At 41.0% G+C, this 57227-nt stretch carries 35 protein-coding genes and 8 pseudogenes (1 of these 43 only partly in view); 28 read left to right on the forward strand and 15 right to left on the reverse strand.

From position 1 onward, the window contains the following. The 9 genes and pseudogenes from DXA05_RS14280 to DXA05_RS14315 form a co-directional block, all read left to right on the forward strand. Positions 1-249: the 3' portion of an HsmA family protein gene (locus tag DXA05_RS14280; protein WP_008021711.1), read on the forward strand. The gene continues 156 nt to the left of window position 1, outside the view; the window shows 249 of its 405 coding nt (coding positions 157-405); the start codon falls outside the window, past its left edge; its stop codon occupies positions 247-249. Positions 250-685: 436 nt separating this feature from the next. Continuing rightward, positions 686-1176, forward strand: a pseudogene (locus DXA05_RS14285) (DMP19 family protein). A 90-nt stretch (positions 1177-1266) separates the two neighbouring features. Continuing rightward, entirely contained in the window at positions 1267-2040 is a 774-nt protein-coding gene (locus tag DXA05_RS14290; RefSeq protein ID WP_117809150.1) for a hypothetical protein, read from the forward strand. A gap of 32 nt (positions 2041-2072) precedes the next feature. Further along, the gene (locus tag DXA05_RS14295; protein ID WP_008643257.1) at positions 2073-2618 is read left to right on the forward strand and encodes a Yip1 family protein; all 546 of its coding nucleotides are present in this window, start codon (positions 2073-2075) and stop codon (positions 2616-2618) included. 9 nt (positions 2619-2627) lie between these two features. Next, complete coding sequence (smpB, locus tag DXA05_RS14300) at positions 2628-3080, forward strand: SsrA-binding protein (RefSeq protein ID WP_008643258.1); 453 nt, start codon at positions 2628-2630, stop codon at positions 3078-3080. Between the two features lie 89 nt (positions 3081-3169). Next, positions 3170-5916: pseudogene (metH, locus tag DXA05_RS14305) on the forward strand (methionine synthase). 11 nt (positions 5917-5927) lie between these two features. Beyond that, positions 5928-6530 carry a nitroreductase family protein gene (locus DXA05_RS14310; RefSeq protein ID WP_128859294.1) on the forward strand — a complete coding sequence of 201 codons (603 nt, stop codon included), beginning with the start codon at positions 5928-5930 and terminating at the stop codon, positions 6528-6530. Positions 6531-6598: 68 nt separating this feature from the next. Beyond that, entirely contained in the window at positions 6599-6724 is a 126-nt protein-coding gene (locus DXA05_RS28400) for a symporter small accessory protein (RefSeq protein WP_004296931.1), read from the forward strand. Then, positions 6721-8265, forward strand: a complete 1545-nt coding sequence (locus DXA05_RS14315; protein WP_015532799.1) for a sodium:solute symporter family protein — start codon at positions 6721-6723, stop codon at positions 8263-8265. Before DXA05_RS28400 ends, DXA05_RS14315 begins: the two co-directional genes overlap by 4 nt. Before the next feature lie 97 nt (positions 8266-8362). On the opposite strand, the pseudogene DXA05_RS14320 reads toward DXA05_RS14315, so the two are convergent. Continuing rightward, positions 8363-9752, reverse strand: a pseudogene (locus tag DXA05_RS14320) (transporter substrate-binding domain-containing protein). A 44-nt stretch (positions 9753-9796) separates the two neighbouring features. Further along, the gene (gene udk, locus DXA05_RS14325; protein WP_128859295.1) at positions 9797-10408 is read right to left on the reverse strand and encodes a uridine kinase; all 612 of its coding nucleotides are present in this window, start codon (positions 10406-10408) and stop codon (positions 9797-9799) included. 108 nt (positions 10409-10516) lie between these two features. On the opposite strand from udk, the gene DXA05_RS14330 reads away from it, so the two are divergent. Both DXA05_RS14330 and DXA05_RS14335 read left to right on the forward strand, forming a co-directional pair. Beyond that, on the forward strand, positions 10517-10816 hold the full coding sequence (locus DXA05_RS14330) for a Dabb family protein (protein ID WP_015532802.1): 300 nt from the start codon (positions 10517-10519) through the stop codon (positions 10814-10816). A gap of 14 nt (positions 10817-10830) precedes the next feature. Further along, positions 10831-12908 (forward strand): annotated as a pseudogene (locus DXA05_RS14335) (cytochrome c biogenesis protein CcdA). A gap of 117 nt (positions 12909-13025) precedes the next feature. Here the strand turns inward: DXA05_RS14335 and bglX are convergent. The 12 genes and pseudogenes from bglX to DXA05_RS14385 form a co-directional block, all read right to left on the reverse strand. After that, complete coding sequence (gene bglX / locus DXA05_RS14340; RefSeq protein WP_128859296.1) at positions 13026-15266, reverse strand: beta-glucosidase BglX; 2241 nt, start codon at positions 15264-15266, stop codon at positions 13026-13028. Between the two features lie 7 nt (positions 15267-15273). Continuing rightward, positions 15274-17264, reverse strand: a pseudogene (locus DXA05_RS14345) (FAD-dependent oxidoreductase). Between the two features lie 8 nt (positions 17265-17272). Continuing rightward, a complete protein-coding gene (locus DXA05_RS14350; protein WP_008018506.1) occupies positions 17273-19588 on the reverse strand; it encodes a glycoside hydrolase family 3 N-terminal domain-containing protein in 2316 nt (771 codons plus the stop codon). An 86-nt stretch (positions 19589-19674) separates the two neighbouring features. Next, a complete protein-coding gene (locus DXA05_RS14355) occupies positions 19675-20889 on the reverse strand; it encodes a hypothetical protein (protein WP_004315974.1) in 1215 nt (404 codons plus the stop codon). Between the two features lie 14 nt (positions 20890-20903). Beyond that, positions 20904-22259 (reverse strand): glycoside hydrolase family 2 TIM barrel-domain containing protein, encoded by a 1356-nt coding sequence (locus DXA05_RS14360; protein ID WP_008643276.1) that lies wholly within the window; start codon positions 22257-22259, stop codon positions 20904-20906. 4 nt (positions 22260-22263) lie between these two features. Next, positions 22264-22545 carry an FAD-dependent oxidoreductase gene (locus DXA05_RS27655; protein ID WP_347812605.1) on the reverse strand — a complete coding sequence of 94 codons (282 nt, stop codon included), beginning with the start codon at positions 22543-22545 and terminating at the stop codon, positions 22264-22266. After that, complete coding sequence (locus DXA05_RS14365; protein ID WP_284515561.1) at positions 22500-23909, reverse strand: FAD-dependent oxidoreductase; 1410 nt, start codon at positions 23907-23909, stop codon at positions 22500-22502. The genes DXA05_RS27655 and DXA05_RS14365 overlap by 46 nt, the downstream gene beginning before the upstream one ends. A 33-nt stretch (positions 23910-23942) precedes the next feature. Next, positions 23943-24887 carry a RagB/SusD family nutrient uptake outer membrane protein gene (locus DXA05_RS27660; RefSeq protein WP_284515562.1) on the reverse strand — a complete coding sequence of 315 codons (945 nt, stop codon included), beginning with the start codon at positions 24885-24887 and terminating at the stop codon, positions 23943-23945. After that, positions 24884-25528, reverse strand: coding sequence for a RagB/SusD family nutrient uptake outer membrane protein (locus DXA05_RS27665; RefSeq protein ID WP_284515563.1), 645 nt, complete (start codon positions 25526-25528; stop codon positions 24884-24886). Before DXA05_RS27665 ends, DXA05_RS27660 begins: the two co-directional genes overlap by 4 nt. Before the next feature lie 12 nt (positions 25529-25540). Beyond that, complete coding sequence (locus DXA05_RS14375; protein ID WP_008018504.1) at positions 25541-28810, reverse strand: TonB-dependent receptor; 3270 nt, start codon at positions 28808-28810, stop codon at positions 25541-25543. 268 nt (positions 28811-29078) lie between these two features. Continuing rightward, positions 29079-30055: pseudogene (locus DXA05_RS14380) on the reverse strand (FecR domain-containing protein). Between the two features lie 126 nt (positions 30056-30181). Further along, a pseudogene (locus tag DXA05_RS14385) lies at positions 30182-30783 on the reverse strand (RNA polymerase sigma-70 factor). Positions 30784-30957: 174 nt separating this feature from the next. Here DXA05_RS14385 and DXA05_RS14390 point away from each other — a divergent pair. The 8 genes from DXA05_RS14390 (at position 30958) to DXA05_RS14425 (ending at position 39596) form a co-directional block, all read left to right on the forward strand. Continuing rightward, positions 30958-31611: a DUF2490 domain-containing protein gene (locus DXA05_RS14390; RefSeq protein ID WP_004315967.1), complete on the forward strand. Its 654-nt coding sequence runs from the start codon at positions 30958-30960 to the stop codon at positions 31609-31611. A gap of 324 nt (positions 31612-31935) precedes the next feature. After that, on the forward strand, positions 31936-33840 hold the full coding sequence (locus tag DXA05_RS14395; RefSeq protein WP_128859297.1) for a fimbrillin family protein: 1905 nt from the start codon (positions 31936-31938) through the stop codon (positions 33838-33840). Between the two features lie 73 nt (positions 33841-33913). Next, a complete protein-coding gene (locus tag DXA05_RS14400; protein WP_004310812.1) occupies positions 33914-34405 on the forward strand; it encodes a PaaI family thioesterase in 492 nt (163 codons plus the stop codon). A 245-nt stretch (positions 34406-34650) separates the two neighbouring features. Next, positions 34651-35502: an ATP phosphoribosyltransferase gene (gene hisG / locus DXA05_RS14405; protein ID WP_004310813.1), complete on the forward strand. Its 852-nt coding sequence runs from the start codon at positions 34651-34653 to the stop codon at positions 35500-35502. A 29-nt stretch (positions 35503-35531) separates the two neighbouring features. Beyond that, positions 35532-36821, forward strand: a complete 1290-nt coding sequence (gene hisD, locus DXA05_RS14410) for a histidinol dehydrogenase (protein ID WP_008643282.1) — start codon at positions 35532-35534, stop codon at positions 36819-36821. Next, positions 36781-37878 (forward strand): histidinol-phosphate transaminase, encoded by a 1098-nt coding sequence (gene hisC / locus DXA05_RS14415; RefSeq protein ID WP_004310815.1) that lies wholly within the window; start codon positions 36781-36783, stop codon positions 37876-37878. Before hisD ends, hisC begins: the two co-directional genes overlap by 41 nt. Positions 37879-37881: 3 nt before the next feature. Further along, entirely contained in the window at positions 37882-39006 is a 1125-nt protein-coding gene (hisB, locus tag DXA05_RS14420; RefSeq protein WP_008021762.1) for a bifunctional histidinol-phosphatase/imidazoleglycerol-phosphate dehydratase HisB, read from the forward strand. 26 nt (positions 39007-39032) lie between these two features. Continuing rightward, entirely contained in the window at positions 39033-39596 is a 564-nt protein-coding gene (locus DXA05_RS14425) for a dual specificity protein phosphatase family protein (protein ID WP_004315962.1), read from the forward strand. Between the two features lie 183 nt (positions 39597-39779). Here DXA05_RS14425 and DXA05_RS14430 read toward each other — a convergent pair whose 3' ends face one another. Next, complete coding sequence (locus tag DXA05_RS14430; RefSeq protein WP_087318203.1) at positions 39780-41705, reverse strand: NAD(+) synthase; 1926 nt, start codon at positions 41703-41705, stop codon at positions 39780-39782. A 645-nt stretch (positions 41706-42350) separates the two neighbouring features. Between DXA05_RS14430 and DXA05_RS14435 the strand changes: the two genes are divergently transcribed. From DXA05_RS14435 to DXA05_RS14475, 9 genes and pseudogenes are all read left to right on the forward strand, one after another. Further along, entirely contained in the window at positions 42351-45284 is a 2934-nt protein-coding gene (locus tag DXA05_RS14435) for a TonB-dependent receptor (RefSeq protein WP_117809097.1), read from the forward strand. 12 nt (positions 45285-45296) lie between these two features. Then, a complete protein-coding gene (locus DXA05_RS14440; RefSeq protein WP_008643286.1) occupies positions 45297-46814 on the forward strand; it encodes a RagB/SusD family nutrient uptake outer membrane protein in 1518 nt (505 codons plus the stop codon). A 25-nt stretch (positions 46815-46839) separates the two neighbouring features. Then, on the forward strand, positions 46840-47730 hold the full coding sequence (locus DXA05_RS14445) for a DUF4984 domain-containing protein (protein WP_015532815.1): 891 nt from the start codon (positions 46840-46842) through the stop codon (positions 47728-47730). A 19-nt stretch (positions 47731-47749) separates the two neighbouring features. After that, the gene (locus DXA05_RS14450; protein ID WP_117810662.1) at positions 47750-49291 is read left to right on the forward strand and encodes a DUF5003 domain-containing protein; all 1542 of its coding nucleotides are present in this window, start codon (positions 47750-47752) and stop codon (positions 49289-49291) included. 22 nt (positions 49292-49313) lie between these two features. Beyond that, positions 49314-51958, forward strand: a pseudogene (locus DXA05_RS28405) (DUF4458 domain-containing protein). Between the two features lie 23 nt (positions 51959-51981). Continuing rightward, the gene (locus DXA05_RS14460; protein ID WP_128859298.1) at positions 51982-53682 is read left to right on the forward strand and encodes a BACON domain-containing carbohydrate-binding protein; all 1701 of its coding nucleotides are present in this window, start codon (positions 51982-51984) and stop codon (positions 53680-53682) included. 7 nt (positions 53683-53689) lie between these two features. After that, complete coding sequence (locus tag DXA05_RS14465) at positions 53690-55753, forward strand: S8 family serine peptidase (protein ID WP_117684612.1); 2064 nt, start codon at positions 53690-53692, stop codon at positions 55751-55753. 5 nt (positions 55754-55758) lie between these two features. After that, entirely contained in the window at positions 55759-56523 is a 765-nt protein-coding gene (locus DXA05_RS14470) for a DUF1573 domain-containing protein (RefSeq protein ID WP_258998382.1), read from the forward strand. Between the two features lie 21 nt (positions 56524-56544). Further along, the gene (locus DXA05_RS14475) at positions 56545-57039 is read left to right on the forward strand and encodes a lipocalin family protein (RefSeq protein ID WP_248005580.1); all 495 of its coding nucleotides are present in this window, start codon (positions 56545-56547) and stop codon (positions 57037-57039) included. Positions 57040-57227: the final 188 nt, after the last annotated feature.

The raw sequence follows: 57227 nt of genomic DNA on the forward strand, positions 1-57227 counted from the left end.
GACACGGTGGGTACAAGCCTGATGGAGCATATTGCCGAACTGACTCATTTGCATGACGAAATGCATACGGTGATAGGGGCAATTGCTATTCTTCTGATGTTTGTACATGCGTTATGGGCGATATGGACCTATGTGAAGGGAACGCCTATAGAAAAGAGACATTTTAATCGTTTCAGCATTGTAGTTTGGTGCATTTGGCTTATACCTTATCTAATAGGAGTTTATTTGGGGATGCGATTACATGTATAATAAACAGCCTGAATAGAGCCGGCAATTCATAAATCACCTTACAATATTCTTGTCAGCTGACTCTAGCCGGCCATTCGGACAACTATCGTTGTCTGATTAGTCGACTAGAGTTGACTGGATAGCCGACTGGAGTCGTCTGTTATTAAACAGTTGCTTTTCATTCGGGATATATATGCTATTTGCCTGTTTCTATTAATATAGCAAGTATTGGTTCTCACTATGTGGTGAAACTGTGAAATACATATTCTGTGAAGGATGTGAATACCGTGTTTTATATGATTTGTTCACAGGAAGTGTCTGTAAATGAGATGATATGGATCGTGTGAAGAACGTGGAGGACGGATAATGGAGTTAAGATTGGCAAGATTATGGAGGGATTATTACTGGATGTAGAATAAAATTCGTAGCTTTGCTGCATCATTATATAAAGAAGATTATGATCGAAGTTGTAGAATCAGCCTTACAAAAGGCTGCGGGTGAAGGAATGGATGAATTTATCCAGGCGTTTACAGATAAATATAAAGAGGTAATCGGTGGTGAATTGACTGCGGAGACGATGCCTTTGTTGACGGGAGAACAACATTCTTTGCTGGCTTATCAGATTTTTCGTGATGAGATGATGGTTGGCGGGTTCTGTCAATTGATTCAGAATGGCTATGGTGGTTATATCTTTGATAATCCGTTTGCGAAAGTGATGCGTTTGTGGGGAGCGGAAGAGTTTTCGAAATTAGTTTATAAGGCTAAGAAAATCTTTGATGCCAACCGGAAAGATTTGGAAAAGGAACGGACGGATGATGAATTTATGGCTATGTACGAGCAATATGAAGCTTTTGATGAGTTGGAAGAAGCTATTTAGAGATGGAAGAACAAGTCACAGCATTGATTGCAAGCTACGTAGATGATCATTTGGAACTTTTTGCAAAATAATAAAGTAACTGATGCAGTATTTTTTAAGTACTTGCATTTATTAATTATGAATTAGAATTTATATCTTTGCAAAATCTAAAAAATATGTTTATGAAACAAGTGAAATTTTTCTTGGTGGCTTTGATGGCTGTGGTTATGGGTATGTCAGTTACTTCTTGTATGAATGGAGATGATAACCACAATGTTACAATGACTGTTCCTGTTAAGTATAATTTTGGATCATTTCTGATGGGGGATGCAACTACGAAGTTGGTTCCAACTACAGAATTGGGCTTTTTGGATGGAAATATGTATATAATTTCATGCCAATATGACCAATCACAGGTGACAGCAAATAGTACTAGTATACCAGTTACTTTGCTATCTACTCCGCTTTGTATTGACCCTAAAGGTAATGAAGGTTTGAATCCTCAAAAAACGGAACCTACTAATCCTCTTTATTCATTGGATAAGCAACAGTCAAGTTTGGTTTATTATGACAAAAATACAATCGTTTTGACAATGCCATATTGGGTGAAAGTTACAAACTCTAGTGTTGAAGATTCAGAAGTAAAGAAGCATTCATTTGTTCTTTCTTATGATCCTGAAGCAATGACTGCCTCTGACACTAAGTTAAAACTATATATTAGCCATGTTGTTGAGGATGCAGGTGAGACCGTAACTCGTTCTAATTTTACATATGCTTATAGGGCTTATTCAATTAGAGCTGCTCTTGCTGCATTTAAGGAGAAAACAGGCAAATTACCGAAATACCTGGAACTGACAGCTGAAATCAATAACTCAAAAGATGAATTGGTCGATAAGGATGGGAAGGAAACTTCGGTTGAACGTTCGGTTGAATATGATTACGCATTTACAGAATAACATTGAACTACAAGGAACTATTTAACATAGCAATGAAATTGATTTCCTCTCCGGCCAAGGCCTGGGAGGAAATTTCTATGGAAGAGGATAGGCGAAAAGTATATATGGCTTTTGTCTATCCTATGATTGGTTTATGCGGTCTGTCCGTATTCATCGGTTCGTTATTGACGAATGGGTGGGGAGGTCCGCAAAGTTTCCAGATAGCTATGACCAATTGTTGCGCCGTAGCTGTAGCCCTGTTCGGTGGCTATTTTCTGGCAGCTTATGCCATCAATGAAATGGGAACAAGGATGTTTGGTCTGCATAGCAATATGCCGTTGACACAACAGTTTGCAGGATATGCATTGGTTGTGTCTTTCCTGCTTCAGATAGTAACCGGACTATTACCTGATTTTAGAATTATTGCTTGGTTGCTGCAGTTCTACATCGTCTATGTGGTATGGGAGGGAGTTCCTATACTGATGGGAGTAGAAGAAAAACAACGATTAAAATACACCCTTTTGTCGTCTGTATTGTTAATACTATGTCCGGCGGTGATACAGATCGTGTTTAATAGGCTGACGGCCATACTTAATTAATGAGTAAAGATGAAACAACCTCCTGTAAATATAAAGAATAAACGGGCTACGTTTGATTACGAGCTGATAGATACCTACACAGCAGGTATTGTATTGACCGGTACGGAAATAAAATCCATTCGTTTGGGAAAAGCCAGTCTGGTAGATACGTTTTGCTATTTTACGAAAGGCGAATTGTGGGTGAAGAATATGCACATCGCCGAATATTTCTATGGATCGTACAATAACCATACGGCACGTAGAGAGAGGAAGTTGTTGCTTAATAAAAAAGAATTGGAGAAACTTCAGCGGGAGATGAAAAATCCCGGCTTTACGATTGTTCCTGTACGCTTGTTTATCAATGAGAAAGGTTTGGCGAAACTGGTAGTCGCTTTGGCGAAAGGTAAGAAAGAATACGATAAACGAGAATCTATAAAGGAGAAAGACGACCGTAGAGATATGGCAAGAATGTTCAAGCGGTAACTAAAAGCCGCTATAAGATAAACACCAGACTGCGAAGAGTCTGGCAGAAGATGGCAGAGTAGGTAATTAGGTATTAATGTGATAGGGTAATGAAAAAGACAATTTCTCAAGTCGTATCCGAGCGCATCCTTATTCTGGATGGGGCAATGGGTACAATGATTCAACAATATAACCTCAAGGAAGAAGATTTTCGTGGTGAACGGTTTGCGCATATTCCCGGACAGTTGAAAGGGAATAACGACTTATTGTGTCTCACACGTCCCGACGTGATTCAGGATATTCATCGTAAATACCTGGAAGCAGGTGCGGATATCATCGAAACCAATACATTCAGTTCGACTACAGTTTCTATGGCTGATTATCACGTAGAAGAATACGTGCGTGAGATGAATCTGGCAGCCGTAAAACTAGCCCGTGATCTTGCCGACGAGTACACTGCAAAGAATCCCGATAAACCGCGTTTTGTAGCCGGCTCTGTGGGACCAACCAATAAAACCTGCTCTATGAGCCCGGACGTGAACAATCCGGCTTATCGTGCTTTGAGTTACGACGAACTGGCTGCATCCTATCAGCAACAGATGGAAGCAATGCTTGAAGGTGGCGTAGACGCCATTCTGATCGAAACAATCTTTGATACCCTGAATGCCAAAGCTGCTATTTTTGCAGCCGAACAGGCAATGAAAGCAACAGGCGTCGAAGTCCCTGTCATGTTATCTGTAACGGTGTCCGATATTGGCGGACGAACATTGTCCGGCCAGACATTGGACGCATTTCTTGCTTCCGTGCAACATGCCAATATCTTTTCTGTCGGTTTAAACTGTTCTTTCGGAGCCCGCCAATTGAAACCATTCCTTGAACAACTGGCAGCTCGTGCACCTTATTATATTAGTGCTTATCCGAATGCCGGATTACCGAATAGCCTGGGTAAGTATGACCAGACACCTGCTGATATGGCTCACGAAGTGAGAGAATATATTGAAGAAGGACTAATCAATATCATTGGCGGCTGTTGTGGAACGACGGATGCCTATATTGCCGAATATCCCGCCCTCGTGAAAGGTGCTAAACCACACGTCCCTGCTCTTGCACCGGATTGTATGTGGCTTTCCGGGCTTGAACTATTGGAAGTCAAACCGGAAATTAATTTTGTAAATGTTGGCGAACGTTGCAACGTAGCCGGTTCTCGTAAGTTTCTCCGTCTGGTAAACGAAAAGAAATATGATGAAGCTCTCTCCATCGCCCGTCAACAAGTGGAAGATGGTGCCTTGGTGATTGACGTCAATATGGATGACGGACTGTTGGACGCAAAGACAGAGATGACTACTTTCCTGAATCTGATCATGTCCGAACCGGAAATTGCCCGTGTTCCGGTAATGATTGACTCTTCCAAATGGGAAGTGATTGAAGCCGGCCTGAAATGTCTGCAAGGAAAGTCAATCGTTAACTCCATTTCTCTGAAAGAAGGCGAGGAAGTTTTCCTCGAACATGCCCGTATCATCCGCCAATATGGAGCGGCCGCCGTCGTAATGGCTTTTGATGAGAAAGGTCAGGCAGATACAGCCGCCCGTAAAATAGAAGTTTGCGAACGGGCTTACCGTCTTTTGGTAGATAAAGTAGGTTTTAATCCTCATGATATTATTTTTGACCCCAATGTACTTGCCGTAGCTACGGGGATCGAAGAACATAATAACTATGCCGTAGATTTCATTGAAGCTACCGCATGGATCAAAAAGAATCTTCCGGGTGCTCATATTAGCGGAGGAGTCAGTAACCTTTCTTTCTCTTTCCGTGGCAATAATTATATCCGTGAGGCGATGCACGCTGTATTCCTTTATCATGCCATTCAGCAAGGAATGGACATGGGAATTGTGAATCCGGGTACTTCCGTGTTATATAGTGATATCCCGACCGATGTATTGGAAAAGATAGAAGATGTCGTCTTGAATCGTCGTCCGGACGCAGCGGAACGTCTGATAGAATTGGCGGAATCGCTGAAAGCAACTATGAGCGGAACTGCCGGACAACCAGCTGCCAAACAAGATGCGTGGAGAGAAGAACCCGTTCAGGAACGCTTGAAATATGCCTTGATGAAAGGAATTGGAGATTTCCTTGAACAGGATTTGGCGGAAGCATTGCCGCTTTATGATAAAGCAGTCGATGTGATTGAGGCCCGTTGATGGATGGAATGAATTATGTAGGCGAGTTGTTTGGTGCCGGTAAAATGTTCCTTCCCCAGGTTGTGAAGACTGCCCGTACGATGAAAAAAGCCGTAGCTATCCTGCAGCCGATTATCGAATCGGAAAAAGTGGAAGGAAGCGCCGCGGCTGGAAAAGTGTTGCTGGCAACTGTAAAGGGCGATGTGCACGATATTGGAAAAAATATTGTAGCGGTGGTGATGGCTTGCAATGGTTATGATATTGTAGACTTGGGAGTGATGGTGCCGGCGGAAACCATTGTGCAGCGTGCCATTGAAGAAAAAGTGGATATGATCGGATTGAGTGGTCTGATTACTCCCTCTTTGGAAGAAATGGCGCATGTGGCTTTGGAACTCGAAAAAGCAGGACTGGATATTCCTCTTCTGATTGGTGGGGCTACTACATCGAAAATGCATACGGCATTGAAGATTGCTCCTGTCTATCACGCTCCGGTGGTACATTTGAAAGATGCTTCCCAGAATGCAAGTGTTGCTTCCAAATTATTGAATCCACAGCTGAAAGCCGAATTGGTGAACGAACTGAATAGCGAATATGAGGCGCTTCGTGAAAAAAGCGGTCTGCTGAAACGTGAAACGGTTTCATTGGAAGAGGCGCAGAAAAATAAGTTGAATCTGTTTTAAATAGTATCACAATGAAAAAGATTTTCTTTTTCTTATGTCTGATTGCAGCAATAGTTGTTGCTATGAGCGCATGTTCTTCTACCAAAGAAGAAAAAGGAACGTCCGAAACCGGAAATGCTGCTTTGGATAATATCTTCGCACGTAAAAGTGTGCGTACTTATCTGAATAAGGGAGTGGAGAAAGAGAAAATAGACTTGATGCTTCGTGCCGGAATGGCTGCCCCTTCGGGTAAAGATGTCCGTCCTTGGGAGTTTATAGTAGTATCCGACCGTGCCAAACTGGATTCAATGGCTGCTGCGCTTCCTTATGCAAAGATGTTAACCCAAGCCCGTAACGCTATCATTGTCTGCGGAGATTCTGTACGTTCGTCTTATTGGTATTTGGATTGTTCAGCAGCAGCGCAAAATATTCTGCTGGCTGCCGAAAGTCTGGGACTGGGGGCTGTATGGACGGCTGCCTATCCTTATGAAGACCGTATGCAGGTGGTACGCAAATATACCAATCTACCTGATAATATCCTTCCGCTTTGTGTCATTCCTTTCGGCTATCCGGCTACAAAAGAGAACCCGAAACAGAAATTTGACGAGAAAAAGATACATTATAATCAGTATTAGTAAGCAAAAGTTTTGTCTTTTCAATAATTTCCTTACATTTGCAACGCTAATTAAAATCTGATACGCAAATGTTTGGAATAGACGACCCTTTTATAATTCTGCCTTACCTTCTTTCAGTGGTATGTGTGATCTTTGCTGCCTGGTTTGGGCTGAAGTATTGGAATAAGGACGACGAAAAAGACGAAACTCGATGAATACATTTACACTCGGCTTGATTGTGATAGGATATCTCCTGTCACTTGCTTACCTCGGCTTTTTGGGATACAAGAAAACAACGAATACCAGTGACTATCTGGTAGGCGGACGTCAGATGAATCCTATTGTTATGGCACTTTCTTACGGTGCTACGTTTATCTCTGCATCTGCTATTGTAGGTTTTGGAGGAGTGGCGGCAGCTTTCGGAATGGGTATTCAGTGGCTCTGTTTCCTGAATATGTTTATTGGGGTTGTCATTGCTTTTATCTTTTTCGGTTTACGCACCCGGCGTATGGGTGCAAAACTGAATGTGAGCACTTTTCCTCAATTATTAGGGCGTCATTTTCGTTCCCGTAATATACAGGTATTTATTGCTGCTGTTATTTTTGTCGGAATGCCGCTTTATGCAGCAGTTGTGATGAAAGGTGGAGCTGTATTTATCGAACAGATCTTTCAGATTGATTTCAATATCTCTTTGTTGATATTTACATTGGTTATTGCTGCTTATGTTATTGCAGGCGGTATGAAAGGAGTCATGTATACAGATGCGTTGCAGGCAGTAATCATGTTCGGTTGCATGCTGTTTCTATTATTCTCTTTATACCAGGTGCTCGGTATGGGTTTTACCGAGGCGAATAAAGAGTTGACTGCTATTGCTCCGTTAGTCCCGGAAAAATTTAAAGCATTGGGACATCAGGGATGGACTGCAATGCCTGTTACAGGTTCACCGCAATGGTACTCACTTGTTACTTCCCTTATTTTAGGAGTAGGAATCGGATGTCTTGCGCAACCCCAGCTAGTGGTTCGTTTTATGACTGTGGAAAGTAGCAAACAATTAAACCGCGGTGTATTTATCGGTTGTTTCTTTTTGATTATAACAGTAGGAGCTATCTATCATGCCGGAGCTTTGAGTAACCTTTTCTTCCTGAAAACAGAAGGAGCGGTTGCTACCGAAGTAGTGCAGGACATCGATAAGATTATTCCATATTTTATTAATAAAGCGATGCCCGACTGGTTTGCCGCACTCTTTATGTTATGTATCCTTTCGGCCAGTATGTCTACACTAAGCTCGCAGTTCCATACAATGGGGGCTTCGGTAGGTTCTGATATCTATGGAACTTATAAACCCCGTTCGCGGAATAAACTGACCAACGTGATTCGTCTGGGAGTATTGTTCTCTATTCTGGTCAGCTACATTATTTGCTATATGTTGCCTCATGATATTATCGCCCGTGGAACTTCTATCTTTATGGGGATTTGTGCTGCAGCTTTCCTTCCAGCCTATTTCTGTGCTTTATATTGGAAGAAAGCTACTAAGCAGGGTGTCATGGCAAGTCTTTGGGTCGGAACAATCGGTAGCCTGTTTGCCCTTGTATTTCTTCATCAGAAAGAATCTGCAGCATTAGGTATCTGCAAAGCATTATTTGGACGGGATGTATTGATTACCACTTATCCTTTCCCTGTGATTGATCCGATATTATTTGCCTTACCATTATCTGTATTAGCCATCATCGTAATCAGCTTAGTAACCAAAAAATAAGTATTAAGTATCAAGTATTAAGTATTAACCGTGGCCTTTGAGGTGCTTATCCGCATGGCGTAATACTTAATACTTGATACTTAATACTTAATATTAATCATGCTTTTATTTTCTTCTTGTAAGATTCGTAGCGCGACATGATATCACGGACGAAATTGTAAGTCTCGATACCACGGAAATACCCGTTTTTGCAGACAGGGTCGGTAAAGTATTCTTCATTGCTTTTGAGCAGGATGAAGTTTTCTACATTGTCTTTCCATACTAGTTTGTTCTTTCCGTATTTTTCGGCTAGCGCCATGGCATCGTATATATGTCCCAAGCCGCATTATAAGATGCCAGAATGAAGTTGAGTCGTTCCTGTTTGTCGGGAATCATACTGAAACTGCGGTCGGTGGCGGCGATATATTTAATAGCCGCTTTTACACTTTCCTCCGGATTCTGCTCCTTGCCGGGAGGTACTCCCATTGCCCGGGCGGTGGCAGGCATTAACTGCATCAGTCCTTTAGCGCCGGCCCAGGAAACAGCGGTGGTATCGAAATTAGATTCTGTATAGGCTAGTGACGCAGCATACGCCAATCCCATCCGATATCTTTGGAATACTTTCTGAATAAATCATCATAATGAGAAATTTTCCCCTCTTTCAATGAAAGGATAGGAGAGTGGGGCATCATTTTACTATTCTCAAAATAACGTTTCATACTGGCTGTGTAGGCAGGAGAGGTCATATTTTCCTGATGCCATTTAGTAGCGGCGGCTGCCAGTTCGGGGCTGTCTTTTCGTACTGCCCACGAAGACCGTTGATCGAAACTGATAGATAGATCGATATTTAAATTAGGATAATAGGTCTTATTTAATTTTGCCAAGTCATTGTCGGCTACTGTATACGGGATTTTTCCTTGCGCCACTTGCGTTATCAAGTCCTCGATGGTAGTACTGTCATTGGTAACTTCATGAATCCGGATGCCGCCTCCTAATTCGCTGTTCAGATTGACGAGGCGGTCGTAATATTTCCCCGGCTTTACGTATATATCTTTTCCTACCAGTTCGGTTACGTCTTTTAATGGCTTCTGTTTTCCTCTTCCTTGCTGAACAATCACTTGATGGGTGATGACATCTTCACCACAATAAAGCAGACTGTCTTTCCACTCTTTGGTGATAGGCAGATTATAGGCAATCATATCTCCTTCGCCTGCCAGCAATTTTTGAATCATCTCGTCAACGCTTTTGGCAACTTCAATCCTAAGCTTTAGTCCCAGACTTTTGGCAAACTGCTCGCTAAGTTCATACTGGAATCCCATTTCCTGTCCCCGATAAATAAAATAGGAAGTAGAGCTATACAATGTCAATACAACGAGTTCGCCACTATCTTTTATTTGTGGAAGATCACGTGCGGATTCATCCGTTGTACTATGTTGTTTGTTCCGGCATCCGAACACACAACAGAACAATACGAGGAATAAAGGGATAATCAGTGTCTTGACATTCATACCTGACATTTTGCTTTTAACTCTCAACTCTCCATTCTCCACTCTCAACTCTTCAAGTGTTTCTTGATGTACATAGTCAGTATATCAATAGCTACCTTATTACTGCCGCCTTCCGGTACAATAAGGTTGGCATATCGTTTGCAAGGTTCGATAAATTGCAGGTGCATAGGCTTTAAAACCCGTGTATAACGTTCCATTACAGCTTCGGCAGTACGTCCGCGCTCAATAACATCTCTTTGGATAACACGTATCAGGCGTTCGTCGGGATCGGCATCTACAAAGATTTTAAGATCCATCATATTGCGCAGCTTTTTATCACACAAAGCAAGGATTCCCTCAATGATAACCACTTCGCGAGGTTCAATGTGGATTGTTTCGGACTGGCGCGTACAAGTGAGATAAGAATAAGTTGGCTGTTCGATACTTTTTCCCTCTTTCAGCATCATGATATGTTTGGAAAGCAAACTCCATTCAAAAGCATCGGGATGGTCAAAATTGATATTCTGGCGTTCTTCAACCGGGACATGGCTACTGTCTTTGTAGTATGAATCCTGTGGTAAGAGTACTACTTCTCCTGCGGGGAGGCTTTCTATTATTTTCCGTACGACGGTGGTCTTTCCGGAGCCCGTTCCGCCTGCTATTCCTATAATTAACATCTCTTTAAATGTATATTTGAACCAAATAGAGTATTTTTGCATTTCTATTAATGCAATGTATGCATTAACAAGACAAATATAGAAACAATTCATTAAAATAACAACGTAATGGTAAAACACATCGTATTATTTAAGTTAAAAGACGAAGTTCCTGCTGAAGAGAAACTGATAGTCATGACTAAATTCAAGGAAGCAATAGAAGCTCTTCCTGCTAAAATCTCTGTAATTCGCAAAGTGGAAGTCGGATTGAATATGAATCCCGGTGAAACATGGAACATAGCGCTTTACAGTGAGTTTGATACATTAGAAGATGTGAAATTCTATGCAACGCATCCCGACCACGTAGCTGCCGGTAAGATTCTGGCTGAAACGAAGGAAAGCCGTGCATGCGTAGACTATGAATTATAAATTAAAAAATAAAGATGAGAAAAATAATTTCTTTCCTGCTTTTAAGCTTTGTTGTATATGCATTGCAAGCGCAGATCAAGGATCCGGTAAAGTTTAAAACAGAGCTGACAACTCTCTCCGATACGGAGGCAGAAGTGGTGTTTACAGCTACCATTGATAAAGGTTGGCATGTTTATTCTACCGACCTGGGAGATGGCGGTCCTATTTCTGCAACATTTAATGTTGATAATAAATCAGGTGTCGAACTTGTCGGTAAACTGAAGCCTGTGGGCAAAGAAGTAGCTACTTTCGATAAATTGTTCGAAATGAAGGTACGTTATTTCGAGAATACAGCAAAGTTTGTGCAGAAAGTGAAATTTACGGGTGGAGCTTACGCGATAGAAGGTTATCTGGAATACGGAGCTTGTGATGACGAGAGTTGTCTGCCTCCTACTCAAGTGCCATTCAAGTTTTCGGGAGTAGCAAAAGCCGGAAATGCTGCCGCAACGAAAACAGAACAATCGAAAGCAGAACAACCGGAACAAAAAGTAGTGGATAAGGCAGATAAGAAAGAAGAGGCAACTTCTGTTGCTTCGAAAGACTCATCTGCTATGATGGAGTTGGTGCCTGCAACTACAACGGAAGCAGCCACGGATATTCAGCCGGCAGTTGCCTCTAGTGAACTTTGGAAACCCGTTATCAGTGATCTGCAAGCATTAGGTGAGGAGCACGGTCAGGAAGATATGTCCTGGATATATATATTTATTACAGGGTTCCTTGGAGGATTATTGGCTTTGTTCACTCCTTGTGTGTGGCCGATTATTCCAATGACAGTCAGCTTTTTCCTGAAACGCAGTAAAGACAAAAAGAAAGGAATTCGTGATGCGTGGACGTATGGTGCATCTATCGTAGTGATTTATGTGGCATTAGGTTTGGCTATCACGTTGATTTTCGGTGCCAGCGCATTAAACGCTTTATCTACCAATGCTATTTTCAACATTCTCTTCTTCCTGATGTTGGTGATTTTTGCCGCTTCATTCTTTGGAGCGTTTGAAATCAGACTACCCTCGAAATGGGGAAACGCAGTAGATAGCAAAGCGGAATCTACGACCGGATTACTAAGTATTTTCCTGATGGCTTTCACGCTTTCATTGGTATCTTTCTCTTGTACAGGTCCGATTATCGGATTTCTGCTGGTACAGGTATCTACCACAGGAAGTGTGGTTGCTCCGGCAATCGGTATGTTAGGATTTGCCATTGCTTTGGCATTGCCGTTTACACTTTTTGCCCTGTTCCCGTCTTGGCTGAAATCTATGCCGAAGTCCGGCGGATGGATGAATGTAATCAAAGTAACGCTGGGTTTCCTCGAATTGGCGTTTGCGCTTAAATTCTTGTCGGTAGCTGACTTGGCTTACGGTTGGAGACTGCTTGACCGCGAAACATTCCTGGCTCTGTGGATTGTATCTTTGCTTTGCTTGGATTCTATCTGTTGGGTAAGATCAAATTTCCGCATGATGACGATGATGATAAGGTGGGAGTCACCCGCTTCTTTATGGCATTAATCTCTTTAGCGTTCGCCGTATATATGGTTCCCGGCTTGTGGGGAGCACCATTGAAGGCTGTATCTGCATTTGCTCCGCCTATGCAGACGCAAGACTTCAATTTGTATAAGAACGAGGTACATGCGAAATTTGATGATTATGACTTAGGTATGGAATATGCCCGTCTGAACGGTAAACCCGTTATGCTCGACTTTACCGGATATGGTTGCGTAAACTGTCGTAAGATGGAAGCAGCGGTGTGGACTGATCCGAAAGTGAGTGATTTGATTAATAACGATTATGTACTGATTACTCTCTACGTGGATAATAAGACTCCGTTGACAGAGCCCGTAAAGATAATCGAGAACGGTACAGAACGTACTTTGCGTACTGTCGGCGATAAATGGAGTTATCTGCAACGTGTGAAATTCGGAGCCAACGCCCAGCCTTTCTATGTATTGTTGGACAATCAGGGCAAACCGTTGAATAAGTCGTATGCTTATAACGAAGATATTCCTAAGTATATCGAATTCTTGCAGATCGGATTGGAGAATTATAAGAAAGAGAAATAACGATTTCTCTGATAATCATCACTCTGATAATCATCAGGTCTGAATAATGAATAAATGAAAAGCAGTCTCATCCTTTTGGTGAGGCCGCTTTTTGAATAGAATAACTCTTTGCTACTGTTACTTTATTTCGAAAAAGGTTTCCAGTTCGCTTTGACTATCAGTGCCGATCCTTATCTTGAACTTACCCGGTTCCACCTCTTTTTTCATATTAATATTCCAAAAGCTCAGTTCGTATGAGGAGAGTTCGAATACTACTATTTTTTCTTCATTTGGACTTAACTCTATCCTTTTAAACCCTTTTAGTTCCTTTACTGGACGAGTGACGGAACCGAAAAGATCCGATACATAGAGTTGAACTACTTCTGTTCCTTTATATTGCCCTGTATTTTTCACTTTGACGCTAATTGAAAGCGTATCGTTCGGAGTGAGTACGGTGTGGTCTGTTTTTAAATCGGAATATTCGAAAGATGTGTATGACAGACCATATCCGAATGGGAATAAAGGTTGTGCTCCTAAATCGAGATAATAAGAAGAGTGGCCTAATACTGACTGTTTGGCATTTAAAGGTATTTCGTCTAAAGACTTTTCTTTTCCTGTAGCCGGACGCCCGGTATTGGTGTGATTATAGTAAATGGGAATTTGTCCTGTTGCTTTTGGAAAAGTAACGGGTAGTTTGCCGCTAGGTGTGGTCTTACCAAATAAAATATCTGCCAGTGCGTTACCGCCCATCGTTCCCGGATGCCAAGCATATAATACAGCATCGGATAGGTTTAGCTCCTCATTGATAATCAATGGGCGTCCGGCCATGATAACTGTAATGAGCGGCTTATTTGTTCCGCTTAATATTTTGATAAGTTCGGATTGTGCTCCTTGTAGCTTTATATCAGCCAAACAATGCGCTTCGCCTGACAGGATGGCTTCTTCACCGATAAAAGCTATAATGACATCTACTTGGCTTGCTTTTGCCAATACCTTATTGAAATTCATCTTATTTTTATCTCTGCTGTACTCCAGACCTTTCACAAAATGAATTTCCACTTTGTCGCCATACATTTCACGCAGTGCTTTTACAGGAGTTTGTGTTCTCTCTGTTTCTCCGTCCATTGTCCAGGTTCCGAGTTGATCGTGAGGAGCATCGGATAATGGCCCTACTATCAGGATACTTTTTATTTTCGGAGATAGCGGTAATGTGCGGTTCTCATTTTTCAATAGGACGACAGATTCTTCCGCAATCTTTTTTGCAATAGCTAGATGCTTGTCCGAATAGGTTTCTTTTTTCTTATTAATATCAGTGTAAGGATTGTCAAATAGTCCGAGCCTGAACTTTAATCTTAGTACATTTCGTACCGCATTGTCCAATGTCTCTTCGGTAATTATCCCCTTGGCGATTAATTCCTCTATATTCTGAATAAAGGCTTTGGAAGACATATCCATGTCCAGTCCGGCTTCTATCGCTTTTCGGGCTGCATCTTTCCGGTCTTCAGCGAAGCCATGTTTTATCATTTCCGTTACAGAGCCCCAGTCGGAAACTACAACCCCGTCAAACTTCCATTCTTTGCGAAGAATACCCTTTAATAGTTTTTTGTTTCCTGTAGCCGGAATCCCATCATTATCATTGAACGAAGTCATAATACTGGAACAATTGGCTTTTACAGCTTTTTCGAAAGGCGGAAGATAGACATCTCTCAACTGTCTTTCGGGAATATGAGTTGAATTATAATCACGTCCTCCTTCTACAGTCCCGTATCCGATAAAATGCTTGGCGCAGGCAGCCATTGATTGTGGATTTGATAAATTATCACCTTGAAATCCGTTTACTACGGCAACAGCCATTTGTTCCGTGAGATAGGTATCTTCACCAAAACTTTCGGCTATGCGTCCCCACCGGGCATCTCTGGATATGTCTATCATGGGTGCAAATGACCATCTGACACCATGCTCCGTGGCTTCTATGGCTGCGATTCGTGCCCCTTTCTGTATCAGTTCCGGATGGAAGGTGGCAGCTTGTCCTAATGGAATGGGTAACATTGTTTTGAAACCATGCACGACGTCGCGTGTGAAAACCAGGGGGATACCGGTTCTTGATTGTTTGTAGGCGATTTCTTGTAACTCATTGACGATTTCGGGTTCGGTAACATTCATAACCGAACCGATTTCTCCTTTTCGTATCAATATCTTCAGATTTTCAATTGTACCGCGTCCGTCAAGTTGGTTCAACTGCCCTGCTTTTTCACGGATAGTCATACCTGATAGGGTTGAATCAATCTTTTGCTCTAAATATGTATTCTCATTCTGGGCATGGGAAAAACAAAATATTGATAACAGATATAGCAAACACAAAATCTTTTTCATATACATATAAATCTTATTTTACGGGTATGAATAGTACAGCGTCAGCAATGACCGCCCCGCTTGTATCTCCGGTGGATATTTCTATATATGGCATGGAGCTTTTTTGAAAGTTGTATGTTCCCAGTTCTATCCATTCTCCCGTAGTTTGTCCTTCTATTCTCACGCTGTCTTTATGTATGACTCTTGTCCAACTATCGATTCCGTTCGAAATGGAATATGTGATAGCCGGTGATATATCTTTTCTCATGTGATAATAAGTATAGACTTTGTATTTTCCTTCATGTTCCATATGTGGGCTGAAACGGACAGGCGAACCGTTGCGAACTTTGGATTTCAGGAAAGTGGGACCATATCCTCCTTGTTTTTTTATAACTTCCCAATCATTATTGATGGATAAGTCCAGTTCGCTGTCGTCAATCAGTATCTCGGAAAAACTATCGTCCAATAGGGGATTTTCGTGTAGCAATGCCTGTACTTTTTTTATATCGACGGTTTGTACGCTTCCTGTGTTTATGGCTTCTGCTGCGGCGATAGCGGCAGACTGTGCCAATACCATAAATACCGGTTCCATACGGATGGAACCATAGGCAATATGACTGGCGGAGAGACAAACGGGAACGAGCAAGTTCTTACATTCTTCTTCCTTTGGGATGATGGAACGATAGGATATGGGGTAGGGGAGCCCACCGCCGATTTCTACATTTCCTTCATTTTTTACTATGTACTTACCATCTTTTTTTACGAGTAACCGTTGGCAGTTGTGTGAGTCCATGGTATATGCAGCCATACCGATACCATCGGTAACTGTTTCTCGTCCTTCGCAATGTGCTTGCGTCATTACATAATCCCCTGTCATTCTGCGGCTTTCTCTGATATATAGTTGAGGCGACCAATGGTTGTCCTCGGTATATTCGTCTTTGGGATAACCCCATGCCTGTATTTCGTCTCTTAATTCTTGCGGAACTCTGGGGTCGGTCTTGTAGAAATAAAGTAATCCTTGGGTATAGTCTTTATGTGCTTTTATGATTTCTGCCCTTTCTTCGTAAGATGCTTCCGGATAGTTATGATTCATTCCAATCATATCAGTAGAAAATCCTCCCCGGTTATTTATATCCGTCTTATTGTTTGGCATCCGGCTCCAGATAAAATAATGGTTTAGTTTCCTTTTATTGGGTTGGGCGTCAAACAGGCGTAGCAGTAACTCGTATTTGGTGGAATCATAATTTTCCGGGCGGGTGATTTCTATTTTGTTGGCTGGATTGTCGGTGAGGCAAATGCGGTAATTATAGCTTGTACTAACTTGTCGCCCGTACCGTCCGATGAGAGTGCGGCAGGACTGATTCCCCATAATAATCCGCTTGTGGAATCACCTTTTATCTTGTATGGGTCTACTCCATCCGGAAACTGGTGTCCTTTCATCAGTTGGACGCCATTATAAGTTTCACCATACTGTTTGTTGTCTTCCCGGCCTATTATGTAGGAAACTCCTGCTTTAGCCATCAGGTCACCCTCATAAGTACAGTCGATGAATACTTTGGCGGCTATGGATTTGCCGAGTTTTGTTCCGTCGGAACTTTCAAGGGTGATATTTTTTATATATCCGTTGGCAAGTTGGACGTCTGTGATTCTGTATTTGTATAAAACCTTGACATCCGCTCGCTTAATGTAGTCATTAAAGAGGCTGTCCGCTACTTTGGGTTCGAATATCCATTGTTCCAGTTTGCCGTAATAAGCTCCCAAACGGCGGTAAAAATCTTTTGATAATCCGGTCACCACTTGTTTGTTTCCTATATCGGTGAAACCAAGCCCACCAGAAGTCAGTCCGCCGAGGCGGCTTTGCGGTTCGATAAGCAACACCTTCTTATCCAACATCTTGGCAGAGTATGCTGCTATTACTCCGGCGGAAGTGCCGCCGTAGATACATATGTCGTACTCTTCTTTCGGGTTGCTTTTACAACTGAACAGAAAAGTAAGAACAGTTAATAATAGAATCAGGTTCTTCATATCCGGTTTCATTTTACGTTAAACTTAACTTTTTGTAGGTCTTTGTCCAAAGAACTGCCGCCCACCATGACGGTAAACGTGCCCGGTTCGAGCACATATTCGGCTTTATGGTTATAGTAGGACAGGTCTTCTTTGTTCAAGCGGAATGATACCACTTTGTTTTCTCCTTTTTCCAAAAGAATACGTTGAAAACGCTTCAGTTCTTTCACCGGTCGGGTGGTGTTACTGTAATCATCCCGAATATAAAGTTGGACGACCTCTTCTCCTTGCCTTTCTCCTGTGTTACTGACATTCACAGTAATCTCTATTTCTTCGTTGGCGTGATAATCAGCCTTATTTACTTTAAGCTGGTCGTACTTGAAAGAAGTATAGCTTAGACCATATCCGAAAGGATAAAGTGGTGTTTTGTCCCCGTCAATATAAGGATGGAGAAATTGGGACGGTTTGTGATTATATACCGTTGAAATCTGACCTACGTGCCGTGGAATAGTGATGGGTAACTTTCCGCTGGGATTTACTTTGCCGAAGAGGATTTCTGCAATTGCTTTTCCACCCATTGACCCCGGTTCCCAGGCTTCAATAACAGCCGGGATATTTTCAGCAATCCATCTGGTGGCAAGGGGACGTCCGTTTATCAGGATGACGATAGTAGGAACTCCTGTCTTGTAAATAGATTCCACAAGATAATCCTGTTTACCCCAAAGAGTGATGTCCATACGGTCTCTGTTTTCTCCGCATGTTTTCTCTTTCCAATGTTGCCGGAAAGAGTCTTCGCCAACTATGACGATTGCCAAATCCGAAGACTTTGCTGTTTGTATGGCCTCTTCTATTTTGGCACTATCCAATGCTCTCATATTCCAGCCGACATCTACATAATTTATCTGTGTACCGGATGCTTCCTCTTTTATGCCTTCCAGTATGGTTGATACATTCTTCTCCGGTTGCTCAAATACCCAGTCGCCCATGATTGATTGGTTATTGGCATTAGGCCCTGTCACGAGTATCTTTTTGAACTTTCGGGTGTCAACGGGAAGCAGACTCTCGTTTTTCAATAGGACGATGGAGCGCCGGGCGATTTCCAGTGCTGTTTGCTGATGTTTTTTGGTGAAAACCGTTTTCTTTATTCCGGCTTCCGTAACATACCGGTTCTCGAATAATCCTAGCCGGAACTTGGCTTCCAGTATCTTGGCGCATGCTTTATTAACTCTTTCTTCCGTCAGTTTTCCTTCTTTTATAAGTTTCAGGATGGCATCGAAAAAAACAGGGCCATGCATATGCATGTCTACTCCGCCATCTACGGACAGGAAGAATGCATCGGTTGTATTCTCGGATATCCGGTGGCGTGTGCTGATTGCTTCCATATCCATCCAGTCGCTTACAATGAACCCGTCGAATCCGTATTCATTCCGCATAATGTCGGTCATCAACCATTTGTTTGCATGACACGGGATCCCATTCAATTCGTTATGTGCTGGCATAAGGGTAAAAGGTTTAGCTTCTTGTATGGCTGCTTTGAATGGGGGTAAAAAGAAGTTTCTTAGTTTGCCTTCACTCAATTCTACCGGGCCGGCATTGGTTCCGTTATTGGCTATTCCCCCTGCAACCAAATGTTTGGCGCAGGCTAATACGGTATTTAGTCCTGTAAGATTGTCTGTTTGCAGACCTTTGATGGATGCTACTCCCATGCGGGATACCAGATACGGGTCTTCTCCGAATGTTTCTCCTACTCTTCCCCAACGGGCATCACAGGCTATTTCTATATTTGGAGTGAATGCCCAGTGAGAACCTGTCACACGCATTTCGAGGGCTGTCTGCCTGCTTGCCTGTTCTATTAAATCGGGCGCAAATGTGGAAGCCATTCCTATTGGAGACGGGTAAATGGTAGAGCCGCTGACGAGCCCGTTTCCATGTATGGCATCAATCCCTATCAGCAAGGGAATTTTCAAACGGCTTTTTTCCGCCAACTTTTGCAGATGATTGGCTTCCGCAGGAGTCAAGACATGAAGAAATGAACCGATTTCTCCCTGTGTGACCATCCGTTCCACTCCTGTGGAGTGCAATCCTTTGTAAAATCCTCTGGCATGACCGTTCAGTAACTCTTCTTCCGTGATATTCTTTTCCGCGTCGCGCATATGTTCCAGACCTACATACTGGCACATTTGGGCAACCTTTTCTTTCAGCGTCATTAAGGACATCAGATTTTCCACTCTTGTTTGGACTGACTGGGAAGGGTCAAGATAAAGCGGTCGTTCAGGTATGTCATTAGCTCCGAATACTAAGGGCTGAAAAGTAATTAGCAGGATGAATAATAATTTTATTTTCATTGTTTTATAGATAATAATTTCTAATCCGCCCCTATTTTTGTCATAAATAAGGGCGGTTTAAGAATTAATTTATTTTGAGAACCGGGTTATTTTTCCACTTTCATGTCGATGGTGACATTTCCTTTTGAGCTGCCGCTGGCAAATGACCTGACAATTATAATGCCATATTTGTCGGCAACAGTTTTGAATCCGATGATAGAGCCTACTCCCAGCTTGTTTGTCAGTTTCTCTACTTCTGCTTCGGATGAGTTCGTGTAGAGATTCTGAATCATTTCAGCAGAATTGATTGCTAAGAATTCGTCCGGCGTCATTTGGATAACTTTCAGTTTCGTACTGTTACGATGTTCCCAAGTTGTTATTGCATCCGGTGCTTTGAAAATAGCTTCGATGCTTGCATCAGACGGGGATACGAAATAATAGCCGTATGAACCGTTACTATAGAATAGGGTAATGTCGATATTGGCTGATTTGGCAGCAGCTCCGTCTCGTACATAAATTTCTCCGTTAGTAGTATTTAAGAAAGGTCCTGCGTCTGTACTGGCTTGTGCTCCGATTTTAAGTGTGTAGAATTCATTTATGTCTAATTCTACTGCTCTCGTTACCTCTATGCTATATTCACTTCTTACGATACCACCGTTAGCATCCATCACTTCAAATGTGAATGACAGGGTTTGTCCGGCATTCAAATCAGTAGTTGTGTATGAGAATACATAGGTATCACTGTTGGGATTCTCAAATGTCTCTTTGGTTAAATCTGTAATTTCCAGACCTTCGAGATATGTTTTTATGCTTCTTAATGTTGTTGCGGAAGTAATCTCAATGTCGAACGTTACCACTTCTCCCGCAGTAACCGTTTCCGGTGCGGTATCAGGAATCTTTATTTCAATTTCCGGTTTGGCAGCCTGGATGTAAACTACATATTCGGCAGTGGATTTCTTTTCCTCATTGTCAGTTGCCAGTATTACAAAGTTCAGTGTTTTACCTACTTCCTCCGATTTTATGGTGTATGATACGCTGTATGAGTCTTTATCCGTATTTCCCGGATATTCTTTGGCACTTCCGGGTATTTCTTGTGAGTCGAGCATGGTAACGACTTTCTTAATACCGGCTGTGCCTGTCATCTCAACAGAAAAACTGAGTTCTGTGCCCGGATAAGCAATGACTGGTTCGTCTCCGACTTTCGTGAACTTAATAGTCGGTTTCGGGTTCTGTTGTATAGTTTCATCGTCACTGTCACATGCAATGAAGAAGATAGCTGTGAGGCACAACAAGATGCCTAAATTATATTTTAATAGTTTCATAGTCGATAATTTTTTTATTGAACTGAAAATGGAATAACCGCACTTGCTACTTTCTTGTTTTTCACATCGCGCACAAAGACTATCAGACGATAGTTACCGACCGTTGAGGGAGCCTTGAATGTAATTTCCTTTTTAGTGTTATCATCTATTAATCCGGTGATGCCATCCGGCAGGCTGCCGTCTGAAGAAGCCGTCTTTTCCTTCATAATCATCCAGTCGTAGGTCAGTGCATCCCCATCCGGGTCGGTGGCTGTGACTTTAGCTTCGTTGGATGAGTTCGGGCTGACAATAATAGCGTCTTCCGCTTTTTTGCCATTCATCAGTATATCATTACGGGTTGCTATTACTGGAGCCCGGTTCTTCGGATAACTTCCTGTCCATGCATATTGCATGGCATCGACTGCCGGGAAGGTATATCCTTTTTTGTCGAACAGCCCGTACCAGGTCAGTACTTCTCCGTGAGTCTGGTATCCCCATAAGAATACGAACGAACCTAAGCAACCGTTGTCCTTATTGACGGCTATATTCTCTTGGTAGGCTTTCAGATAGTCAGCTTCTTTTTCACTACTGGTCTGTTCTACTAAACCTCCCCACGGCAGCACTCTTTCGGGTTCGGGATTCATTTGCCAAGTGCCGCGAGGCCCGAACTCCGTAATCATATACGGCTTGGTCCAGCCTGCGGACTGAAGATTGCCTAATACTCCCGGCAGGTTAGGCGCATACGTATTGACTGAAAGAATATCTATATGCGGAGCTTTTTCTATAATATTTTTTATATGGTTCACATTAGAGGAAGCCAATGTCGTTGTAGTGGGATGATTAGGATCGGTTTCATGAATCATCTTGGCTATGTCATTGATGGCATCCCATAGTTTGAGATTGGTGTAGCTTGCTTCCGCTTCATTTCCTATCGACCATACCAAAAGTGCCGGATGATCCTTGAAACGTTCGACTGTCGCTTTCATTTCATCAAATTGAGCTTTTACCGCCGCTGCGTTGTTGTAATCGAAACCGTCGGTTTCTCTTTTTATGTAAAGTCCGAAATTGACATAGAGTCCTTTTTCCTGAGCGGCATCCAGAATGGCTTTACTTTTGTCGGATACTCCGTATGTCCTGACGACATTAGCACCGAAATCGGCTGCTTCAGCATAGAAGTTGTTGCATGCGGCCCCTTTGACATATAGTTCTTGACCGTCTACCAGTAATCTCCATTTCCCGTCGACTTTTGATGTCTCAACTTTAACGGGGGGAACAATTGGCTTTTCTTCAAAAGAGCCTTTAGGTATTGTATAGTTGTCTCTGTCTGAACATGCAACATTCAGTACGGTGGCAAGCACAAAAACTGAGGTTATTATGTATTTTAGTTTCATAACTTTATTTTTTAGTGGGTACTGATAATAATTGTCCGTCCTGCAGTAATTTATACTTCAATACATCATAAGATATTTTCTGGACAGGTAAATTCGAATCTATTGCCAGAGCGGCGGCTGTGGCTGCCGATTGTCCTAATATCATATATACTGGTTCCATCCTGATTGTACTATAGGCAACATGAGAAGATGATAAACATACGGTTGCCAATAGGTTGGCACATTCTTCCTCTTTAGGAGTCAGTGAATAATAACTGATGGAGTAGGGAATGGTAGGGGCGAATATAGTACCTCATTTCTTAATTTGCCCTCTTGGTCGATGACGCGGGATACATAATGGCAGTCCAGGGCATAAGAACCCAGTCCCACCGAATGTTCGACCGGCGTACGATCTGTTTTGCGTACATTCTTTTCTGTCATTACAAATGCTCCGATCATCCTGCGGGCTTCCCGTACGTATATTTGATAAGGGAAATTTTGGGTGTCAGTGAATTCGTCTTTAGGCAATCCCCAGTCCAGCATTTCTTTGCGGATATGTTCTGGTACACGTTTGTCATGTCCCAGAAACCACAACATGCCCAGCGCATAATCTTTATGTAACTGCTCTATTTCCTGCCTGGTTTTATAGTCGGCTTCTGCATAGTTATAACTTGCTCCGAAGAAGTCCAGATGGTTGGTATCCGTTTTCTTGTTAGGCATAGGAGTCAATGTTATAATTTGCTGGAGTTTTGTTTCCGGTTCCAGTTTTAGCATACGTGCATATATCTCATACCATAACGGATTATAGTTCTTCGGCTTTTGAATAGATATACGGTTATCGGGGTCGTTTGTCAGAGTCATTCTGTAGCAATAGGCTTGCACGCGTTTGTCCGCATCCCCTTGTTTGCCCCATTCCCGATCTGTAACGTAGGGCAAGGCACCTGATTTTACATTCCCTTCCTTAATGTAAGGGCTTATTTTTGTCAGGTCTTTTCCTTGTTTGTAATTGAGACGGATGCCATTATAGGTTTCCCCGTATTGCAGGTTTGATTCGCGTCCTACTGTGTAGGATACTCCTGCACGTGCCAGAAGATCGCCTTCGTAGGATGCGTCTATAAACATTTTGGCTTCAATAACCTTTCCATTCTCCAGTTGGATGCTCCGGATTATATTCTCTTCTTTCCGGACGTTCTTATTTAGGTCGAGCCGGTGGTTGAAAAGAATTTCTACTCCTGCCATCTTCAGCATATCCCGCATAATTCGTTCGGCTACTGAGGATTCATAGACCCATTGTATCTGCCTTTCATCATTTTTCCCTCTATATGTACGCTTTAATGTCGAAACCATGAATGATTCCCTGTCTTGGTTGTGCCATACTTCAGGTTGCAGATAGTAGTTGTATATTTTGTTGTAGAATTCTTTTGTTATACCACCTATCAGGTCATTACGGTTCATGTCGGTAGCGGTCAGTCCTGACGTGACAAGACCGCCTACATGGTCGTTTTTCGATATAAGCACTACTTTCTTACCCATACGTGCGCCTTGTATTGCAGCAATTACTCCGGAAGCTGACTCTCCATATATACAAATGTCATATTGTGGAGTATTGGCAAACAAGCCTGTAACGAAAGAACAGAAAAGCAGTGTTAATATGGTAATTTTTTTTCTCATCTTAATTATATGTATGTTGTTTCAATGATGTGATTATTTGTATCCTATATTTTGAGGGAAGTTTTCGGCTCCCATATTGATAACTTCCGCTTCGGGGATCGGCCATCTCACAAAGTGAGGGTTGGCGGGCAGATTGTTACGTCCGAGAATGGATGCAGGGATTTCCGGATCTCCGGCGTATGCCTTGATTTGTTCGATAAGTATTCCAAGACGTTTCAGAAAATACCATCTGTCGCCTTCGAAAGACAGCTCGCGGGCTTGTTCGTCCATAATGTCTTTCATGGTTAGCACACCGGTGAATTTGTCGTTTCCGGCTCTTTCCCATGTTTTGTTAAAGTAGTATTTAGCCAACGTCTGGTCGTTTTTCATCAAGGCTGCCTCGGCTGCCATTATATAGGATTCGGCAAGACGGTACACTATCACATCTTTATAACTGCGTGTCTCCGAAGCGGTGCGCGTCCATTTATCTCCGTACTTGATACATCCCGGATATACATTCTTATTGATGCTTCCATTCTTATATAATGGGAAATAATCTCCGGGTTTTACTGTAGCCGAACCGTATGTGATGTTTTTATCAGTCGTATTTTTGTACTGGTGTATGTAGTACTCTTGATAACGTTTGTCCTTAGCCTTGTCATACAGTGAGAATAAATAGGGGCTGGGGAGACATCTTCCGTAAGTATATCCCCAGTTGTCATAAGAACAGGCATATTCTGCGGTTCCACCGATTTCGGTACGGTATTGGGCGATGAAATAGGCTGCATAGTAATTGCCTTTTGGAGTGGCATTGGATAAATTACCGCCCGGATTTTTACTCCACTGTTGCACCATCAGCGCTTCTTTATGATTCAAGTCTCCGGCATTAAATACTTCATTCAATGCAATCAAGTCAAAATGTCCCGATTTCTCTATTTCTTCCACTTGTTCCAGAGTCGTATCCCAGTCTTTGAGCCATAATGCGGCTTTGGCTTTCATATGACGGGCGGCAGCTGGGTGAATCTTCCCGCTTCGTCGGATACCCAGTCGAGGTTTGTAATGGCATACTCCAAATCCTCGTAAATCAAGTCGAACACTTCTTTCTCGGAAGCGGCATGAAAATCTCTCGGATCGTTGACGTTTTCGGCAGTAGTCGGCTGTATGTTCAGCCATATCCTGTCGAATGTGCGGTATAATAGGAAATAAGACTGCGCTCTGAAACATTTTGCTTCTGAGACGGTGGCCCGTAAGGAAGGAGTGTCTTCCAAGTCCTCGGCTGCGGCAATTATTTCATTGGCTTTGCCTATGATTTGATACATTGTACGCCACATGAATCCTACCTGGCTGGCGGACGGCTTTAAATAATTAGGGTCATAGATGCCGTAAAAGTTACCGGTTCCGCCATTGGTTACAGCTAAATCCGTACCTCTTTCCAAAGCGAAGATGGTGGCATTTTCAGTATCATTTGCGTAGTAGCGTTGCAATGCATATAGTGCATTGACCGCGAGTTTTAGCCCTTCCGGTGTTCCGAATACGTATTCGGAGCTATACTTCGTCTTGTGTTCTTCATCTAGGAAGTCGGAGCAGGAAGTAGTAAAGAGGAAGCAGGCTGTAAATATAAATAATATACTCTTTTTCATGATTTTATCTTATTAAAATGTCACATTCAATCCAAATAATACAGTCCTGGGTTCGGGATAATCTCCCGGAGTTTGTTCCGGACCGTAAGCCTGTACATCGGTTTTCGTCCAGAAGTTAGACAGTGTCATATAGAGTCTCAGACTTTGCATGTATGCTTTGCTGATAAGAGCACGGGGGAAGTTGTATCCGAAAGTAACGTTTCGCAGACGGACATACGAGGCATCCTGATAACCCAATGAACTGATATATGCGGGAGCTTGCGTCATGTTGGGCGCAGGGGCTTCATTAGACGGGTTATTCTGTGTCCAGTAATTGCGTCGGATACCATTTCGCTTGGCTGTCAAGTCACCACCATTCTCGAATGTCGTCAGATAAGGGTTGTATATCGTTCCTCCATGAGAGATATACAGGTCGGCGGATAAGTCGAATCCTTTGTAGTTGAAAGATGTGCCGACCGTACCTATCCATTTGGGGTCACGTTGCATCACTACTCTGTCATCGGCTGTTATCTGATTGTCGTTGTTGACATCGCGCAGTTTGATGCTGCCCGGAGTAGCTGTCGGCATATGAGAATTGGCGATATCGTCATCTTTTTGCCAGATGCCGTCAAATACATAGTCGTAATATACATTCATCGGATATCCGACAAACCATTTGTTGTTCACGTCATCAAGCGGTTTGCCATTCTCATCGACTTGTCCGTCTATCTTTTTAATTTCATTCTTGTTCTTGGTGAAAGTGAAGTTGACATCCCATCTGAAATCTTTGATTTTGACGGGAGTGGTATTCAGCGTTATTTCGATACCATTATTCTTCATTTCCGCCAGGTTTACAGTCTGGGTGGAATATCCGAGCGAGCTTGGGATAGACTTGGTGACAAGCAGGTCGGTAGTCTTGGTATTATAGTATTCTATCGTACCATTGATTCTTCCGTTGAAGAATCCGAAATCAAGTCCGATATTTCCGGAAGTGGACGTTTCCCATTTCAAGTTAGGGTTGGTCAATTCCGTTCCGGGTAGATAACCGATGATGGTCTTGTCACCGAATTCGGTCAGGTATCTATCTGTCAAACCAAGTGATTTATAAGGGGTAACGCCTTGGTTACCGACCGCACCGTAACTTAAACGGAGTTTCAGGTTGGACAGCCATTTGGCTTCTTTTAAAAAGGATTCTTCATTTATCCTCCAGGCAAAAGCTCCCGAAGGGAAATAACCGTATTTGTTATTCTTTCCGAAAACGGAAGAACCGTCCACACGCAAAGCGAAGGTGAACAGGTATTTCTCGAACAGGTTATATCTGACACGTCCCAAGAAAGATAATAGTTTTCTATCAGATAATTCCCAGGTAGGCGTACCATATTCATTGGCAGAGCCTATCGCATTATAAGTCAAATCATCGTTTGCGAATCCGGTACCGTTTATTCCTAGATTTTTCCATTCGATGACATTGACACTTTGCATAAAGGTTGCGTCGAAATGATGGTTCTTATTGAAATCCTTCACGTAGTTGACTATATTCTCGAACAGGTAGTCGTTAGAGAAACTTGTGCCGGCAGTCGCTTTTCCATTGTTATTGCGTCCTGTCGTATGCTTTGTCCCCTGATAAGTGTTGCTATGGACAGTCCTGGTATTCAAACTTCCGTTTGCACGGTATGATAAGTCCTTTGTGATTTTCCAGTCCACGAAAAAGTTGATCAATAGCCGGTCGGTCTGGCTTTTATTGTTTGAGTAGTCGATATTCCATAATGGGTTGTAGTGGGATTCTCCAGCTTCGGTTACATCTTCACGCAAGGAACCGTCGTCATTATATACTTTTGCCAGAGGCGGCATGGTGATAAATGAATTGAAGGAGCCGTCTGCTGTTTTCTTCCATGATTTGGTGTATAAGAAGTTCGTGCCTATTGTCAGGTTTTTCAGTAGTTTGTGGTCGATGTTCAATCGTCCGCTCAAACGTTGGAATCCCGAATTTGGAACCATACCGTTTTGGTCAAAATATCCCAGTCCCAGAGCGTACTTTGTTTTGTCCCCGCCGGATTGTATCAAGATGTCGTGCTTTTGTTGCCAGGCGGAGCTTATCATTAGCTTTTCCCAGTCAACATACTCTCCTGATTTAAAAACGTCGAGCATCAACCCTCTGAAACAGTCGGTTTCATCATAGCTAAGATTGGCATTATAGTATGCTTCCTTGCGTAAAGCAGCCCATTCCTCTCCATTGTAAAACTCAAAGTTCTTATGGATACTTTGTGAAGCGGCGTAGGTGTTATAACTGATTTTCATCTTTCCGGTCTGTCCCCGTTTGGTAGTGATTAGTATGACACCATTGGCTGCGCGTGCGCCATAGATTGATTGGGAAGAAGCGTCTTTCAGAACTTCGAGTGATGCTATATCGTTGGAGTTTATATCATCTATACTAGTCATCGGGACACCGTCCACGATGTAAAGAGGATCATTTCCGCCGGAAAGCGAACGACGTCCCCGGATCAGAATATTCGAACTGCCACCGGGAGCGGCATTGGACATGGTAACCTGCACACCGGCAGCTTGTCCTCTCAGCATTTCACCCAGGCTAGAAGAGGGGGTAGAATTCAGTTTCTCGGAAGTTACGGAAGATATAGCGCCTGTGACATCACTGCGTTTCTGTACACCGTACCCTACTACTATTACTTCGTCCAGCAGCTCGCTGTCTTCTTTTAGTATGATACGCGCCAACTCTTTACTGTTCGCTTTGACCTCGGTTGTTTGATACCCGATGTATGAGAACTGAATAGTAGCATCTTCGGTTACGTTTGCCAAAGAATAGTTTCCGTTAATATCGGTAATGATACCGTTTGTCGTACCTTTTACTAATACATTGGCACCGATAATGGGTTCACCGTTCTGGTCTGTAACTGTTCCGTTGACGGTTTTGGTTCTTGTTGATTTTATTGTTTCCTGGCTTTTTTGTTTGCCGACAGAGATGGTATTATTTTTCTTATTGAAATATAAATTGGTCTGTACTGTTATCATGCTCAAAATATTTTCTAACGAGCTATTGCGTGCTTTGATTGAAATACGTGGGGCGGCATTTACAATTTCCTGATCATAAAAGAATTTGTAGCCGGTCTGTTTGCTTAATTGATTGAATACATTTTCTACAGTTTCATTCTTGACATCCAGCGTAATGTTTTTCTTTTCTTGTGCCTGTATGTAACAAGGCAATGATGACAAGCATACGAATAGTAAAAAAGCTAAAAATGAATGTACATTTCTGCCTTTCCTTTTTATATTAGGAAGATTATTCATAAATTTGTACGTTTTAGTAATTGAATAGATTATTTAAAACAAAGACTTGTAATACGAGATACGTTATTCACACGGGTCGAAACGAATGAATATCCGTCCGGATTACGGAATAGGGGCTTCTCTGAGAGACAGCTCCTATTTTTCAGAGATGGAATTAACCGGGTGCTTTCATAATATGTCTTCTTAAAATTATAAGTTAAATATTCAAGGTTCTACAAGGTAATACACACCGTAAACTATATACTAGGGTGTGATTAACATCTTTTTGCTATTTATATAACAATATGTGGTTGCCTTCCTTCTTATACCGGATACCACTTGTATATTCGATAGATTGAAGAACTGCTTCCAGGCTCTTGTTATCGTGTTCTCCGGAAATCAGATTGTTGAATTTACCGTTGGCAAATGTAATATGGCAATTGTACATTCGTTCCAGTTCTTTTGCCACGTCACGTATCGGAGTACTGTTGAAACGCAGACCGCCTTTTTTCCATATGGCTACCGGACGCTCTTCCCGTCGTTTGCTGTATTCGCCCGAAATGGTATTGATAAGTACCTGCTCTTTGCCTTTTAACCGCATCATCGCTTCCGGCAAATCTACCTGCACCTTTCCGCTTTCCACTTCTACAGAAACGATTTCATCAGAAGAATAGGATTTTATATCAAAGCAGGTTCCTAGTACACGTACATCGAAACGGCGGGTACTGACAATGAAAGGTTGTTCTTCATTTCTGTGTACCTGAAAATATCCTTCACCTTCCAGTACTATTTTACGCTCTTCTCCTGTGAAATTATTCGGATACCGGACATGTGAGCAGGAATTTAGTGTTAGTTGGGTGCCGTCGGGCAGGAGAAGTTGTTTTCGTTCGCCATAAGATGTTGAGGCTTCCAGATAGATATCTGTTGTTCATTCAGATGTTCCAGATAATGAATTCCGCTCAGTACCAGGCAAACGATTGCTGCAGTGCTGGCGGTAACAACTGCGATACGATGGAACCAAGTACGTTTTTTATGTTCTATGTGTTTCAATAATTGACGTGCCTCTCGTTTATAGTGTTCACGTTCAAGATCTGTATAAGGTTGCTGTGTGGCGGTTTCTTCCCAGACATCGGAAGACAACTCATTGAGTGTTTCATGATTATCCGGGTCGTGCAGGCTGTTCAGTAGTTGCCGGGCATCCTCTGTTGTATAGAGATCGTCCAGATAACGGCGATATAGTTTTTTATTATTTTCTGTATTCTTCATATTCTGTTATTTAGAATTCGGGTATATCTTAATTTCCCCTTTGTATAATTAGTACACAAAGAAAAAGAATGTCTAGGGTATAGTTAACTTCCTTTAACTGTATATGCCGTTAGAAACCATCTCCCGCTAAAGATTGAGGCAGATAAGAAGTAAAATTAGGTCAGTGCCGGTAACAGAGTGTTTTTCTAAATACGTACGAAGCGAACGCAAAGAAGATGAGATATGTTCTTGTACCGTATTGACAGAAATCTCCAATGCTTCTGCTATTCTTTATGAGACATTTGTTTCTCACGGCTCATTTCGAATATTTCTCGCTGGCGGGAAGTCAGTTGTTCCAGTGCATGAGATATAAGTCTCTGTAAATCATTGGCAATGATTTCATTGTTCGTCTCATTACTGTAGTCTATAGCTTGTGAAAGGATTTGCTCTTTCAGTCGGTCTTCGCTTGCCAGTTCGCGCAAATGGTTTAGAATCCGATTGCGCATGATTGTATATAAATAAGAAGAAAAAGATGTGTTGGGATTAATAAAACGACGACTTTCCCAAATCGTAGTGAAGGCGTCCTGAAAGATATCCTCTGCGTATTCGCGTGATTTGAGAAAACGCATCGCAAAATATATCAGGCGATTTTTATAAGCCGCATAAAGTTCACAGAATGCATCTTCATCTCCGGCTATCAGGCGGATGACAAGCGAACGTTCATTACCGGGAATATTTGTTGCGCACATATAGCATTTTAGGTTTCAATTCACAAAGGGATTGTTAGAATGTCACAAACGTACGTAAAATCCGGGAAATAAAAAAGGAAAGAAGTCGCTAATCTTTTTCAGATTTATTTCAGTATCATGATTTTTCTTTGTCGGAGATTATTTATTATCTTTGCAACTTTAACCCGATAATCAATGAGTAGAATAATATTAAATACTAAGATTTGGCTGTTTGTGTTGTTGTTTGGAATGTCGTTTCCCGCATGGGCACAAAGTGATGATTTCAATACATGGACTAAATTTAAGGTAAATTATAAGATAGATTCTCGTTTCTCGGTTTCAGGCGATTTGGAATTACGTATGAAGGATGATGTAAGTCGATTAGATCGTTGGGGACTGACAGTTGGTGGAAGTTATCGCCCTTGTTCTTTTTTGAATCTGGGAGTGGGATATGAGACCCATCTTCGGAATTTGGGTGATTCAGACTGGAAGTTGAGACATCGCTATCATATATCTGCCACTGCCAACTTTCGTTATCAATGGTTGAAAGTGTCTTTGCGGGAGAGGTTTCAGCAGACTTTTGACCGTGGTGATTCTGAAACTCGTCTACGTTCTCGTTTGAAGTTATCCTATGCTCCTACAAAAGGAATCGTTTCTCCTTATTTTTCTGTTGAAATTTATCAAAGTCTGGATGATACCTCTTTTTGGAGAGCAGACCGTATGCGCTATCGTCCCGGAGTGGAGATTGCTTTAGCCAAACGTTGGTCATTGGATGCATTTTATTGTTATCAATATGCATCTTCGCAAGGCAGACACATTGCCGGAATAGAAGTGGGGTATTCTTTTTGAAATAAATGACGGATAGTAAATAATAACCAATGCTAATATAATAATGTGGAGTTCAGAATGTCTTGTTTTTGCATGTGTTATGTAAATGGCTGATTACGTGCTTTTTATATAAAAGATTAATCTTTTTAAAGGAAAATATTTCTTTTCTTAACTATAATCTGTACTTTCGCTTCCACATTTCAAACTGTAATGTGGGAATTTAAGATTCTACAGTTGCAACAGACGTGTTGTATGGTTTTTCATAACCGAAAGTGAATACTTCCTCTTATGGCATTCTTTCTGCTTAATCAAGAATTTCTTTTTTTGAACTAATAGAAAAACAAAATGAAAACATGCCATAACCTATTTGTGGGAGTAGGTTTTTTTATCCTTTGTTGTACTATGTTTACTGCTTGTGTAAACCATATTTCGGAGGAAGAAGGGGAAATCATTAATAATGGAGATATTCCGTTGAAGTTTGTAGCTGATATTCATGAGATTATGAATACTCGTGTAGTAAACAATAGTTTTGGAGAAAAAGATGAAGTGGGATTATTTGCACTTGCAGGAACTACTACAATGCAAGAAGAACGTTATGCAGATAATCTTCATTTTGTGCGTTCATCTACTGGTGAGTTTGTATCTGATGAGTCGGTTTACTATCCGGATGATGGAGTAACATTGAATTTAATCAGTTATTATCCATATCAGAAGGGCGGGGTAGCAATGGGTGAAAGTTCCATGCAAGTGACCGTTGCAACAACTCAAGATAAACTGGATGATTATTCTCATTCTGATTTTCTAGTTGCTTCCAAAAAGGAAGTATTAGCTAGTAAAGATGCAGTTGCTTTGACTTACAACCACCAGTTCTTTCGCATGAAAATAGTCCTTGTCCCCGGAGAGGAAGAGAATATAGAAGAAATACTATCTGTGAAACCTACACTTTCGGTGAGTGGCTTTTATACTAAGACCATTTATGATTTTCAGAAGAAAACATTCTCTGCCTATTCTGAAGAGAAAGATATTACTCCTGCAGGAGAATGGGAAATAAAAGACGGTCGACTAGTAGGAAAAGAGCTTATTTTGATTCCCCAAGAGGCGACTGTTGGGTATCAATACATAACATTGGAAGCTGCCGGCAAACTATATACCAGTTTATTACCATCCACTTTACAATTGGAAAGTGGAAAACAGAGAGAGTTGGAAATAACGTTTGTATCGGCCGAAGATATATTAATGAGTAAAGTGAACGGAGAAATCGGGGATTGGGATGGAACAGAAGTGGATCATACCGAATCGGGTATTTTGCATAAATACATAGATGTATCGAAGCTGACTTTTGAAAAATCGAATGTGTACAAAGTGATACATTCGGGAAAACAAGTAGCCGAAATATGTAAAGAGTATCTTGTTACTCCGGATTTTTCTTCTCAAGCGATTGTTGCCTATCCGATGAAAGAAGACGGTAGCGTTAATTTATCTCAAGGGATTGTAGCACAGTTATTAGGAAAATCAGGAAAAGTGAATGGTGGAAGTGTATCATGGAATATGGAAGATCATTCATTAACCTATGTGGATGGCACTTTATTGGCTCGTAATAATGTTTATGTGCTGGCAGACGGAACAATCTCCTTATCAGTAACACTGGCAGATGATGTGTTACCTGTTTTGGCACAGGAAGATATTGTTCGTGATGTTCGTGGAGGAGTCATCCATAATTATCCGCTAGTGAAGATCGGAACTCAATACTGGATGAGGAGTAATTTGGAGACATCTTTATATGTAAACGGTGATGCGCTCCCTAAATTGAATCAGGTAACAGCAAATATAGCCGGATATTTGCAATCTACTACAGAGCATTATTTTTATACCGCTAATGTTGCGCTTTCCGGTAGGATCTTGCCAACTCACTGGAGTATACCGAATTGGGAAGACTGGAATATTTTAAAAGACTACTTGAAGGGGGAAGCTTCTTTGTTGAAGTCAGGGACCTGGTTGTCCCTGAAGACGGAAGAACAAGTGCAACCTGCAACTAATTTATCCGGTTTTAATGGTATTCCTGTAGGAATGTATGTAGGGGCTTTTCAAGCAGATTATGAGAACAAACATTTGGCATATTGGACATTGGACAATACAAATGCCACCATCGATACTAAGGTTTTCTACATGAAAAGTGATACGAATATCATAGAAGAATCTAATGCGGGTATTGATACGAAAGCTTTCGCTATTCGTTGTATTAGAAAGTAAATCAGTGAAAATTGCATCTCCTTTTCATAAATTGCTTATATTTGGGAAGTAAAACTAACTAAAAGAGAGAACTATGAAGAAGATAATAAATCCCTGGAAGGGTTTGGAAGGGTACAATTGTTTCGGTTGTGCTCCTAATAATGAAGCTGGAGTAAAAATGGAATTTTATGAGGATGGTGACGAAGTAGTGAGCATTTGGAAGCCACGTCCCGAGTATCAAGGCTGGATTGACACTTTGCATGGCGGTATTCAAGCAGTTTTGATGGATGAAATCTGTGCGTGGGTGGTGCTTCGTAAACTACAAACGACTGGAGTGACTTCGAAGATGGAAACCCGTTACCGAAAATCTGTTGATACCAAAGATTCTCATATTGTATTGCGCGCCTCTATTAAAGAAGTGAAGCGGAACATTGTCATTGTTGAAGCAAAATTATATAATGAGGATGGAGAAGTATGCACAGAATCGGTTTGTACCTACTTTACTTTCTCGAAAGAAAAGTCGAAAGACGAAATGCATTTTACGAAATGTGATGTAGAGCCGGAAGAGATATTGCCTTTAATTTGAAATAAAAACTCAAGTTTTTGTGATAAATGTTTGGTGGTTTCAAACAAATGCTTTACTTTTGTCGCAGTTAATAAAAGAAATATGAAATATACAACTACACATCATCATCATCATTTTCCTAACGAATAATCGGTGGGCGTGGATGATATTGTGTATAACTATATAAACGATAACTAAGGCTTGCCGAATACGGTAAGCCTTTTTTATTTCTCAACGCATATTATAATTAAAAATTAAATAAAGTCATGTTAAGAATCGCAGTACAAGCCAAAGGACGTCTCTTCGAAGAGACAATGGCACTTTTAGGAGAGTCGGATATTAAGTTGAGCACTACAAAACGTACCTTATTGGTGCAGTCTTCCAATTTCCCTATTGAAGTTCTATTCCTTCGTGATGATGATATCCCGCAGACAGTGGCTACCGGTGTGGCAGACTTGGGAATTGTTGGCGAAAATGAATTTATGGAAAAGGAAGAAGATGCGGAAATCATCAAACGTTTGGGATTCAGTAAGTGTCGCCTTTCATTGGCTATGCCGAAAGATATTGAATATCCCGGTTTGTCATGGTTTAACGGTAAGAAGATCGCTACTTCTTATCCGGTTATTCTTCGCAACTTCCTGAAGAAAAATGGTGTAAATGCTGAAATTCACGTGATTACCGGTTCTGTAGAAGTGTCTCCGGGAATTGGATTGGCTGATGCTATTTTTGATATTGTAAGCTCCGGTTCTACGTTGGTAAGTAACCGTTTGAAAGAAGTGGAAGTCGTAATGAAGTCGGAAGCATTGCTGATTGGCAACAAGAATATGAGCGACGAGAAAAAAGAAGTGCTCGAAGAACTGCTGTTCCGCATGAATGCAGTAAAAACAGCCGAAGATAAAAAATATGTATTGATGAATGCTCCGAAAGATAAACTGGAAGAAATCATTGCTGTATTGCCGGGTATGAAGAGTCCTACGGTGATGCCGTTAGCACAGGAAGGCTGGTGCTCTGTCCATACAGTACTTGATGAAAAACGTTTTTGGGAAATCATTGGAAAACTGAAAGGACTGGGAGCAGAAGGCATTTTAGTACTGCCAATTGAAAAGATGATTGTATAAATATATAGGCATCTAATAAAATAGTAACCATGAGATTGATTAAATATCCCTCAAAAGAACAGTGGACGGAACTTTTGAAACGTCCGGCACTGAATACGGAAAATTTGTTCGACACTGTTCGCTCTATTATAAATAAGGTAAGAGCAGAAGGTGACAAAGCCGTCTTGAAATATGAAGCTACTTTTGATAAAGTCACCTTGTCTGCGCTTGCTGTGACTCCTGAAGAGATACAGGTTGCCGGAACATTGGTAAGCGATGAACTGAAAGCAGCCATCTCCCTGGCAAAACAAAATATTGAAACCTTTCATGCTTCCCAACGTTTTATCGGAAAGAAGGTAGAAACAATGAACGGTGTGACTTGCTGGCAAAAATCGGTAGGAATCGAAAAAGTGGGATTGTATATTCCGGGTGGAACAGCACCACTTTTCTCAACTGTATTGATGTTGGCTGTTCCGGCTAAAATTGCAGGATGCAAGGAAATCGTACTTTGCACGCCTCCCGATAAGAATGGAAATATTCATCCGGCTATTCTTTTTGCTGCGCAACTGGCAGGTGTCAGTAAAATATTCAAGGCTGGTGGTGTGCAGGCTATTGCCGCTATGGCCTATGGAACGGAGAGTGTACCTAAAGTATATAAGATATTTGGCCCAGGCAATCAATATGTGACAGCTGCCAAACAGTTGGTAAGCCTGCGTGATGTAGCTATTGATATGCCTGCCGGTCCTTCTGAAGTCGAAGTTCTGGCTGATGCATCTGCCAACCCGGTTTTTGTAGCAGCAGATCTTTTGTCACAGGCAGAACACGGAATAGATAGTCAGGCTATATTGATTACCACTTCCGAGAAGCTTCAAACAGAAGTAATGGCGGAAGTAGAACGTCAATTAGCCGAATTGCCCCGTCGTGAAATTGCTGCAAAATCATTAGAGAATAGTAAACTGATTTTAGTAAAGGATTTGGATGAAGCATTGGAACTGACTAACGCATACGCGCCGGAACACTTAATAATAGAAACGGAAAACTACATGGAAGTAGCAGAGCGTGTAACAAATGCCGGTTCTGTTTTTCTTGGATCGTTAACTCCCGAAAGTGCCGGTGACTATGCTTCCGGAACAAATCATACCTTGCCTACCAACGGTTATGCCAAAGCATATAGCGGCGTCAGTCTGGATAGTTTTATCCGCAAGATTACGTTTCAGGAAATTCTCCCGGAAGGAATAAAGGCTATTGGTCCTGCTATTGAGGAGATGGCGGCTAACGAACATTTGGATGCGCATAAAAATGCGGTCACAGTTCGTCTCAAAGCAATTCAAAATTCATAATTTAAAATTTAAAGAAGTGAAAACATTACAAGAATTAACCCGGCCGAATATCTGGAAATTAAAGCCTTACTCTTCGGCACGTGATGAATATAAAGGAGTCACCGCTTCTGTTTTCCTGGATGCAAACGAAAATCCGTACAATACGCCTCACAACCGTTATCCGGACCCTATGCAGTGTGAACTGAAAACATTGTTGTCGAAAATTAAGAAAGTATCTCCCGAACATATTTTTCTCGGAAACGGCAGTGATGAAGCCATCGACTTGGTCTTTCGTGCTTTCTGTGAACCGGGTAAAGATAATGTAGTAGCTATTGATCCTACCTATGGAATGTATCAGGTTTGTGCCGATGTAAACGATGTGGAATATCGGAAAGTATTGTTGGATGATGACTTCCAATTCTCTGCTGACAAATTGCTGGCAGCTACCGACGAGCATACCAAACTGATTTTCCTTTGTTCGCCTAATAATCCGACGGGAAATGATCTGCTTCGTTCCGAAATAGAAAAGATTCTTTGTCAGTTTGAAGGATTGGTAATGTTGGATGAGGCTTACAATGATTTTTCTAAAGCTCCGTCTTTCCTCGAAGAGTTGGATAAATATCCCAATCTCGTCGTATTCCAGACATTCTCCAAAGCCTGGGGATGTGCTGCTATCCGTTTGGGAATGGCTTTTGCTTCCAAAGAGATTATTGATATTCTTAGTAAAATCAAATATCCCTATAATGTCAACCAGTTGACTCAACAGCAAGCCATCGCCATGTTGCATAAACATTATGAGATAGAACGTTGGGTGAAAACTCTGAAGGAAGAACGTGACTATTTGGAAGCGGAATTTGAAAAGCTTCCATGTACCATTAAACTGTTCCCGTCTGATGCGAATTTCTTTTTGGCAAAAGTGACGGATGCCGTGAAAATCTACAATTATTTGGTAGGTGAAGGAATTATTGTGCGTAATCGCCATAACATTTCGCTTTGCTGCAACTGTTTGCGTGTGACTGTCGGTACCCGTGTAGAGAATAATACACTATTAGCCACCCTTAAAAAATACCCGGGATAATTTATGAAGAAGAAAGTATTATTTATAGATAGAGATGGTACGTTGGTGATCGAACCTCCCGTAGATTACCAACTCGACTCATTGGAGAAGCTGGAATTCTATCCGAAAATATTCCGTAATTTAGGTTTTATCCGCAGTAAACTTGATTTTGAATTTGTGATGGTCACCAATCAGGATGGATTGGGTACATCTTCTTTCCCGGAAGAAACGTTTTGGCCTGCCCATAATCTGATGCTTAAAACATTAGAAGGAGAGGGGATTACTTTTGATGAGATTCTGATAGACCGTAGTTTCCCAGAAGATAATGCGCCCACCCGTAAACCACGTACCGGAATGTTGACGAAGTACCTAAATAATCCGGAATACGATCTTGCCGGAAGTTTTGTTATAGGCGACCGTCCTACGGATGTGGAACTTGCCAAAAATATGGGTTGCCGGGCAATTTATCTGCAAAATTCACCTGAAACCCTGAAAGAAAAAGGATTGGAAGAAGTCTGCGCTCTTGCAACAACTGACTGGGATCAGATAGCCGAGTTCCTTTTTGCCGGAGAACGGAAAGCGGAAGTACGTCGTACAACCAAAGAAACAGATATTGATGTGGCTTTGAACTTGAATGGAAACGGTACTTGTGACATCTCTACCGGTCTTGGCTTTTTCGACCACATGCTTGAGCAGATTGGAAAACACTCCGGTATGGACTTGACAATCCGTGTAAAAGGAGATCTGGAGGTAGACGAACATCATACGATCGAAGATACTGCTATTGCATTAGGAGAATGTATTTACCAGGCTTTAGGTAGTAAGCGTGGAATTGAACGTTATGGCTATGCTTTACCGATGGATGATTGTCTTTGTCAGGTTTGTCTGGACTTTGGTGGTCGTCCCTGGCTGGTTTGGGATGCCGAATTCAAGCGTGAGAAGATAGGGGAGATGCCGACGGAAATGTTCCTTCATTTCTTTAAGTCACTAAGTGATGCGGCAAAAATGAATCTGAACATCAAGGCGGAAGGACAAAATGAACATCATAAGATAGAAGGTATTTTTAAAGCCCTTGCCCGTGCCTTGAAAATGGCAATCAAAAGAGATATCTATCATTTTGAACTTCCATCCAGCAAGGGAGTACTTTGATCTTTTTATAATAACAATATAGACTTATGCAGAAAAGAATCCTGTTAAGCCTACTTTTGGGAGTAATCTTCTCTATATCTATTTTTAGTCAGAATTTGAAAGTAGAGAAGATTACTCTTCCTGATAGTGAATTAACCAATCTGTACAAGATCGATTCGGGTGTATATCGTTCAGAGCAACCTTCGCATGAAGACTTTAAAGCTTTAGAAAAGTATGGTATTGGCGAAGCTCTCAATCTCCGTAATAGACATAGCGATGATGATGAAGCCGCAGGAACGAACGTAAAGCTTCATCGGGTAAAGACCAAAGCTCATTCCATCAATGAAGAACAGTTGATTGAAGCATTGCGTATTATAAAGAATCGTAAAGCGCCGATTGTTATCCATTGCCATCACGGATCAGATCGCACAGGAGCTGTTTGCGCACTTTATCGAGTGGTATTTCAGAATGTTTCAAAAGAAGACGCGATTCATGAAATGACTGAAGGCGGTTTTGGCTTTCATCGTATTTATAAAAATATCATTCGGAGGATTAAAGAAGCGGATATAGAGCAAATAAGAAGAAAAGTTATGTGTACAGAGGGATTTTAGTATGTAATTTTGTGCAGATACATGTCTTGCTAAAATGTTGTATCGAAGCTATGATGAGGCGTTATATTTTCTCAACTATTCTCACTGCTATGAGAAAAAATTCTCACTATAATGAGAAAATCTTCTCATAGTAATGAGTATTTTTTCTCATAGCAGTGAGAATAGTTTGATGTTTGTACTTCCCTATAAATTCTCTATTTCTTTAAGCCACATAGCTGAATTGGCATCACTAGGCATCCTCCAATCCCCCCGTGGACTAATAGAAATACTTCCTACTTTAGGTCCGTCCGGTAAGCAAGAACGTTTGAACTGCTGATTGAAGAAACGACGGAAGAAAGTGGAAAGCCATTTCTTGATGGTTTCTTCATCATACATATCTTTGAATGTCGTTTTTGCCAAATAGAATATCTTGGAAGGCCGGAAGCCGAAACGTAAGAAATAATATAGGAAGAAGTCGTGCAGTTCATAAGGACCTACCAGATCTTCTGTTTTCTGTTTAATTTCTCCGTTCTCATCCGCCGGAATCAATTCCGGGCTAATAGGAGTGTCTACAATATCAAGCAAAGTAGCTTTCGAGTTTTCGTCCATACCGTTTTCTGCCACCCATTGTACTAAATATTTCACAAGTGTTTTGGGAACACTCGCATTTACCCCGTACATGGACATGTGATCGCCGTTGTAAGTAGCCCATCCCAATGCAAGTTCCGATAAGTCCCCTGTACCGATAACCATTCCCCAAGTCTGATTGGCCACATCCATTAGTATTTGTGTACGTTCGCGCGCTTGCGAATTCTCGTATGTAACGTCATGTACATTCATGTCATGTTCGATGTCCTTAAAATGTTGGATGCAGGCATCTTTAATACTAATCTCACGGATGGATATACCTAATGATTTCATTAGATCGATCGCATTATGGTAGGTGCGGTCAGTCGTTCCGAAACCCGGCATCGTGATTCCGAGAATACCATTTCGGGATAATCCCAGTTTATCGAAAGTCTTCACGCAGACGAGCAGTGCCAGTGTTGAGTCTAATCCACCTGAAATACCGACTACGGCTGTTTTGGCTCCGGTGTGAACTAATCTTTGTGCTAGTCCGGCCACTTGGATAGAGAATACTTCTTCGCAATGTTCATTTAGCTCAATTCCTTGTGGTACGAAAGGATGGGCGTTGAACTTCCGGGTTAAGGTCAGTTCTTTGCTGTTGACAAATTCTGTCGCGATAGAAACTGCTTTCTTGTCTCCTAAATTTGCCTGATTAGCGGCGAAAGTAGTATTTATCCTGCGTTCTGCCCGGATGCGTTCCACATCAATTTCGCTGATAATCAGTTGCTCTTTCATACTGAAACGTTCGCTGCGTGCAAGCAGTGAACCGTTTTCATAAATCAGCCCATTACCGGCAAAAACCACATCGGTAGTAGATTCTCCAAAGCCACAAGACGAGAATACATATCCGGCAATACAACGTGCAGATTGTTGGCTGATGAGAGAACAAAGATAATTGTTCTTTCCAATGCCTTCATTATCAGCAGACATATTGAACAGAATCTCTGCCCCTTGCAGTGCCAGTGAGGAACTTGGAGGTATAGTAGACCAAAGGTCCTCGCATATCTCAATGCCAAAAGTCGTATCTGAAGTCTCAAAAAGCAGATTTGCACCTATGGGAACGATTTGTCCACACAGGCGTACGTTGTTTGTAGTCAACTGAAGCGCTGATGTGAACCAACGTTGTTCGTAGAATTCTTTATAATTCGGCAGATAGGTCTTGGCTGCAACTCCCAACACTTTCCCTTTCTGAATCACTACGGCTGCATTGATTACTGTCGAATTGACAACGACAGGCATGCCAACAATAGAAATGATATCTAATTGACGGGTGTTATTCAGAATTTGCATCAGCCCCATTTCTGCTTCTTCCAGCAAAAGTTGTTGTCCGAATAGGTCACCACAAGTATATCCGGTGATACTCATTTCCGGGAAAATAATGATCTGCACTCCTTTTCCTTCAGCCACTGTAATCAGACTTTCTATCTTCTCTACATTGAATTTACAGTCAGCCACTTTTACGTGTGGCACGGCTGCAGCTACTTTTACAAATCCGTAGTTCATCTTATACCTTATTTATATATAATGAGTGCAAAAATAGGAAATAGTTTTGAATAATTATCTTTTCTATATTGAATCCTCTTAATAAGCTATTTTGTATGAGTTGTGATGTTGTTATTTGAGCAATTAAAGTAACTATCAAAATGAACGTTTATATTCAATTATCATTGAAATATGTTGTGGATTTATTTTCATTTATGGGTTTGTGTACTTAAATATGTATCAAAAAGATATAAGTGGAAATTTGGTATAAAATATGCGACATATTGTTTCTTTTATTTAAATATAATATATATATTTGTAGCCAAAATAGAACAATATTAGAAGTGTATAACACCTAAACAGAACAAGTGATATTAGTGTTTAATTTATAACTTAAGAGAGCAGATGGTCATACATTTAATTCACACAGCAGTAACACGAAAAATCTATTTGGATATTTGGCGCAATATTAAGAATTTGCCAAGTTAGTCTATTCCTATTCTATATTTATAGATAATAATAGCCTGTCCCAAGTCGGTGCAGAAAATGCATAAACCGATTTTGGGAAAGGAGTGTATTATTCTACGCGAAGACTGCGTATTCCTTATTGTAGATAAATCTATAAAAATAAATCAATTTCATTAATTTAAAATCAAAGTATCAAAGATGAGAAAATCAATTCTCTTGTTTGTACTCTTTACTCTGACAAGTATCCCCCTGTTGCTTTTTGCACAGGGTGGATATCAGGTAACGGGACACATTATTTCGGCGGAAGACAATCAGCCGATGATTGGTGTGTCTGTTTTGGAGAAGGGTACGACGAACGGAGTAATTACCGATATGAATGGTAATTACAGTATCACAGTGACGAAATCTCCCGCCATTTTGCAGTTTTCTTACATTGGAATGAAAACGATGGAAAAGCAGGTGTCTGCTGCCACTCGCATGAATCTGAAGATGGAGAGTGATGCACAAATGGTAGAAGAAGTAGTGGTTGTTGCCTACGGTGTACGTAAGAAAGGTACGATTGCAGGTTCTGTATCTACGGTAAAAGCTGAAAAGATGGAAGATGTTCCTGCTCCGAGTTTCGATCAGGCACTGCAAGGGCAGGCACCGGGATTAATGGTGCTTTCTGAATCAGGTGAACCCAGTAAGGCAGCAACTTTTCGTATTCGCGGAACAAATTCAATTAATTCGGGGAAAGATCCTCTTTTTATATTGGATGGAGTGGCTATTTCAAGTTCAGATTTCAACACGATTAGTCCTAATGATATTGAGAGCATTTCAGTGTTGAAAGATGCTTCTTCTACTTCTATCTATGGCGCACGTGCTTCTAATGGCGTGGTAGTAATCACTTCCAAGCGTGGACGTATGGGGGAAGCTGCCAAGATTACTTTCCGTACACAACTAGGTTTTTCCCAATTAGCTTCAAAGGACTGGGATCAGATGGATACGAACGAACGTATTCAGTTTGAAAAAGAAGTGGGATTGGATAAAGGACAGGATTACGAGAAATTAAGTAAGATAAATATCAATTGGCTGGATAAGGTATACAATGACAAAGCACCCTTGCAGAATTACGAGTTATCAGTAAATGGTGGTACGGAAAAGTTAAATTATTATGTTTCGGGAAGCTATTATGATCAGGATGGTATTGCAGTAGGTTCTACATTTGAGCGTGTTAACTTCCGTGCCAATGTGGAGGCGAAAGCTAATAAATGGTTGAAAATAGGAACGAATACAATGTTTACTTATCAGGAGGTAGAACAGAGTGATGATGGTGAATATGCATTGTGGGCTCCTATTTCCGCATCTTTTTTCATGTTGCCTTACTGGAATCCTTATAAGGAGGATGGAAGTCTGGCTCTTCAGGATGACGGCAGTTGGAAAGGAACGACGGAGAATCCGTTAGCATGGATGGAAAACAATCCGTTATCAAATAAGAAGTATAAACTTTTATCTACTTTCTATGCTGAAGCTACACCTATAAAGAATCTCACAATTCGTTCACAACTAAGTGCAGATTATGGTCATACTACTTCTTTTTATCGAAGTTTTCCGAGTTATAAGCCAAATAATAATTATGGAGGTGCCCAGCGTAGTTCGTATGATATGCTTAATCTGATGATTACAAATACGGCAAACTACCGTTTTATGTTGAATGATGTTCATTCATTCAACTTTATGGTTGGGCAGGAAGGAGTCGATTATCATTATGAAGGTTTTCAGGTTACGACTCGTGGACAGACAAATGATATTTTGACAAACTTGTCTTCCGGTTCTACCGCTTCATCATGGGGAGATCCCGTTACGGAATATTCTTTTCTCTCTTTTTTTGGTCGTGGTGAATATAATTATGATGATCGTTACTATGCTGACTTTTCGGTTCGTGGGGATGGATCTTCCCGTTTCGGAACAGATAAACATTGGGGAGCTTTTTGGTCAGTCGGGTTTATGTGGAATCTCCGTAAGGAGAAGTTCATGCAAAAATATAAATGGCTTACTAATGCGCAAATAGCGATTAATACCGGTACATCGGGCAACTCTTCTATTAATAACTATGAACATCTGGCTTTAGTTTCCGGTGGATATAAGTATAACAATGAATCAGGTATTGCTATTTCCCAGTTGGGAAATGAAGAATTAAGTTGGGAGTCTACATGGGCTACTAATGTGGCACTGCATTTAGGTTTTATTGATCGTATAAATTTGGATGTGGAATTTTATAATAAGAAAACTACTAATATGTTGATGGCAGTTCCCATTTCTTACACAACTAGCGGTTTTGGAACTCGTTGGGATAATGTGGGAGCTATGCGAAACCGTGGTGTAGAAATTAATGTCAGTGCAGACGTACTTCGCATCAAAGACTTTACATGGAATGTGAACGCCAATGTTTCATATAATAAAAATGAGATAACCGAGCTTTATAATGGGATAACAGAATATGTAGCCTCTGATACTGGTAGAATGGTTGCGGTAGGTCATCCGTTAGGTGAATTTTATCTGAACCGTTATGCAGGAGTCAATCCTACTAATGGAGATGCTTTATGGTATACCAAAGACGGTGAAATTACTACAGAATATAATGAAAATGACAAAGTGATGCTGGGTAAGACACATGAAGCTCCTTGGCAAGGTGGTTTTGGTACTACACTTTCTTGGCAAGGATTTTCACTTTCCGCACAGTTCACGTGGGTGGCCGATCGCTGGATGCTTAACAATGACAGAGTTTTTCAAGAGAGCAACGGACTGTTCAGTGCCTACAATCAGTCAAAACGTATGCTTTATGATCGATGGAAAAAGCCGGGAGATGTGACTGATATCCCTCGTTATGGAGTTACTCCTCAACTAGATTCACGATTCTTGGAAGATGCTTCTTTCCTGCGTCTGAAAAATTTAATGCTTAGCTATACATTCCCACAGAAATGGTTGCAGCGGACTAATTTTTTAAGTAGTGCCCGTATTTATGCGCAGGGACAGAATTTGTTGACATTTACAAGTTTTACAGGGATGGATCCGGAGTCTACCTCCAATGTGTATAAGGCTCAATACCCTATGTCCCGTCAGTTTACATTCGGACTGGAAGTTTCATTCTAAAATTAATCAGTGATGATAAGAAAAATAAAATTATATATAGTTTTAGTTGCGGTATTGCTTTCGGCATCTTCCTGTCTTGATAAATATCCGCAAGATGCAATTCCGCAAGAAGAGGCTATTAAGACAGTGAGCGATGTACGCCAAGCTTTGGTCGGTATTTATGCACAGTTTAAAAATGCCAGCCTATATAGCGGATACTTGACTTTATTGCCTGATATTCAGACGGATCTGGTATACGCTGTTAAAGGATATACAAATATCTATGGTGATGTATGGCGTAATGAAATATTAGCTATCAATAAACAGGTGGAATATGTGTATGGTGGCTTGTATACTGTCATCGGACGTTGCAATTTTGTTCTTGATAACATTGCTGCTGTAGAGGCCAACACTTCAGATGATGAACAACTGGACAAGTTGGATACCTATAAAGGTCATATCTATTTTGCCCGTGCGCTGGCTTATTCAGAACTGTTGAAGTGTTTCTGTAAAGCTTATGAAAGTGACGAAGAAGCTGCCAATGAACTGGGAGTTGTACTGCAGTCCAGCTACGTTAATCCGGGACCTGTAAAACGTGCTTCTTTAAAAGATTCGTATCAGTTTGTATTGGATGATTTGGCTAGATCGGCCGAATATCTGGCTACGGATGATGACACTGAGGTTATTTATAATTCTGCATATTTCACGATTGGTACAGTCAATGCTTTATATGCTCGTATGTACCTGTATATGCGGAAGTGGGAGAAAGCTGTTGAATATGCTACTAAAGTAATAGATAGTAAGAAATATATATTAGCTGATGCAACCAAGCATAGTTATTCGGTTACTTATAATGATTTTGCATACATGTGGCAGTATGATAATTCTACTGAAATCATTTGGAAAGTAATGTTTGAGGTAAATTCCTATGGAGGGGCATTAGGCACTGTATTCCTCAATTATGATTATACATCTTATAAACCGGATTATGTACCAGCTAAATGGGCATTGGATACCTATGCCAATGCTGATTTACGCTATAATGCTTATTTCGCTACGGCAACGACCGGATTTTCTCATGGGTTGACTTGGCCTCTTTTGGTTAAATACATGGGAAATCAGGATTTTATAAGCCAAAGATTGCTGTGTGTATCCATGCCGAAACCGTTCCGGTTAGCGGAACAATATCTGATTCGTGCAGAGGCTTATTGCCGGATGGGAGCATCTTATTATGGAAAAGCAGGAATTGATATTTCTACTTTACGTATGGCTCGTTATTCTTCTTATGGTGGCTCTACTACGCTTACAGAAGAAAATTGGTTTAAAACTGTCAGTGAAGAACGTATGAAAGAACTCTTTATGGAAGGTTTCCGTCTTAACGACTTGAAACGTTGGCATGAGGGATTTGAACGTAAAGAACAAACTTCGACTATCTCTCCGGGTAATACGTTGAAGTTAGAGAAAGACGATCCTCGTTTTGTATGGCCTATTCCACAACATGAGTTGGATGCTCCTGGCGTGGATCTAGCACCTAATGAAAGCAATAAATAATGTATAAAGATAATATAGAGAAACAATGAAACGATTAATAACAGGAATAGTAACACTTACGACGTTGGCTGTCGGATTCTGGGGATGTAATGATCTTTCCCGGACGACTTACAGCGGTTCCGACTACGTGATGTTCTCCGATACATTATCTATGTATCCGGTGCAGGACAGCGAGAAATGGTTTGAGATTCCGGTAGTAGCTACGAATATATGCGATTATGACCGTTCTTTTGGTGTGGAAGTAGACGATAAGGCTAGTAATGCAATTGAAAAAAAGCAATATGTAGTTGAATCAAATACGGTAACCATTAAAGCAGGGGAGCGAGTTGCAAAGTTCCGGATGAAGGGTGTTTATGAAAATATAGGTAAAACTGACTCTTTGTCGGTTACATTCAATTTGCTTCCGAAAGATGAAAATATATGGGATTTGTACGGTACACGTACTCGTGTTCAAATGCAAAAAGCATGTCCTTTTGAACTAAGTACTTTTGAAGGCTATTGTCTATTGACTTCTTCTTTCTTTAATGCATATATGACGGATACGGAACATCGGTTATTGCAGGCAGAAAGAGACAAGACGGAAGATAATACTATCATATTACATGATTTTTTCTACAAGAATTATGATCTTAAAATTAAGTATGATCCTTCCGATCCGTTGAAACCATTTGTAGAGTTTGATGATCAAATTATAGGTAGTACGGCAGAAGCCTTCGGAACCATTTACGGTAATGGAAAGCTGATGTGTACTCAGCCTGTTGCATACGATTCTTATTATAATGTATGCCAGAAATTCGTATTCTTATATAGCACTATTTATGTGGTGGGTAAAGGTACAGTAGGTACTTATGTGAATATCTTGGAGTGGATTAGTGATGAAGAAGCGGAACAGTATAAGAAAGAGGAAGGACTCTAAACTATAATCGGAAATAAATATGAAAGATATAATGAAATATTATTTGCAATTGATTACGTTAGTGTTTTGTCTCTTCGTATCTGCTTGCAGTGATGATGACGAGACTACAACGCCTGTATTCCCGGATTTGCAGAAAATAGAATGTGAAATCGGAGATACCAAGACACTGACTTTTGAGGCTGCCGATAACTGGATATTGACTTCCTCATCGTTATGGTGCTATTTTGAACAGGATGGTGAGAGGACGTTCGTTTGTTCAGGCAATGCCGGAAAGCAGACAGTCACTATCCATATTAGTGATGATGCTACCGAACTGTTAAAATCTTATAAGGCAGAGCTGACTATGAAGCTGGCAGGAAGCCAGCAGGTGATAGCGGAGGTGACGCGTCCGTCTACTGGTTATGAAGTTCGGGCTTTCAATGCGGACAAGTCTGTAATGTACACAGAAGAAAATCCTTTTGTCATCAATTTTGATGGAACTGACATATTGGTGTTAGAAGCTAATGAGGATTGGGCTTTGAAAAGTAACCCCGAATGGATGGAATTCAATCGTAGAGCATCAGACAGCGAAGTTGTATCTGGCAATGCTGGAGATAATGTCAGCGTCACTCCACAGATGATAATGCAATATAAAAAGAATGAAGTTACCGGCTTTCTGACAATTGAAAGTAGAAGCGGAGCTGTTGCAAAAGTCCCTGTGAAGTATGAAGGTATTCCTGCTGATAGAATTATTGGTACTCTGAAAGATAACATAGAAGTCTCGGTTGATGGAGAAAGTTATATTGCAGGCGATAATAGTTATGATAGCGAGGGAGTTCCTGTAACGGTAATGGCTAAGAATGATGAATATACCTTGGTATGTGTGGAATATGTGGCAGAACGGAATCAGATGACATGGGAGCTTGAATATTCTTATACAATAATGGATTCCTTTAATCGTTGGCTTTGGATAGATGATGATAAAGAAGGGAATATTAATATAGCAGCAAGCGCAAATAATTCGAAAGCAAGAACTGCGTATGTATTAGCATTTCCTAACGTTATATATGCTGAAATTAAGGATCATCTATCCGATCTTGTTTTACTTGAAAAGGGGATTCCAAAGGAATATGATGAAAATATAATTGCTGATATAAAACAGGAAGGAGTGGCAGGAGATCTGATATCTTTGGTTAAAGAAAGTGGTGAACCTATTTTGGATGGTACAGGCAATCCTGTGAAAGCTGTACCTTCGGATATGCCAGATGAACAATTAGAAAGTGAATATGGTACTACAAATGTATTTTTGGTTTCATCGTTGACTTTAGGTGTTAATTATGATCCATTCCATATTATTGTAAATGGCTACTCCGGTTGGAATTTGCAAGCTGAAACTAAGCATAATGGTCAGGATACCGTATGGGAAGGAATTGAAGTTGAGGGAAGGTATATGACAAGTGCATTTGTCAATGTTTCAGGCATGGACGAAAGCAAGAATGGAACAAAGCCTATGGTTATTAAATTAATGGATAATGAAACTATTTTAGGAGTATTGCTGATTCAACCCCGATATGAGGATTGATAACATGTAAAATTTAGCTTATATGAAAACTAAGATATTATTTATAAAAATGTTTGTCCTTTCTTGCATGTTGTTTACTTTAGGGTTTACAGCTGGAAGTTGCTCTGACGATGATGACGTACTTCAGGCAGGATATGGATATGCTCAGTTCAAACTTTATAAAGGTGTTTCGACAGGTACACGTGCCAGTACGAATGAGCTGGATTATTTGCGTGATGCGCAAAAAATGAAAATCGTGCTTATCAATCAGGAAGACGGTACTGAAATTGTACAGACTGTCGGTCTGGAAGCGATGGGCGACGATAGTGAATTTGGCTTGAGAAGTGACAAACTTCAATTGATGGCCGGAACTTATCAGATTATCGGTTTCTATCTGTATAAAGCAGATGGAACTACGCAGGATTTGAAACAGATTCTTTCCGGCGAACCGGATAAAAAGACAATTTTGACTGTAGTAAATGGTGGGTTAGCTGTACAAGACATACAGGTGAAAGTAGTGAATCGAGGGATAGTGAAATTTACTATAACTAAAAAATTTCTACCATCCACTCGGGCAATAGGCGAAGATTATGTTTTCTCCGATATCAAATACATCAATGTAACGGTACAGGAACAGTTTACGAAAAAAGAGACGACTCTTGAGAATATTGCCGTAAAGTATACAGAGAAGCTGGATGATAGTGGAAAGAAGATATCCGTGGCTGTCAGTGATTCATTATTCCGTCTTTCTGCCGGTAAATATAAGATTAAAAGTTATACGACTAAAAAGAAAAATAAGGGGTCTTTGGAATATGGAGAAGTAAACGGTGCTGACTTTGAAGTGCTGGATAATGTGACTACTGAAGTTAACGTTCCGATTAACTTCAGTAAAACTACCGGCAGTATTAAGGATTATCTTGTTCTGAAAGAAATGTGGGAAGCCTTGAAAGGCCCGTCTATTCCGGAAAAGAATCAGAAGGGATGGAGTTATTCGGGTACTACATATCCTTTAGGTACTAACTGGGATTTCAATAAAGATATTGATTTGTGGGGAGATCAACCTGGTGTCGATTTGGATGCCAAAGGACGTGTCACAGGTCTTTCTATCGGTGCGTTCGGTCCTGAAGGTGATATCCTGAATCTTTAGGAGACTTAACGGAGCTTAGAACTTTATCTTTAGGTAATCATTCCGACCAAGTAGGTGATAATATCATTGAGAAGACGATGGGAACTGAATTGACTGAAGTACAGAAGAACTCTATAAGAAGTGATTATTATAATAAGTTTGTAAAGGTAGATATTGAATCATATTTCTCTGAACCGATACAAGCTGCTTTGAAATGGCAGAAAGAGGGGATACCCGATAGTTTTTCTCAGCCTACTGTAAATAGCAAAGCCAATCGTCCTTCTTTGAAAGATGTCCCGGCCAATCGGTTGACAAATGGAATTCATAGAATACCCGCTTCTATTGGAAACCTGAAAAAATTGCAATATTTGTATATTGCCAACGGTAAATTCGAAGGATTTGAACCGGGGACTGACCTGAGTGGGCTGGAGAATCTGACAGACCTTGAAATTTACAATTGTCCGTCTATGACAAAACTTCCGGAAGAACTGAATAAACTGCCGAACCTTCAATCATTCAACTTGGCGAGTAATCCGAGTTTGGGAGATTTTCATGAGGATTTAGGTAAGTTTGTAGCCAGCGAAAGTATAAGTAAAACATTGCAGATCTTTTATTTGACTTATAATAAACTGACTGTTTTGCCGGATATGTCAATGGTGAAAAAACTTGGTAAACTGGATTGTGCATACAATCAGATTAAAAAGATTGAGAAAGCATTCGGTAGTGATGTTATTTTGGTACAATTGTCAATGGATCACAATCAGATAGAGGAATTGCCACGTGATGAAAGTGGACATTTCTGCGGATATGCTGATGTGGAGTCTTTCTCTTTTGCTTATAATAAATTGAAGAAATTCCCTAATATATTCAGTTCGCAATCTGTATATGTAATGTCTTCTGTTAATTTTTCATTCAATGAAATTGATGGATTTGAGGGTGAAGAGAATGGAACTTTTAATGGCGTAAATGCCAGTACGATTGCATTGGGGGGGAATAAATTGAAAAAATTCCCGAAGATACTGTTTGATACAAATTCTCAGGTGTCAGCTTTAGGACTGAACGGTAATGGAATAGAAGAGATACCGAAAGGTACATTCAATGCATCAAAATATTCGTATATGATGAAAACATTCGACTTGACTTATAATCACTTATCAAAGCTTCCGGATGATTTTAATGGGAAAAATATGCCTTTCCTTTATGGTGTGGATCTAAGTAACAACCGCTTTACGGAAGTTCCTACCGGACCGATGGACGCTGCCACATTAACTGTTTATGCTGTACGTAACCAGCGCGATGAGAATGGTAACCGCTTGTTGAGAAAATGGCCGGGCAATTTAGGCTTATGTCCGAGTTTGAGACAATTCTGTATTGGTGGAAATGATTTGCGAAAGATTTCTGATACGATATCACCATATATTGTCGTTTTTGAGATAAAGGATAATCCAAATATTTCTCTCAATCTTTCCAATGTCTGTAATATGATTAAGGCAGGAGCATATCTTCTTATCTACGATCCGGAACAGGATATTCGTGGATGCGATTATTTGAAAGATAAATAGATAAATAACAAAAAAGAATCTATATGAAACCATTGTTTAAAATATATTTATGCCTCTTTGCAAGCTTGTGTTTTATTGCCGCTTGTGATGATTCGGATGAGGAAGGCATTTCTGGCTTCACCATCAATGCCCAGGAGTTCACCTTGGGTGCTACAGGTGGAATGGAGTCGGTGAAAGTGGCTTCGGGTACTAAATGGGTGGCAAAGGTCAACCAGCCTTGGGTGAAGGTGATGCCTGCTAATGGTGTCGGAAGCACTAATTGTGAGATTGTAGTGGATTCTACACTTTCTAATGATGTGAGACATGCTGTCGTGACGTTTGTACCGGAAGGACAGTCTAAGCAAGAACTGAAAATACATCAGACCGGATATGGAAAGATGATAGGTCTGGATAAATATGAAGTGGAAGTTGCCAGTATGGCTAACGAGGATAAAAGATATTTTGATATATCGGTGACTACGAATGTCAAGTTCAAGGTCGATTATCCTTTGATGGGCTCTTGGGTGACTACTTCCAAAAGACAACCTGATATATCTTTGGATTATGGAGCTCGTCCCCGTACCATTAAGATGCGATTTAAGTGGGATATGAATACAGATCCGAAAGAAAGGATCGCTTCGATTAAGTTCCTTCCAGTGAACGAGGAAGATGAACTGGAGAAAGAAGTAGCTTTGACCGTAAAACAGGAAGCTTCACCTGAAATAACAGATGATAGGCGAGGAGACTCTATTGCTATTGTCATTGCAAGTACAAAATTGCGCTCAATGATAAGTTGGGATACCAGCGAACGTCTTGATTATTGGACAGGTATAACCGTATGGGAGAGAACAGATAAAGGTGTGACACCGGAACAAATCGGTCGTGTACGTTCTGTTGAATTCAAAATGCTGAATACAAAGGAAGAATTACCTGCTGAAATCGGTAAAATCAAATATTTGGAGACATTGGTTGTCGCTAGTAATACGAATACAACGTTGCTTCCTACTACTTATAGGATTGGAAACGCATTAAAGGGTTTGCAGCATCTGAAGAATCTGACAATAAGTGCGATGGGTATTACAACTATCTCAAAATCAGAATTAGAAGGATCTTGTCAGATTTTAACTAAATTGGATTTGAGTAGTAATAACTTTACGGCTATACCGTCTGACTTACAATCCAGGAACTTCCCAGAACTTACTCATTTGAGTTTAACAGGTAATCGCCGATACAGTTCAATTACAGATTTGAACGATACACGTGAAAATCTCGGATTGAAATTCGATGCGAATAATTATAATTTTAAGAACTTGTTGAAGTGGGAAAAACTGAAATCGTTGTCATTATCTTATAATTTGATATATGGGGAGTTACCTACATTCATCGGTTATGGTGGCCGACTGGAATCGGGTGTACATGCTTATACCGATGGAGATATTCAGAGTAACGATACATTAAACAGTGCAAGCGATGAAGTGAAGGAAAAATTAAAGACTATTCCAAGGATTCTGCCTAATGCCGAGCGGTTCACTATTAATTTGAACTTCTTGACGGGAGATGATTTACCGGAATGGCTACTTTATCATCCGCGTTTCGCACGTTTCGATCCGTTCACTTTGATTTATACACAGGATTCTGGAAAGGATATGAATGGTAATGTTCCGGGATTTAAGAACGAACCTTCTAATTTGGAATGGTTTTACGAGCGTTATCCGAAAGCCAGACCTACATTAACTGAATATTGATTTGATTATGAAAAGAATATATTTAATTCTAATAGCTGCTGTAGCAATCACTTTTACATCCTGTTCCGACCGGGATATGGATACAGTGAAACCTGATACAGGGCAGGGAGCTCCAATTATTAATTTACCCGAGGGAGCAAGTCAGGGAAAGATAATGGTAAAATTCAAACCGGAAGCGGCATCCTTTTTGGATGCTGCTGTAACTCGCTCTATCGGAGGTGCGATGACCCGTTCGGGAATCTCGGATATGGATGTAATTCTGAAGCGAATCGGTACTCATAAGTTGGAACGTATTTTCCCGATAGATAATCGTACAGAAGAACGTACCCGTAAGGCAGGACTGAATCTTTGGTATGTTATCCATTTTGATGAAGATACGAATTTGGAGCAGGTGGCTAAAGATTTGTCACAGGTGGCAGATGTGGCGAAAGTCCAATTTAGCCATATTATCCAACGTTCATACGATCCTAATGTGCGGGCAACAGTTCTCACAAAACAAGCAATGAGCCATGTGATGCGTAACACTCGCGCCATAAATGTCACACCGGATGATCCCCATTTTTCTTTGCAATGGGGATGTCAGAATGACGGCTCCGTTCTTCAATCAGGAGACAAGAATGACAAGGGCGATGAGGTAGTACCTGCTGTATCCGGAGTTGATGTAAATTGTGGAGAAGCTTGGAAACTTTGTACGGGAAATCCTTCCGTTATCGTAGCTGTGCTTGACGAAGGTGTGATGTATGATCATCCTGATTTAAAGGAGAATATATGGGTGAATGAGGCTGAAACATTTGCTTCAAAGGAAGATGCTGATGGAAATGGTTATGCCGGTGACCGTTATGGCTACAACTTCACAGATGATAAAGGTTATATCTCTTATGACGACCCGAATGATACCGGACATGGAACTCATGTGGCTGGGATTATCAGTGCAGTCAGAAATAATGGTGAAGGTATTAGTGGTATTGCAGGAGGAGATAAAGCTAGTAATATAGGTGGAGTGAAGATTATGAGTTGTCAGGTATTCTCTGGACCTAAAGGATGTGACTTGTATCAGGAAGCGAAAGCCGTGAAATATGCAGCAGATAATGGTGCCGTTATTTTGCAGTGTAGTTGGGGATACAATTCGGGACTTGCCAATCCCATTAGCGGATATAGTCCGGGTTATACTTCTGATAAAGCTTGGGTAGACAGTGCTCCGCTGGAGAAAGAGGCTTTCGACTATTTTATTCACAATGCCGGCTCGCCAAATGATGTCATAGATGGAGGTATCATCGTATTTGCTTCAGGTAATGAATATGCAGCCATGGCTGGATATCCGGGCGCTTATCCTGATTATCTTTCAGTAGCGGCCGTAGCAGCCGATGGTACTCCATCCAGTTATTCTAATTATGCGAAGGGAGTTTCTATCTGTGCTCCAGGTGGAGACAGTGATTATCACCAAAGCCCCAAAAGTAAAATATATTCGACATTGCCATCTTCTGCCAGTGAAGATGGTGGGAATTATGGATACATGGAAGGAACGTCACAGGCTTGTCCACATGTTTCGGGAGTAGCCGCACTGGGACTTTCTTATGCTGCCAAATTGCATCGTCATTTTCGTGCAGATGAATTCCGTAAAATGATATTGGAATCTGTCAAGCCGGTAGAACCATATTTCACGGAAATGAAAGTATATTGGTACACAAATGCTTCATTTGGCCAAATTGCAGCCGGACAGATGGAACCTGCTGCTTATACAGGTAATATGGGTACAGGACTGATTGATGCCTATCAGTTATTGAAAGCTGTTGAGGGCAGAGGTGTCGAGATGACTGTTCCCAATATGTATGTGTCCGTTGGTGGTACAAGTAAGATCAATTACTCCCGTTATTTTAAGAATGGAGAGAATATGACTTTCTCATGTAAAGTTGATGATAGCTCGATAGCTGTTTTTCTCACTGCGGAAGACAACATTACTTTTACCTTGAAAGGACTGAAAGTGGGTTCTACGAAAGCTACCGTTACAGCGACTGACGGTACCAAGCAGGATTTCTTTATTACTGTTCGTAAAAACGATAGTTGGTTGTAAATGTGATGATGAAACGATACTTTACCGAAGCCATCAAGTATGGACTGTTCTTTTTCTATCTTCTGTCTTCTGCGCATAGCTTTGCGCAGGAAACAGAGGGAGAGCAAGTTTTGCAGTTTGAACGTACTGCAATCAATATAGGGACTTTGTCGGAAGACGATGCTCCGGTAACGTATCATTTTAAATACTGTAACGTAAGTAAAAAAACGGTGCGTATCTCTAAGTTGACTACTTCCTGTGGCTGTACGGTAGCCAAGTGTAATAAAGACTTGGTGCAACCGGGGGAACGGGGAGAAATCAATTTGGTTTTTCATCCTAAGGATCAGGCTGGTGATTTGTATCGGGAAGCATTTGTCTATACCGATCTCTCCGGAAAGAAACCGATGACTAGGCTGGTACTTACTGGTAAGGTATCACCTACCAGCGACCAATGGAAAGGATATCCCGTAGCTATTGGGAATACATTGCGACTGAAAAGGAAAGAATGGCAGATTAGAGTGCTTTCTCGAGAAGGAATGCAAGTGGAAAGATTCATCTGTGTCAATATAGGAAAGCAACCTTTAAATTTGTCAGCCTTAATGCTGCCGGAATACATTCGTTTTCGAACAGAGCCGAAAGCAATTCTTCCGGAAACGGAAGCCGACATGATTCTTTCTATTGATAGAAGTTTGTTGCCTCAAAAGAGTGAAATTACGTTCTGTCTGGTCTTGGACGGCGTTTCAGTACGCCCTTCTGAACGGACAGTACAAGTGAAACTATTGTTACAATAATAAATAATATAAAATATGTATATGAAAAATATATTCAAAATAATGCTACTACTCACCACGATGCTGTTTGTGTCATGTGGGGATGATGATGAAGTAAAGCTTCCTGATACAAAGGATGTAAATTATGCGAATATCGCAGGAAGTTGGCGATTGAGTGAATGGAATGGAGAAAACCTCGAAGGTGATGCACGTTACTATTATATAACGTTTGACCGGAAGGAAAAAGACGGAAAACGTTCTTACACTATTTATACGAATCTCAACAGTGCCACATCCGAGCAAATTCCCGGTTCTTTTGTTTTGAGTAAAGAAGATGATTACGGAGATATCATTAGCGGTACTTACTATTATCAACTTGATACGAATGATGGATGGGAATATTCATACATTGTTTCGGGTTTGACTGATACTTCGATGATATGGACTGCCAAAGAAGATACGGGAGAAATAAAAGTTTATACTCGTTGTAATGAAGTTCCGGCAGATATCATAGCCGGAACAAGAGCTTCATTCTAGTTGTATTCTGTTTTTTACTTTATTGACATCAGATTTTCTCGAAAATTGGGGCATCTTTTTATAATAAAACCGTTTAAGCAAATCTTTGTATTTAAACGGTTTTTATTTTGTATTTATCTTTATTGATACAGACCGCACAAATAAAATAAAGATTATTTGGAAATAAAATAAAGACTTCTTATCTTTGC

It is taken from the genome of Bacteroides sp. AM54-2NS (assembly GCF_003602935.1).
GTDB classification, from domain to species: domain Bacteria; phylum Bacteroidota; class Bacteroidia; order Bacteroidales; family Bacteroidaceae; genus Bacteroides; species Bacteroides xylanisolvens.

Excerpts from the sequence above, each read along its gene's own strand:
- udk (WP_128859295.1), bottom strand. The coding sequence starts at position 10,408 with ATGTTAATTATAGGAATAGCAGGCGGAACGGGCTCCGGAAAGACCACC.
- DXA05_RS14365 (WP_284515561.1), bottom strand. The coding sequence starts at position 23,909 with ATGAGAAAAAAAATTACCATATTAACACTGCTTTTCTGTTCTTTCGTT.
- DXA05_RS14460 (WP_128859298.1), top strand. The coding sequence starts at position 51,982 with ATGAAACCATTGTTTAAAATATATTTATGCCTCTTTGCAAGCTTGTGT.
- DXA05_RS28400 (WP_004296931.1), top strand. The coding sequence starts at position 6,599 with ATGTTTGGAATAGACGACCCTTTTATAATTCTGCCTTACCTTCTTTCA.
- bglX (WP_128859296.1), bottom strand. The coding sequence starts at position 15,266 with ATGTATATGAAAAAGATTTTGTGTTTGCTATATCTGTTATCAATATTT.
- DXA05_RS14425 (WP_004315962.1), top strand. The coding sequence starts at position 39,033 with ATGCAGAAAAGAATCCTGTTAAGCCTACTTTTGGGAGTAATCTTCTCT.
- DXA05_RS14445 (WP_015532815.1), top strand. The coding sequence starts at position 46,840 with ATGAAACGATTAATAACAGGAATAGTAACACTTACGACGTTGGCTGTC.
- DXA05_RS14355 (WP_004315974.1), bottom strand. The coding sequence starts at position 20,889 with ATGAAACTATTAAAATATAATTTAGGCATCTTGTTGTGCCTCACAGCT.
- DXA05_RS14395 (WP_128859297.1), top strand. The coding sequence starts at position 31,936 with ATGAAAACATGCCATAACCTATTTGTGGGAGTAGGTTTTTTTATCCTT.
- DXA05_RS14440 (WP_008643286.1), top strand. The coding sequence starts at position 45,297 with ATGATAAGAAAAATAAAATTATATATAGTTTTAGTTGCGGTATTGCTT.
- DXA05_RS14360 (WP_008643276.1), bottom strand. The coding sequence starts at position 22,259 with ATGAAACTAAAATACATAATAACCTCAGTTTTTGTGCTTGCCACCGTA.
- DXA05_RS27665 (WP_284515563.1), bottom strand. The coding sequence starts at position 25,528 with ATGAAAAAGAGTATATTATTTATATTTACAGCCTGCTTCCTCTTTACT.
- DXA05_RS14465 (WP_117684612.1), top strand. The coding sequence starts at position 53,690 with ATGAAAAGAATATATTTAATTCTAATAGCTGCTGTAGCAATCACTTTT.
- hisC (WP_004310815.1), top strand. The coding sequence starts at position 36,781 with ATGCGGTCACAGTTCGTCTCAAAGCAATTCAAAATTCATAATTTAAAA.
- DXA05_RS14470 (WP_258998382.1), top strand. The coding sequence starts at position 55,759 with ATGATGAAACGATACTTTACCGAAGCCATCAAGTATGGACTGTTCTTT.
- DXA05_RS14350 (WP_008018506.1), bottom strand. The coding sequence starts at position 19,588 with ATGAAAATAAAATTATTATTCATCCTGCTAATTACTTTTCAGCCCTTA.
- DXA05_RS14310 (WP_128859294.1), top strand. The coding sequence starts at position 5,928 with ATGAAAAAGATTTTCTTTTTCTTATGTCTGATTGCAGCAATAGTTGTT.
- DXA05_RS14450 (WP_117810662.1), top strand. The coding sequence starts at position 47,750 with ATGAAAGATATAATGAAATATTATTTGCAATTGATTACGTTAGTGTTT.
- DXA05_RS14375 (WP_008018504.1), bottom strand. The coding sequence starts at position 28,810 with ATGAATAATCTTCCTAATATAAAAAGGAAAGGCAGAAATGTACATTCA.
- hisG (WP_004310813.1), top strand. The coding sequence starts at position 34,651 with ATGTTAAGAATCGCAGTACAAGCCAAAGGACGTCTCTTCGAAGAGACA.
- smpB (WP_008643258.1), top strand. The coding sequence starts at position 2,628 with ATGAAACAACCTCCTGTAAATATAAAGAATAAACGGGCTACGTTTGAT.
- DXA05_RS14475 (WP_248005580.1), top strand. The coding sequence starts at position 56,545 with ATGAAAAATATATTCAAAATAATGCTACTACTCACCACGATGCTGTTT.
- hisB (WP_008021762.1), top strand. The coding sequence starts at position 37,882 with ATGAAGAAGAAAGTATTATTTATAGATAGAGATGGTACGTTGGTGATC.
- DXA05_RS14295 (WP_008643257.1), top strand. The coding sequence starts at position 2,073 with ATGAAATTGATTTCCTCTCCGGCCAAGGCCTGGGAGGAAATTTCTATG.
- DXA05_RS14315 (WP_015532799.1), top strand. The coding sequence starts at position 6,721 with ATGAATACATTTACACTCGGCTTGATTGTGATAGGATATCTCCTGTCA.
- DXA05_RS27660 (WP_284515562.1), bottom strand. The coding sequence starts at position 24,887 with ATGAAAGCCAAAGCCGCATTATGGCTCAAAGACTGGGATACGACTCTG.
- DXA05_RS14330 (WP_015532802.1), top strand. The coding sequence starts at position 10,517 with ATGGTAAAACACATCGTATTATTTAAGTTAAAAGACGAAGTTCCTGCT.
- DXA05_RS14290 (WP_117809150.1), top strand. The coding sequence starts at position 1,267 with ATGAAACAAGTGAAATTTTTCTTGGTGGCTTTGATGGCTGTGGTTATG.
- DXA05_RS14390 (WP_004315967.1), top strand. The coding sequence starts at position 30,958 with ATGAGTAGAATAATATTAAATACTAAGATTTGGCTGTTTGTGTTGTTG.
- DXA05_RS14430 (WP_087318203.1), bottom strand. The coding sequence starts at position 41,705 with ATGAACTACGGATTTGTAAAAGTAGCTGCAGCCGTGCCACACGTAAAA.
- DXA05_RS14435 (WP_117809097.1), top strand. The coding sequence starts at position 42,351 with ATGAGAAAATCAATTCTCTTGTTTGTACTCTTTACTCTGACAAGTATC.
- DXA05_RS14400 (WP_004310812.1), top strand. The coding sequence starts at position 33,914 with ATGAAGAAGATAATAAATCCCTGGAAGGGTTTGGAAGGGTACAATTGT.
- hisD (WP_008643282.1), top strand. The coding sequence starts at position 35,532 with ATGAGATTGATTAAATATCCCTCAAAAGAACAGTGGACGGAACTTTTG.